Here is a 57,671-nt window from a genome sequence, read left to right on the forward strand (position 1 = left end):
TCTGCCAAAAAGCATAATCTGTGGGACTCTAATAGAGCATAAATTCCATGTGCCGCCATGAATTGAGTCCCATTGAGGAGAGCCAGCCCTTCTTTGGCCTGCAAAGTGAGTCTCTTCCAGCCCAATTGATCAAGCACCTCTAGTGCCTTTCTCCTTCTCCCTTTGTAGTAAACCTCTCCCTCGCCCAGTAAAGGCAGAGAAAGATGAGCTAAAGGTGCCAGGTCACCCGAGGCTCCGAGAGATCCCTGTTCATAAACCACGGGAAGAACATCATTATTGTACATTTCAATTAGCCGCTCCACCGTTTTAAGTCTGACTCCGGAATTACCGTAACTAAGGGATTGAATCTTTAAAAACAACATTAGTTTTACAAGTAATTTATTAATTGCTTCCCCGGTACCACAAGCGTGGGACCTGACAAGGTTTTCCTGTAATTCTTCCAGTCGTGCTGAAGAGATAGGAACATTACACAAAGAACCGAAGCCAGTATTAATACCATAAATCGGCTCTTCATTATTTTTTAGGTGGTTTTCCAGGTATTCCCGGGATACAGTTATAAGACTTCTAGAACTTTCACTTAATCTAAGTTTTTTTTCTTTCTGAACGATTTCCCTAATCTGTTCCAGATCTAGAGAATCAGGCGATATAAAATGAATACACATTGCTTTATTTTTTCGAACGTCTCTTAAAAGGAAAGGAACAAACAAATTGTTTCCTGACTTACAATCCAGCTAATAAAAAAGGCTGTCTTTTGACAGCCTTTTTGGCTAATTCAATTCTATCCTTGAAAGAGTAGTAATGGATCCGCCAGGGGGATCCAGGTTAATAATAATTAAACACGAGCTTTCTTTTTCTTTTTCTTCTTAGGATTAATAATTTTCCTAATAGTGGGGGAAGATATGTACCAAAGCACAAATCCGCTCAATACGGTGATTAATCCCAGTAAAGAGAAGGCTCTCAGAACAAAGTTATTGAAGTCATCCCTGCCATCATAATCCATGGTGTGGGTCATCCAGAGGAAATCGAACCACCGCCAGTCCCTGTGTCTCAATGTCCTAAAAGTTCCATCAGCAATGGATACATATGCTCGAATATTTTCGGGAGTGTTATAAGAAATCACATATGCGGGCAGAGGGCCACTGCGATATTCATGGTGATCACCGGTTTCAGTTATCCTCTCCACATTTTCTACTTCCAAACCATCTATCATATTCTGGTCTGCTATAGATAGAGCTTCAGCTTCTGTTAAACCCATTTTCATTTCACCGGTACGGGCATTATGTAACATACTGTGATTGATCCAGTAGTAGGGATCTCCGGCGATCTCCTTCAGTTCGACAGAATGCACCTTCATTCCTGACGATTCCGATGGACTTAAAAGCCCTTCAAAACTCGAGTGATTCATTTCAGTCTTTCGATATTGATCTCCATGGATCTCGTCTATATCAGTCCAACTGAAGTATAATCCGCTCACGGTCCACATAATGAATTGTAGTCCTAGAAATATTCCCAAGTACCTATGGGCCTGTCTAATTTTTAAGGCTGTTTGTCTTCTTACCATTATTACATTGTTAAAGGAGATTAGAGGCTTTTTCTTAAGATCTCATCTCCTGAATTGAAAATTTATTTGTTTTAATATCCTTCTGTTTGATCCATTCCCGAAGCTTGTATTTCACTCGCAGGGATAGGACAGATTGTTCTGTTATCACTCGCCGGGATATCAAGATTGGCTGCATCTACTCCTGTATTCACATGTTCATCTACCGGACGAATAATGGCTTGTCCTCTGCGAATATAGTCGTATACGCCATGACCCTCCAAGGCCAGCTCCCTTCTCCTCTCTTCGGCAATTTTTTCTTTAAGAGCTTCCCCCGTTTCGGTTACACGATGGGAAGCAAAGTTGGTTGTTCTGTTTTCAATAAGTGTATTCAAATAGTTCAAAGCTTCAGATTCACCTCCGCCGGCACCGTGCGCAGCTGCTTCTGCTGCAATTAAATACATTTCGGACAACCTGAGAACAGGAATATTGTGAGCACTCAGCCCTCCGCCTTCGCTTCTGTTAGTATATTTTACAAAAGCCTGCTGTGTACCTTCCTTATCCTCCTCGAGGAGAGCGGCGCGCGGATCATTTTCATATGCCCCCAACAAATCCACAAAGGTCTTAGTGGCAATAACATCTCCCTGCCCACCGTCTTTCACGTCAAACTGGGCTCCAAGACCATTACTCCCTAAAGAGTTCTGGCTGGTGATACTCAACTCAAATAATGATTCAGAATTATAGTCAGTGAAGACATAAGAATCTACACCCATAAGATTGGATTCTCCTCTGGCTGCAATTACTTGCTCAGCATAATTTAGAGCATTCTCCCAGTCTTGTTTGTATAAATAAACTCTGGCCAGTAAAGCTTTCACACCTGTTTTGGTAAGGTATTTAGTACTACCCTGCTCCCAGGTATTTTCCTCCAGGAGATCATGTGCCGTTTGGAGATCAAGAAGAATCTGGTCATAAGTTTCTCCCAGGGAGCTTCTTTCAACCACAACTTCTTCCGAGGAAAGTTTAAGAGGCAGGCCTTGTGAAGAAGCACCGGCCCTTATCCAGGGGTAGGCAAAAGTTCTGGCGAGGTCAAAATAGACCATTCCTCGAAGGCCTAAAGCCTCTCCAAGGATTTCCTGTTTTGCAGCAGCATTGCCTTCAGCTGCATCTATGTTGGCAATGATGAGATTGAGGTTGTTTATCGCTTTAAAAGACTGTCTCCAAAGCTCTTCACAGCTTCCACTATTGTTCGCGCTTTCTTCGTATTTATAAGCAATAGATTCGTAATCCCTTGGATTAAAAGTGGTTTTTACAAACCTGAAATCTGTTCCTTTAACAGCCGCTCTTTTATACAAAACCCTTCCCAGATATGTATTCCGGGAAACTTCATTGTAGGTACCGATTAGTAATTTATCCAGCTTTTCTACAGAATTAAGGACCAGATTTTCAGAAATAACATGGTCTGGTGTTTGGGTGAGTACATCCTCGCTACATCCCTGAAGGGATAGTATACCTAGGATCACTAATGTGTTTTTTAATATTTTCATTTTCTTGCTTTTTAGTCTAAAATTGTAATTGAAGTCCCAGCATTAAGGTTCTTGCTGTTGGTACCTGGAAGAAATTCACTCCATCGACAACTGCCTCGGGATCATATCCGTCAAGTTCTGTCAACAGCAGTAAGTTGTCCCCCTGCACATAAACAGATCCGCCTTTTATAGTATTCCACATTGCCGGGAGCCTATAACTCAGCTTCACGTTCTTTAACTTCAAGTAATCTGAATCATAGAGGTGCCTTGTGGACACATCATTGGAAAAAGTTGGATTTCCGTTGATCCTGATCGGCACAGTAGCATCTGTATTATTAGGATTCCAAGGACTTAACTGAGCCACCGTATTGGTGAACTGTGGAGCGTAACCGTCATCATCCCTTTTAAAGGCTGTTCGGTCATACACCTTTCCTCCCATTCCAAATGTGAATAAGAAATCGAGAGAAAAGTTCTTATAATTGAACTCGTTAAAGAAGCCTCCTTGTAAATCCTGCAGAGCATCCCCGAAAATACCAAAACCTGCACTCTGGGCATCTGTTGTAATTTCTCCGGTTCTTTCCCCGTTTTCCAGCACGTAATACTGGGCCATTCCTGTCTCAGGGTCTACTCCTGCATACTCTCTCAGGTAGAAAGAATAAATACTCTCTCCCTCTTTGATGATCAAAGGATCCTGCCCATATCTTGAACTATAAGTAGATACGATAGTATTTTTCAGTTTCGTGATCTCATTGTCAAGAATAGTGAGATTCGCACTGGTTCTCCAGGAGAAATTGTCATTAGTATAAGGTGTATAACCGATTTCAAATTCCCAACCCTTATTCACCATTTCTCCATAGTTCTGTAGTTGGGTCAGGAAACCTGTTGTAGAAGAAACTGGTACATTCAACAACAGATCTTCTGTCTTTTTATGAAAGTAATTCACAGAAAGATCAAATTCGCTGAAGAGGTTAAGATCTATTCCCAAATTAAAATTTTTACTTTGTTCCCAAGAAAGGTCTGGGTTTTGCAGTTGCCCGTAAGACAGACCTGATTCTCCTCCGTACCCTTTCCCGTCAGTTTCAAAAAATGCCAAAGCTGCGTAATACTGGGGAGGCAGATTCCCGTTTGTCCCGTAACTACCTCTAAACTTTAAATAATCCAAACCATCAACATCTAAAAAGCTTTCTTCAGTTACGACCCAGGCGCCAGACACTGACCAAAAAGTTCCCCATCGGGCATCTTTTCCGAATCTTGAAGATCCGTCTCTTCTAAAACTGGACGAGAGATAATATTTTTGGTTATAGTTATAAGCCACCTGTGAGAAATAGGAGAGTAAAGAGTAATTTTCTGCATAACCAGTATGCGACCATAGAGCACCAATACTACTTGCCGACAGTAATTCACTGTCGAGAACGTCATAACCATATACATTGATAGAATTCATCTCAGAAACCTGCGACTCCTGACCGAGCAGAACGTCCAACCCATGGTTCCCATACATTTTATTATAGTTTAGAATGTTCGAAATAGTGTATTGGAAAACTTCACTTTTTACACGATTAAGAACTCCATTCCAGATGCCACCCCCTGCACCAAACTCTTTATTGTCATACAGGGTTTCATCTATTGCTTGCTGGTCTATTCCAAATGTGGTCTTGAAACTTAGGGGATCTATAATTTGAAATTCTGCAGAAGCATCTCCTCTGACACGGAATTCCTTATTTTCATACTCACCCACTTTTAGAACACCTATAGGATTTGCATTTTTTTCTATCTCATTCGGGAGGTTAGCAAATCCTCCATACCCCTCTGGATCATAAATGGGGGCAGCAGGGGGCAGCACTCTCGCCATGTACAACGGGTTCAGGCCTCCCGCATAAGTTCCGTCGATGTTAGCTGCATCCCTTTCAGATTTGGCCACAGAAAGATTAACTCCTAATGTAATCCAGTCCTTTGCCTGGTTCTCAAGATTTACACGACCTGAATATCGTTTCAACCCGGTCTCTATTATTGTCCCTGACTGATCGAGATAATTTCCTGAAACAAAAAAAGAAGTGTTTTCATTTCCGCCCCTGGCCGAGAGATTATATTTTCTCATGAAGCCGGTCTGGTAGATAGCATCCATCCAATCTGCGTTGGCGTTTGTAGTTCCGTAGATATTCTGGTAATCGCTTACAGCCTGACTCTGGTATGTACTATACAAGCTATTGTCGGCATACACTCTTTTGAATTCGGCATTCTCGTTATTCTGAATATATTGGTTTATTTGCCCTTCTATCCACAGATCTTTGAACTGCTCATTGTTGATCAGCTTTTCCTCGGTAAGATTCTCACTCCAACCGGTTTCTACTCCAAGAGCAATTTCAGTCTCCCCTCTTTTACCTTTCTTGGTAGTGATGATCACCACTCCATTAGCCGCCCTTGAACCATAAAGAGAAGAAGCTGCAGCATCCTTGAGAACCGTTATACTCTTAATATCTTCCGAATTGATAGTAGACAAAGGGTTATAACCCGTACTTCCGGTCATAAAATCACCCGCCCTCAAATTTGAATCAGTATTTATCACCACCCCGTCGAGAACGTACAGAGGCTGAGTTGAACCACTTATAGATCCAATCCCCCGAATTTGCACATTAGACTGACCTCCAGGCTGGCCTGAAGTAGAAATATTTACCCCTGAAACCTTTCCCTGTAAGGCCGTTTCAAAACTGGCAGTAGCCCCTCTAGTCACAGCTTCATTGGTGACTGTTTCTGCCGCTCCTGTAAAACTTCGTTTGTTGGCTGAACCATAAGCTACCACCATAACTTCATCGAGCGATTCGGCGCTTTTCACCATTTCTACGTTAATCACATTAGACGCACCAATGGTCTTGTTAACTATTTTCTTTCCGATATAGCTAAAGTTAAGAACATCTCCCACCTGTGCCGTTATTGAATATTCCCCGTCGAAGTTAGTTTGGGTTCCATTGGTTGTATTTTTCACCATCACATTCACTCCGGGAATAGGCATGCCATTCTCGTCGCTCACAGTTCCGGTAACTGTTTTTTCCTGGGCATAAGATAACTGCCCTACTAACCCTGCACACAGGGTTAGTATCAATAAAATTTTACTTTTCATAAAGTGAGTTGTTTTAAAATTGGATAATCTGAAATAAAGTTGGGAAGATATCAGCGCATACATTTAATGTACAGCCGAATCTCCATAAGCATCAGTGAATGATGCGCCTGTAAATCAGATGGTAAATACCTGGCAAAGGACTTGTATGTCGTAAACCAGTTGTGGAGGTTGATAAGGAGGATAATTGATTACCTCCGGAGATAACTCAGGTAGAAGATCAACTATAATGAAAGACAACGGAATAATAAATGTCTGCGGTATAAAGTCGAAAGAGGTAGAAGCAAAATTTAATTCATCTTGACCCTCAATTCGATCGGTTTCGTCTGAGCAACAAGCCTCTTTATCCATTTTCATATGGCCCATCATACTATCCACTCCACAGGAGTGTGTCTCGGATTTGCATTTTTTTACAGAAGAAAAAACAGCGTGTCCTACCAAACTCTTACCGCAAAAATGCTTCTCCACAGTGAAAGACATCGTGGAAAAGAGGACCAAAATGGCCATCAGAAAAGAAAAAGTATTTAAAAAAACTTTCTTCATGAATTCCAAATATAATAAAATGTTAATAGGAATTATTTTTTTAACATGAAATTCTCCTGTTTTTCAATTAGAAAGAAAGGGAGTTTAATTAAAGTCACAAGATGTTGCATTTTTCTACACTCTTCTTATAGAATGACTAAAACAAGAGAGATCAATTTGTTCTAGTAACAGTAACTTGGTTTGCTATTGCTACATTACCAACTCCTGCAAGTTTAATATTGGGCTCTAATTTCACCATTCCTTTTTGGAGGAAGGAAAGATCTTTTATGGACTCTGTTGGGGACGGTTTAATTCTCCCTTTGGAGGGGATGGCACGACAGCTCGTGCTACAGCAATGCTGAAAGCATCTCCTTTCAGGAACATAGAATTTACCACTGTAATGGCATTACACTCATAATTTCCCATAAAGCGTGAATTTCACCTTCTCATATTAAATATTAGTTATATTCTTCACAAGATAATCTTCACCTATTCAAAAATTTATCACACTATCCAAAGCTTCATCAGCATCTCGATGAATGAAATTGGCCTGGTAATTCAAAGTAGTTTTTAGATTACTATGTCGATAGAGCTTTTGCAGCATCAAAGGATGTATTTTATCACCTGCAATATTCCCAAAGCTGTGTCTCGCAATGTGATTGGATAAATTTTTATCTATACCACATTCCTCTGCAATTCGTTTTAGATATTTATTGAGAAGTTTGGTGGCATTTTTTGTTTTTATATAAATTTCTTCAGCATCTTTAGGATGGACATTTTTTAGAAAAGGAAATACATAACCATTATAAAGTAACTTGTCCTTTCTGTAATAGCTTAATATTTTTTCGGCTTTATCAGGAATTTTTAAGCTCAACGCCTTTTCATTCTTATTCATTACATAATAAAGACGATTATCTTTAAAATCAGACCATTTCAGTTTAACCACATCAGAAATACGTATGCCTGCAAAATAGAAGGCAAAAAGCCAAACATTGTGAGTATGCCAAATTGAAGCACCTTCTTCAAATTTTAGAGCTTCTATTTTTTCAACCTCCTCTATAGTCAGACCGATTTTATTACCAGAACCAATACGAATTTTCTCTTTTTCCCCTGCAAAAGGATAATATTTTTGATCAATAATACCTTCTTTTATTGCTAGGTTAAAAAGTGTTCTAATAAAAATAAGCTGATTAGTAACAGTTCTGGTTGTTTGGTTTAAATAAGAAAGACAAAAAGTTTTATATTTATTTATAAATGCCTCATCAATTTCCTGAAATCGTAAAGTTGTACTTTTTTGGAAATAGTTCACTCCATCCATCCACATATATTCGGCCCTTTTTGCCCTACTTATACGCTCTCTACGCCGTTCTTTGATCTCTTTGATAACTGTAGATTTGTTTTTAGATTTTTTAAGATGTAAAAATTCTTCTAAATTATAGAGGATTGACAATTCGGATTTGGCTACAGAGAATGTCCCCCTTTCATATTTGTCCTTTATACGTTCAGCTGCTAATGCAAAAAAAGATTTTAAGCCTCCAGGACCTTTTAATTTTTGTTTGATTTGTTTGGGAGTAATACGATCTTTCGACTCAAAATAAATATCATTGACCTCGGTCAACTTTTTCATCAAAAAATTGTTCAATTTTCTATAATTGGGATGAGTTCTCTTAACTTTTCCAGCAGTTTTATCCCAGTCCTTTTCAAAAACATATTGTCCAAGCCAATGATAATTTGTTTTATAATTTTCACTAATCCTCAATGCAAGGGGAATTGTGCCATCCTTTCTTATCATGTTCTTCCGTAAAACAATCTTTACATTAGCCATAATGATCTGATTTAAAACTTAGTAAAGATAGTGAAATGTTTAGGCAGTTAGTACAGAATAAGTACAGAATAGTACAGAATAAGTACAGAATAATTTGATATTAATACCTTCTAATTAAGATCAGGTATTATATAAAGCACTGGGAATCAAATATTTTGCATGGTTTTAGTTGGAATTGCATAGATAAAACATCAAGTTCATAACCCGGAGGTCACGAGTTCAAATCTCGTTCTCGCTACCAGAGAAAACAGGAAAAGGTCGGATGTAAATCCGGCTTTTTTTATTTGTGATATAACATAGGTCCAAAATTTTCTTCATTTTTCAGGCATTATAAATTTCTGACCTTCAGACCAATATTAAACTACATCTTCAAAAGTGTCATTTTTTTTGCCATTTTAAGAAGGTAAAAAGTCAGGATAAACCAATTCCTGTTAGGTTGAAAGTAGAGACCAGAAGAAGGTGTAGGATTTCTTTGAACACAAACCCTTAATGATCCTTTGAAATTTCATAACAACTGCTTATTTTCTTTCTTCTAAAATTCAAATGATGCAGAAGAAAAAGTTGGGTAAAACAGAACTTCATACTCCGCCAGTTGTTTTTGGAGGTAATGTCTTTGGCTGGACATTAGGTGAAAGAGATTCTTTTCAGCTCCTGGACAAATTACTGGAAAGAGGATTTTCCTTTATAGATACCGCCGACTCTTATTCTCACTGGGCTCCTGGAAACACTGGGGGCGAAAGTGAGCTCATCCTTGGAAAATGGATGAAAAGCAGGGGAGTTAGGGACAAAATGACCATTGCAACAAAAGTGGGTTCTAACCCAGGAAAAGAAGGTCGGGATGTATCCAAAGATTACATCATTAAAGCTGCAGAAGATTCTTTACGCAGGTTAAAAACAGATCATGTTGATCTCTATTTTACCCATTGGGACAACGAGGCTACGCCTGTTGAAGAAACTCTTGCAGCATACCAGCAATTAATCAAAGATGGAAAAGTAAGATATATTGGCGCTTCAAATCTCTCTCCAAACCGACTGGAGGCCTCTTTAAAAGCTGCAAAAGAAAGTGATTTACCAGAATACCAGGTCCTGCAACCGGAATATAATCTCGTTGCACGAGAGAATTTCGGAACTAATTATAAACCGATCGCAGCATCAAACCAGCTCGCCGTACTGCCCTATTTCTCCCTCGCCAGTGGTTTTCTCACAGGGAAATATCGGAAAATAGAAGATATACAAGGAGAAAGAAAAGAGATGGTTATGAAATATTTTGATGAACGGGGATTAAAAATTTTGAAAAGCATGGATGAACTCGCCCATCGTTACCACGTCTCAAACGCAGCAATAGCCCTTGCCTGGTTAATGCACCAACCTCTGGTCACTGCGCCAATTGCCAGTGCTACAAAGGAGAGCCATTTAAAAGCTTTTGAGGAAGCTATGCATCTAGAATTCACAAAAGAAGAAATGGAACTGTTAACAGCATAGACCAAATGCTGAAGTATAGGATCGATATTCTTTTAAAAACTGCTCAGCTCCCTTCTATGGTTTGGACTTCTTGCTTTAAGCCAGTTTCTCAACCAGCTCCGACAGATTAACAGATGACTGCTCCCCAGACTTCATATGCTTCAGGGTAAATTTATTGCTCGCCATTTCCTCTGCTCCGGCCAGCACCACAAACTGGATCTCGCGTTTATTTGCGTGAGCCATTTGCTTTTTCATCTTAGCTTCTTCAGGATAAAGCTCTGCTGCAATTCCGGCTGCCCTCAATTCCTTTATAGCTTTAAGACAGTAGAGGCTTTCTCTGCTTCCGAAGTTAATGAACAGCACCTGGATATTACGTGCCACGGTTTGAGGAAAAAGATCCAACTCCTCCAGAACAAGATATATTCTGTCCAGGCCAAAAGAGATACCAACGCCACTTACGCCGCTCATTCCGAAAATACCGGTAAGGTCGTCATATCTACCGCCGCCGCCAATAGAACCCATGGCCACACCTTGTGGGGCTGCAACTTCAAATATAGCTCCAGTGTAATAGTTTAGTCCGCGGGCGAGGGTCACATCAAGATCAAGCTTTGCTGTACTTAAATGCAATTCAGTTATTGCGCTGTTGATGAATTCCAGCTCTTCAATTCCCTTCTGCCCAATTTCTGATGGCCCTAAAATGTCCTTTAAGACTACGATTTTTTCTGAAAAATCACCTTTTAACCCAAATACCTTCTGAATTTTCTCAATGGCTTCAGAAGAAATTCCTTTCTCCTTCATCTCCTTTTTGACACCTTCCTCGCCAATCTTATCCAGCTTATCAAGAGCCACAGTGAAATCGATAAGTTTATCAGATTCTCCGATCACTTCGGCAAAGCCTGAAAGGATCTTGCGGTTATTGATCTTAATAGTAACACCTTCTAGTCCCAAGGTAGAGAATACGGCATCATACAGCTGCACAAACTCCACCTCCTGCCATAAGCTGTCACTTCCCACTACATCGGCATCACATTGAAAGAACTCTCTAAAACGCCCTTTTTGAGGCCTGTCTGCGCGCCATACAGGCTGGATCTGATATCTCTTAAAAGGAAAGTCGATCTCATTTCTATGCTGTACCACATAACGCGCAAACGGAACTGTGAGATCGTAGCGCAGGGCTTTCTCGCTTATAGAAGGCGTAAGCCTTGTACTGTCCTGTTGCTTGAGGGCTGCAGCATCGGCTTTCTTTAGGAAATCTCCTGAATTCAGGATCTTGAAAATAAGCCTGTCCCCTTCCTCCCCGTATTTCCCCATAAGGGTTTCGCTGTTTTCAAAACTCGGCGTTTCAATAGGCTGAAATCCGAACTTTTCAAATTGCTCTTTGATCTGCTGAATGATATAATTCCTTTTTGCAACTTCAGCGGGAGAAAAATCCCGGGTGCCTTTGGGAATGGAAGGTTTTTGCGCCATTTTCATCTTTTTCTTTTCAGCTGCAAATATCTGAAAAAATAAAAGAATGCCCGCCCCATGATATCTCACATTTATTGTAACAACCCTGCAGTAAATGCGTCTAACTTCTAAACTTTAATTCCTGATGTTTCCACTTTTCAAAGAAAACGTGCGTATTGCATTCTTCTCCATTAAGAGCCAGATCTTAAGAACAGTATTAACAGTGATGATCATAGCGATAGGAATTACTGCGTTGGTAGGAATTCTAAGCGCAGTAGCGGCTCTCGAAAATACCATCACCAGTGACTTCGCATCTATGGGAGCCAACACATTTAATCTTCAACGCTACGATTCAAGTATTCGGGTAAACGGTGGGGAACGGGAGAAGGTCAATCCCATTATTGGTTACAGGGAAGTAAAAGCTTTTAATGACAATTATGAATTCCCTCAAACCCGGACCTCTATATCCTTTACAGGAACTTCTTCGGCCGAGATCAAGTTCGAAAATGAAAAAACAGATCCCGAGGCAAGTGTACTTGGAGTGAATGAGAACTACGTCAACAATTCGGGACTAAATGTAGCCGAAGGGCGGGACTTCAATATTTTCGACATTCAGAATAACAATAACGTCACTATCATTGGTGCCGACGTAAAGAACGGACTACTTAAGGACGTCGATCCACTTAATAAGACCATCTCTGTACGTGGAGTGAAATTCCGCATCATTGGAGTTTTGGAATCCAAAGGTTCCACCTTCGGAAACAACCAGGACCTTAGAATGCTTATCCCTGTGCAGGTGGCGCGCTCCATTTTCACAGCTCCAGATATCAATTACAATATTAGTGTACGAGTAGAGAACAAGGAACTGCTGGAAGGGGCGCAAGATGAAGCGATCATGACCTTTAGAAATATACGGGGGTTAAGACCCGTAGAAGAAAATAATTTCGGTCTTGCAAAGAGTGACGACCTCATCAATCGGATCTTCTCCATCACTCAGTACCTCAACTGGGCCGCATGGATCATCTCGATAATTACCATTTTTGGGTCTTCTATTGCATTGATGAACATCATGCTGGTATCAGTAAGTGAACGTACACGCGAAATTGGTGTAAGAAAGGCTTTGGGAGCCAAGAAAAACACCATAGCCATGCAATTCTTTATGGAAACCCTCATCATTGGACAAATGGGTGGCGTTCTTGGAATTCTCTTTGGAGTGCTAATTGGCTTTGGGGTATCTAAAGCCGCCGGATTTGATTTTACTACGCCCTGGGTTGCAGTGATCTGGGCTACTGTGATCACACTCATTGTTGCCGTACTGGCGGGAAGTTATCCTGCTGCCAAGGCAGCCAAACAAGATCCTATTGAATCCCTGAGATACGAGTAAAAAAAGTTATGAGTTAAGAGTTACGAAAACTCCTAACGCTAAACTTATAATTATTAATTCAAATTAAGGTGCTTTTCAAAAAAAGCATATAAATCGCCTTTAGTGATCACAGCTCCCTGCTGAATAAGCGCAAAAATATCTTTGTTTCGATCGTCGCTAATATTTTTGGAGGAAGTATACAGAGATACCCGGTCATCCATTAAATTCTGCTGCAACCAGTTATATCCGGGACGCGTTGTAATGTCAACCGCATCGTTCTCCACTTTGACTCCAATGAGATTAATGGTAAATTCGGTGATCTTGAACAAATAGATCTGGTTGGAAGATATGTGCTCGAGGAAACGCGCCTGGTTCAATACCCCTTCCCAAACAAGATCACTAAATACATCCAGCTCCTGCTCGGCCACTTCGGGCTTGTTTATCTTGATTTCCTCCCACTCCTCTCCGGTAATTGACTGAGATGCGAGGAAATTTATAAACTCCTGATGCAGTTCGTCAAATTGTTCTTTCGTTAATCGGGCGTATTTCATTGATTTAAAATTTAAAATTCAGCACGTAGAATTCTTAAGTTAGAAAACTGATATGAAAATCCATTTTTAAAAAGTCTTGGTTCTAGCCTCTTGGCTCTTGGCCCTTGAAATTAAAAAAGCCCACTTCGTTAGAAGCAGGCTATTTAAATATTTGTTCAGCAATTAAGACTGAGCTTCTCCTACAACTTCAAAGTTGAAGTTGGAAACTACCTCTCGGTGAAAACGAAGCGTTGCTTCATATTGTCCAAGACGTTTTATGTTTCCACCTGCAATAGTGATGTATCGCTTTTCGATCTCCACTCCTTCTTTTGCAAGTGCATCAGCAAGGTCTGCATCGGTTACAGATCCATAGATCTTATCTCCGGCACCAGCCTTTGCAGTTAGCTTAATATCTAAGCCTTGAAGTTTAGCAGCCTGAGCTTTAGCCTCTTCAATTTGCTTTTTCTCTTTATAAGAACGTTGCTTCAAAGTTTCTTCCAAAACTTTTCTAGCAGAAGGAGTTGCCAAAACAGCAGCACCTTGAGGAATAAGAAAGTTTCTGCCGTATCCCGGTTTTACGGAAACCACATCATCTTTAAATCCTAATTTCTCAACGTCTTTCTTTAATATCAATTCCATAATAGCCTCTTTATTATTTTAGTAAATCGCCAACATAAGGCATTAATGCTAAGTGACGAGCGCGCTTAACAGCAACAGCCACTTTTCTTTGATACTTCAAAGAAGTTCCAGTCAAACGACGAGGCAATAATTTTCCCTGTTCGTTCACAAAGCTCATTAAGAAATCTGGATCTTTATAATCGATATATTTAATACCAGATCTTTTAAAACGACAGTATTTCTTTGCTTTGTTTGTCTCAATATTCAACGGAGTAAGATATCTGATCTCTCCGTCTTTCTTTCCTTTAGCTTGTTGTTCTATAGATGACATACTTACGCTTTTTCTTTGTTTCTGTTTCTTCTCTTCTCAGCCCAGGCAACTGCGTGCTTGTCTAACTTCACAGTAAGGTAACGCATCATACGCTCATCTCTTCTGAATTCTACTTCAAGAGGGTTGATGGCTTCACCAGGAGCAGTGAATTCAAATAAGTGATAAAAACCACTCTTTTTGTGTTGAATTGGATATGCTAATTTTTTTAGCCCCCAGTTCTCTTTTGATATCATCTCGGCACCGTTAGAAACAAGAAAATCTTCGTATTTCTTAACTGTTTCCTTTATCTGGTCATCAGATAAAACGGGATTCAAGATGAAAACAGTTTCATAATGATTCATAAAAAATTTACTTTAAATTAATTTGGCTGCAAAAGTAACATTATTCCTGAATATTACAAAGCATAATTATAAGTCGAATTGTTCCTTTTAATCGATGAAATCCCATTTTTAATTTTTTTTAAAGTTTTTTTTATTTATTATTGCTAATGCTAACCTTTTTAGATTAGAGTGGAAGAAGTTATACTTAAATGTGCGGTAGTTGATGATTCGAGCTTACAAAGACTCTCTATTGTAAAGCTCATTAAAGATCATCCTAACCTCAAACTGGTTGCCGAGTACAATAATGCCATCGAAACCAAAAATGGCTTATTGGATACAGAAGTAGACCTTATTTTCCTGGATATCGAAATGCCTATCCTTTCTGGCTTCGATCTTCTGGATGACCTTCCCAACAAACCACAGATCATCTTTGTTACCGGAAAGACCAAATACGCCTTTAAGGCATTTGATTACGATGCAGTAGACTATCTGCACAAACCTATTTCCAAAGAACGTTTTTTAAATGCTGTATCCAAGGCCATAAATCTTTACCGCCTGAAGCATGAAGGTGCTCCCCCCGAAGATGATAATTACATCTTTGTGAAGAGCAATCTAAAAAATCGTAAGGTCTTCCTTAACAAGCTCAAGTATATCGAAGCTCTTGGAGATTATGTAAAATTCGTAACTGAAAAAGATAATTTCGTGGTGCTTGCCACTATGAAATCTTTTGAAAACCAGCTGCCGTCAAATAAATTTCTCAGGATTCACAAATCCTATATCGTGAATCTGGACAAGATCGAGCGCTATAACAGCAGGAATATCGAGATCGACAAGCAGCAAATTCCTTTAAGCCGGCACAAAAAATCCAATCTTATTGAAGCCCTTGCCGCAAATCAATAAGGATCTACATTAATCACTGTTTTGACACCCCTGTAGGCACCAATTGCCTTAAAACTTTGTAGCACTCGGCTTACAAGGTTCTTCGTTTTGGCCAAAGATTGCTTCTGCGGAATTTTGATAAGGATGTTCTTGTAATATTCATTCCTAATCCTTGCAATGGGTGGAAACTCCGGTCCCAGCACATTTTCATGCAGCGAATTTTTAAGAGAAGTTGCCAGCCAATCGGCTCCTTCATTTACCCTGGTATAATCCCTGCCTTTCAAGGTGATTCTTATTAATCTGTAAAACGGAGGGTATTTATAATTTCTGCGCTCCTCGAGCTGCTCCCTGTACATTTCAAGAAAATTATTGGTAGAAACCTGCTGCACGATCTGATGATGGGGGTTATAGGTTTGGATTAGGACGCGACCTCTCTTTTGCGTTCGGCCAGCTCTTCCCGATACCTGTAGCATCAATTGAAAACTTCTTTCATGCGCCCTAAAGTCGGGGAAATTAAGCAGCGTATCGGCATTCATGATCCCAACCAGCCTTACATTTCTAAAATCGAGCCCTTTCGTCAACATCTGCGTACCAATAAGCACATCGATCTCCCCCTGTTCAAAAGCCGAAATGATCTTTTCATAACCATGTTTCCCCCTGGTGGTATCAAGATCCATCCTCCCAATTTGATGCCCCGGAAATAAAGCTTTTAATTCTGTCTCTACTTTTTCTGTACCAAAACCTTTGGTTGAAAGTTCGATGCTTCCGCAAGCCATGCATTTTAACTGCATCGCAATATGATAGCCACAGTAATGGCAACGCAACTGGTTATTGTGACTATGAAAGGTAAGGCTCACATCACAATTTGGACACTGGGGTGAATGGCCACAGGTATTACATTCCAGAATAGGACTGAAACCACGGCGATTCTGAAACAAGATCACCTGCTCCTTCTCATTCAACGCCTCCCTTATTTCTTCCAGCAGTCGATCGGAAAAATGTCCTGTCATCCGTTTTTTCCGGTGCTTCTCTTTGATGTCCACAATCTCAATCTCGGGAAGCAGCACATTTCCATAACGTCGGTCAAGATTGACCAGTGTGTATTTATTATGCACGGCGTTAAAGTAAGATTCCAGGGACGGGGTAGCCGATCCCAGCAGAACTTTTGCGTCCCTCATTTTCCCCAGTACCACCGCAAGGTCGCGGGCATTATAACGAGGTGCAGGATCATATTGCTTAAAGGTAGATTCATGTTCCTCATCAACTATGACAAGGCCCAGATCATGAAATGGAAGAAATATACTGGAACGTACTCCTATTACAATTCGTGCCTTCTCTGTGTTGCGAAGTACGTTCTGATAGACTTCTACCCTTTCATTTACTGAGTATTTACTGTGAAAAACAAGCACCTTTTCCCCGAAGTAATTCTGAAGCCTTGTGATAAGCTGAGTGGTAAGCGCTATCTCAGGAAGTAAGTAGAGCACCTGTTTTCCTGATGCTATTACTTTCTCTATCAGCTCAACATAGATCTCGGTCTTGCCTGAAGAAGTGATGCCGTGCAGCAGACAAACATCTTCTGTTTCAAAAGCTTTTTCAATTTCCTCCAGGGCCTGCTGCTGGTGATCATTTAACTTCACCATATTTGAAAGTTCTCCGCCTTCAAATGCTATCCTGGATGTTTCTACCTCGATCTCCTTTAGCACCTGCTTATTTATAAGCGCTTTGATCACTGCTGAAGAAGCATTACTGGCTTTACATAGCTCTGAAACCTTTACTGCTCCATTTGATTTTGCTGCCATCCCAAAAAGGGTGAAAATCACCTCCCTTTGTTTTGGAGCCCTGCTCAACTCATCCAGGAGCTGATGCATTGCTGCCTCTTCAGAATATTTGTCATGCAGTTTTACATGCCGTTCCACTTTAGGCCGATACTGCTCATAGATCTCCTGGTTTACCGCTATTATCTTTTTTTCAACCAGGGAATTAATGACCGGCAACACTGTTTTTTTATCCAGGAGCTGAATGATCTCATTGATCTTCATGGAAGATTGTGACTGTAAGGCTTCAAAAAGGAGAAATTCATCATCACTTAGATCCTCATCATTGATGCTTACGCCTTTTAGCACTTGAACTATGGTCTCGCTTTCGAGTAAAAAAGCACTTGGTATTGCTGCGCGCAGCACTTCCCCCACGGTACACATGTAATAGGAAGCTATCCAATACCAAAACTTCAGCTGAGCTTCGGTCACTACCGGGGTTTCATCCAGGATCTGCTCCACCGGCTTAGCCTCATAAATTTGCGGATCGTTTTGATGTACTTCAGCAACAATGCCAGTATATATTTTTGATTTTCCAAAGGGTACAGCGACTCTCATCCCCGGCTTTAGAAATTCTGCTTCGGCCTTAGAAACGCTGTAAGTAAAATGATTCTCCAAAGGAAGCGGTAAAATCACGTTTATAAAAAAGGGCATCGGCGGGATTTTAAACAAAAATAGAAGAGATTCTATTGCAAAAAAATAAACCATCCTAAAAAGAATGGTTTATGAGAGCATTTCAAAATTCAGTTTATCTCCCAGCTAATAGTTCATTTTTCAAACCATCGTCTGCAGGTCTGTTGGAAAGCCAGATTCCAAAAAGGGCTTTTTTAAACTCCTTCCCTTTCACTACTCCTTTTTCCTTTCCATTTTTATAAGCAACCACTCCTTTTGAAGGCACATACACAAGATCGAAAATATCATTCTTTTTGATATCTTCCTTGAAGAAACCTAAAATGGTATTGATCTCATTCTGAATAGGTGCTGTATTCCCGTTTGTGGATTTCTCAAAACCTTCGGTCACTGCATCTACCATTTTATCACTTGTAATAAGCTTCGAAACGATATGAAGCTTGATCGCCATAGGTTTATCAGAATTCAGGATTTCTTCAGCATTCCTATTTTTCTGATTCAGGTAAAGTCCGGCAGCATAAAGATCGATCCATAGTTTTTCTCTCACCCCGGCCCCGTTGAGCTGTAAAGTGTGTCCGTCAAAATTTTCTGTAGCAGGCAAAGTAACACCTCCAACATTTTTCTGAGCAAACGCAGTAGTGGAAACCACAACAGCCAAAAGGATTAAAAGCAGGTTTTTCATGTTCATTTTGTTTAAGTTATTTTTTTATTTTCTATTTCTTTTCAGCTTCATTAGTGAGGCATTAAGCTCAAAGCCGAGCAACAATATATTAGAATTAATCCAGATATACACCATTAAAATTAGCAGCGCTCCAATAGAACCATATAGCTCGTTATAGGTCGAGAAATTCTCTATATAGATCCCAAATAAAAAGGTGGTCACAACAATAAGAGCCGTGCTTACAAAAGCTCCTATGGAAAAAAACCGGCTCAATCTACTTTCTTTGGTTCCCGAGTAATAAAGTATTGCTACCACAAGATAGATCATGATCACAAAAACAATATACCTGCCTACATCTGCCCAGATCACCGCATCATTCACAACTCCAAGACTTTTTAGATCTTCGGTAAGAAAGGTAAGATAAACGGTTACTACTACAGTAGTTAGCAACAATAGGGCCAGAATTAAGGACACTCCCACAGCAATGAAATACTGCCTGATGATAGACCTGTTCACCCGGGTGTGGTAAGAGAATTCAAACCCAGTAAAGACCGCATTCACGCCATTTGCCATAAGGAATATGGAGAGCAGGAAAACGAAGGAAAGTAGGCCTCCCCGCTTTCGAGCCGCGATGTCAAAAAGAATATCATTAAAGAACTCGCTGGTATCTGGCGGGAGCAGGGAATCAATAAAATCCAGAAATGCAATCTGGAAATCATCTATAAAATCAACAAAGGGAATGAGGTTAAGCAGGAAGAGCAAAAAAGGAAATAGCGCCATAAAAAAACTAAAGGAAATAGCGCTTGCCCTGGCCGAAAAGGTGCCCTTTACTATACCTGCATAAAAGATAATGATAAGATCATAAAGGGATAAACCCTCAAAGCCTGGTAAAATTGTTTTCTTGGCGCGACTGCTCCACCAAAAAGTGAATCTCTTTTTTTTCTTTACAGGTTTTGCGTCGCCGTTGCTCATGAATTACACAGCTTTTAAGCTGAGATCGAGATTGTAAACAGAATGGGTGAGAGCTCCACTTGAAATAAAATCTACGCCGCATTCTGCATATTTCCTGGCGGTTTCCAGGGTTATTCCTCCGCTGGATTCGGTCTCGCATTTCCGCTTTATTAAGGCTACTGCTTCTCTGGTTTCGTCATAATTAAAGTTATCCAGAAGAATTCGGTTCACCCCTCCTGCAGACAGGATCTGCTTTATTTCGTTGATATTCCGCGCTTCCACAATGATCTTAAGATCTCGTTGGGTATCACTAAGGTACTGTTTTGTTTTTTCGATAGCAGTACCAATTCCACCAGCAAAATCAATATGATTGTCCTTCAACATGATCATATCATAAAGAGCGAACCTATGATTTTCTCCGCCGCCAATCTTTACTGCCCATTTCTCTATAGCTCTTATTCCAGGAGTGGTCTTACGCGTATCGAGGATCTTCGTCCCTGTTCCTTCCAGCTTATCTACAAAAGTTCTGGTTTTCGTGGCAATAGCGCTCATACGCTGCATGGCATTGAGCACCAGCCGTTCTGCTTTTAAGATGGATTGCGAAGCTCCTTCCACATAAAACACGATGTCCCGCGGTTTTATCCTACTGCCGTCTTCTATAAGAATTTCCATTTTTAGCTGGGCATCAACCTTTTCAAAAACCCGGCGTGCAAAATCCACTCCTGCAATGACCCCTGTGTCTTTCACCAGCAGTTTTGCCTTGCCCCGTGCATCTGCAGGGATGCATGCGAGCGAACTGTGGTCTCCATCTCCTATATCTTCTCGTAATGCATTATCGATGATTATTTCAATTTCCTTCTCAAATTGTTCTTTTGAAATCATTGCAGTGCCTATTTTTGCTAAAGTTACAAAGTAAACACTAAAATTTAATCATGACCATAAAATTGCTGGCGATAGGAAAAACAGATGATGCTGCACTTAAGAACCTCATCGACAATTATGATCAGAGGTTAGAGCATTATAACAGGTTCGATCTTGAATTTTTTCCCGATCTTAAAAAGACCAAGAATCTCTCCATCGACCAGCAAAAGACTGCGGAAGGCAAGCTTATCATGGATAAACTCAGTACTTCAGATTTTGTGGTATTGCTTGATGAGCAAGGAAAACAGCTGACTTCCGAAGGATTTTCTGAATATATTCAGAAGCGATTGAACAGTGGTATGAAGCAGCTCATTTTCATCATTGGAGGTCCTTATGGATTTTCTGAAGAGGTTTATTCCCGAGCCGACGGGAAACTATCTCTTTCAAAAATGACATTTTCACATCAAATGGTTCGGTTATTTTTTGTTGAACAATTGTACCGGGCATTCACCATTCTTCGGAATGAACCTTACCATCACAAATAAAGATCATGAAAATAGTTTTCGCTACGAACAACAAGAATAAGATTAAAGAAGTACAGGCACTACTGCCAAATGATATTGAACTGCTGTCTCTGGAGGAGATTGGATGCCATGAAGATATTCCGGAGACTTCACCAACCATTGAAGGCAATGCCATTCAAAAAACCGAATATGTAAAGAAAAATTATGGCTATGACTGTTTCGCCGATGATACAGGGCTTGAAGTAAAAGCCTTGGATGGGGCTCCGGGAGTTTATTCGGCCAGGTATGCGGGGGAGGCGAAAGACAGCAATGCGAATATCGAAAAGCTACTAAGGGAACTTCAGGAAAAAGAGAACCGAAGCGCCCGCTTCAAAACTGTAATTGCGCTTCAGCTTAATGACAGCCTCCACACCTTCACCGGAATTTGCTCCGGAAATATCATTTTTGAGAGAAAAGGAGCTGCAGGCTTCGGCTATGATCCTGTCTTTCAGCCTGAAGGAAAATCCCTCACTTTCGCAGAAATGAGTCTTGAAGAAAAATCGGAAATTAGTCATCGTGCACGTGCAACCCGTAATCTCATTGACTTTCTCCAGGATTATTCAGGAAAAAGATAAATGTAATAAGCTGCTAACTAATCCTTACCTTTGCAACTTATTAGATATGTATGAATAAATTTGAATTATTAGGATTGAATGACGCCTTGTTACAGGCAATTAAAGACATGGGGTTTGAAGCTCCAAGTGAAGTACAGGAAAAATCAATCCCAATTTTACTGCAGGAAGACACAGATATGGTGGCTCTTGCTCAAACCGGAACCGGAAAAACCGCAGCATTTGGTTTTCCGCTTATCCAGAAAATTGATGTAAACAGCAGAAAGACACAAGGCCTTATTCTTTCCCCAACCCGGGAACTTTGTTTGCAGATCACCAATGAATTAAAGAACTATTCCAAATATTTCAAAGGCCTTAACACCGTAGCTATCTACGGTGGAGCCAGTATAACAGATCAGGCTTCCCAGATCAAAAAGGGAGCACAAATCATCGTTGCTACTCCTGGACGTATGCAGGATATGGTGAACAGAAGGCTGGTAGATATTTCGGCCATCCAGTATTGCATCCTTGATGAAGCAGATGAAATGCTGAACATGGGGTTCTATGAAGACATCACTGAGATCCTCTCTCACACCCCTTCAGATAAGAGTACCTGGTTGTTTTCGGCAACTATGCCGAAGGAAGTTGCAACCATTGCCAAGAAATTTATGCGCACCCCGGTAGAGATCACTGTAGGTACAAAGAACATGGGAACTTCAAACGTTTCTCATGAGTACTACATGGTTAATGCACGTGACCGTTATGCAGCATTAAAAAGACTGGCAGATGCAAATCCAGATATTTTTTCAGTGATCTTTTGTCGCACAAAGCGCGACACCCAAAAAGTAGCAGAACAGCTTATCGAAGATGGTTATAATGCTGCTGCACTTCATGGAGATCTTAGTCAAAACCAGCGAGACCTGGTGATGAAAAGCTTCAGGGCAAGACAGATACAGATGCTGGTAGCTACAGATGTTGCTGCCCGTGGAATTGATGTAGATGACATTACTCACGTGATCAACTACCAGTTGCCTGATGAGATAGAAACCTATACCCACAGAAGTGGTCGTACGGGAAGAGCAGGAAAAAGTGGTGTTTCTATGGTCATTGTTTCAAAAAGTGAAGCCAGAAAGATCAAAGGAATCGAAAGGATCATAGGCCAGTCTTTTGAAAGGAAAGAAATTCCTGATGGCAGAGAGATCTGCGAGGTGCAACTTTTTCACCTTGCCAATGAGATAAGCAAGACAGAGATCAATCACGAAATTGACAAGTACCTTCCAAGTATAGCAGAATTATTTGAAGGTCTTTCCAAAGAGGAATTGCTTAAAAAATTCTTTTCGGTCGAGTTTACCAGATTCTTTAATTATTACAACAATGCGCAGGATCTTAATGCTAAAGGTTCAGCCGATGTGTATGAAGATGAAGGAGACAGCACCAGGTTCTTCATAAATGTAGGAGCTAAAGATGACTTCGACTGGATGAGCCTAAAAGATTTTCTAAAGGCAACACTTGATCTGGGAAGAGACGATGTGAATCGTGTCGAAGTGAAAGATAGTTTCTCCTTTTTTAATGTAGATAGCTCCAAAGCTGAAGAAGTACTCAGGATCTTCCAGGACTTCAAGCACCAGGGCCGACATATCAATGTAGAGATTACGAAAAAAAGCGCAGGTAAAGAGCGCAGTGGCGGACGCAAAGGTGGCTATAAAGGAAATGACAAAGGAGGCCGCAGTTTTGACAAACCAAAAGGAGCAGATAAAGGACGAAGAAGATCGTCTGATGCGCCTGCAGGTGGTCGAAGAAGGTCTTCTGATGCAGGATCTGGCGGAAGACAGGGAAAGAAGAGCGGAGGCCGCAACAGCAGCATTGAAAGCTCGATTAAAAGAAGAAGATCAAAAAAATAAGCTTTCCAGGCAATTTTTGGTACAGTTTTCCCGATGTACATTATTAGCTTAAACCACAGCATGAAGAATATCCTAATCCCCCTGTTCCTGCTTTTCAGTTTCATTGCCTTAGGCCAGGAATCTACTGTAGTTTCGGGGAAAGTGCTTAACGCCGCTAATGATGTACCCATTGAAAATGCTCACATCGTGAACCTCAACCAGGTCATTGGAGCTGTCACTGCAGAGAACGGAGACTTTTCGATCAAAGCCAATGTAAATGATACGCTGTATTTCTCCTACCTGGGCTTTAAGTCCATTCGCGTAAGAGTTACCAACGACTGGTTAAAATACGGCGAGGTGAAGGTCAAGATGACCGAGCTGGGTATTGCACTGGAAGAGGTCGTGGTTAGCCCCGTTCAACTCACAGGTTATCTTGAAATAGATGCTAAGAATATTCCTATTTATGAGAATTACCGTTACAGTATCTCAGGTTTAAATCAGGGCTACGAGGGCGGAGAATATAGTCCCAATGCAGTTTCAAGAGTTCTTGGTGCGGTTTTTAACCCAGCAGATGCCTTGTATAATATCTTTGGAAAACAGCCGCAGCAAATGCGGAAGTTGCGGGAAATGAAGCAGGATGATGAGATAAGACGCCTACTCCAAAGTAAATTCGACAGGCAAACGCTTATGGCTGTACTGGGAATAAACCGAATGGATATTGATGAAGTTTTGAGGAGATGTAATTACTCCACCGACTTTATTAGCAGCGCAAACGATCTGCAGATACTTGACGCCATGAGCGGTTGCTATGAAGAATACAAAGTGCTGAACAGGTAAAACTTGTAGGAAAATAACAGATGCCGAAAATGAGAATTTTCGGCATTTTTTTTGGCCGAACTTATCATCTCACGCTCTGAAGTTTTGCGTGGAGATCTTCAGCAGGTAATCTTCTAAAATAACAGCTCGGTCCCAGATACTTCTAGTGAAGGACGCCATTCTTTTTATTCAAAAGATTAATAAATTCTGAAAATTCGATCACTGCTTTCTCTCGAGATAGGTTTTCAGGTTGTAGAGCCCGGCCTCGAAATCTTTTCCTAAAGCCCGGTCCATTCCGTAGAAAAGCATAAGCACAGAGGCTGGAAATTTATGTACTCCTTTAACCCCCCAAACCATTTTTGTGCGATCGGGTTCCACTTCCTTTACAGCAATATAGTTCAGCGAAAGTGACTTATAAGGTTTGATGAACAGCAACTGTGTTTCAAACACTTTTCCCTCTTTCACCTTAACGATCTTTTGAATTCCCTCCACGTTATTGCTGCCTTTCCAGTAAGAAGAGGCGCCCTCTTTTCCATCTTCACCTTTAAATTTGATGACCACTTTAGGGTCATTCAAAAACCAGGGAAGCCACAGCGGCTGTTTTTTGAGTTGTCTTATAAAGGCGTAAACTTCGGCTTTTGGGCGGTTGATCACCACTGTACGGCTAAGGTTGTATTCCTTTTTAGCCCAGGCGTGTAGGAACGCCACAAAGGTGATGATACCAATAATAACATAAAAGAAAAGTGTCATATTCTTCTACTAAGGGGGACCTAAATGTAAATAATTTTATCGGGATGCTTCAAAGCGGGCAAGTATTTCGGCCGAATTTTTTAAATTCCTCTTAGCCCAGTCTATCCTTTTCTCTAATTGGTCTTCTTCGGAAAGTTGCCATTGCAAATCACTTTTCCGCAATCTGGCGGTTATATCCTGAAGAATGATCGCAGCAGAAACTGAAATATTAAGACTTTCTGTAAAGCCTACCATTGGAATTTGCAGAAACTCATCTGCCTCTTCCATAACTTCTTCTGAAAGTCCATCTGTCTCAGTTCCGAAGAAGAATGCCGCGGGAGAGCTGATATCGAAATCCTGAAGCATCGTGCCCTGGTGAGGAGAAGTAGCTACGATCTTATATCCCTCCTTCCGAAGCCTTTGTAAACAATCTGAAGTGGATGTATATCGATGAATATCAACCCATTTTTGTGCCCCCATTGCGATCTCCCTGTCGATCTTTTTTAGATTCACTTCCTCAACCACATGAATATTCTGAATTCCAAAAACATCACAGCTGCGTATCACAGCACTTGTATTGTGTAATTGATAAATGTCCTGTGTGGCCACAGTGAAAAAATTAGTGCGATTTGCAATAACTCTTTGAAACAGGCTTTTCCTCCTGTCGGTAAGAAAATTCTCCAGGTAAGTGAGAAGTTCTAGGTTTTCATTCATGCCGTGAAATTAGGAAATCCACACCAGAATTACCTTTTTTGACACCTCAATTGCTATAACTTTATATTATGATCTTTAAAAATTTCTGATTAATTTTTATTCCAATTAATACACATGAAGAAAGTAGTTGTACTCACAGGTGCAGGAATAAGTGCAGAAAGCGGAATTAGCACCTTTAGAGATTCAAATGGTTTGTGGGAGGGTCATGACGTGATGGAAGTTGCTTCCCCCATTGGCTGGGAGCGAAATAAGGAGCTGGTGCTGGATTTTTACAACAAACGAAGAAGGCAATTAAAGGAAGTAGAACCAAATGCAGCTCACAAAGCCCTCAAGGGACTTGAAAAAAAGTACGAGGTACACATTATTACCCAAAACGTAGATGATCTCCATGAACGCGCAGGTAGCAGTAATGTTATCCACTTACACGGGGAACTGCGAAAGGCCCGAAGTACCTTTAATGAAGAGCTAGTACTGGACTGGCATGATGACCTAAAGCTGGGCGACTTCTGCGAGCACAACCACCAGCTGCGTCCACATGTTGTATGGTTTGGGGAAGCTGTGCCCATGATGGAACCTGCAATGGAAATAACAAGCCGGGCCGACGTTCTCATGATCATTGGTACTTCCATGCAGGTTTATCCGGCTGCCGGGCTCCTCTACTACGCTCCAGAAGATGCTCCAGTATATTTCATAGATCCCAAACCCACGGTGAAGGAGACCCGTAAGTTGCAGGTATACGCCGAAAATGCCTCCATCGGAGTGCCTCGCGTGGTGCAGGAACTCCTGGAAAAAGCATGAACAACTTCCAAATTTAATCTTTCATGAGTGGCGTCGAAAATGTATCTTTAGGCCTTAATTTTTGAACGTTTACACATGACCTCTCTTCAGGCAATTTCCCCTATCGACGGCAGATATTCCTCCAGGACAAAAGCTCTTGTAGATTACTTTAGTGAACAGGCCCTTATTAAATACCGGGTGCGAGTTGAAATAGAATATTTTATTTCTCTTTGTGAGCACGACCTGCCACAACTCAAAAAGGTGAGTGAGCAGAGTTTTCCTGAACTTCGAAAGATCTACCAGAATTTCTCAACCGAAGATGCCCTGGAGATCAAGGAGATCGAAAAAACGACCAATCACGATGTAAAGGCAGTTGAATATTTTATAAAATCAAAATTTGATGAGCTGGGGCTATCAGATTTCAAGGAATTCATCCATTTTGGCCTCACTTCACAAGACATTAATAATACAGCCGTACCACTAAGCATCAAGGAAGCATTGGAAGATGTATATCATCCTTCGCTTAACGATCTACTCGAAAAACTGGAACAGCTTACAGAAGACTGGAAGGATATCCCCATGCTGGCCCGTACGCATGGTCAACCTGCCTCCCCTACCCGTCTTGGCAAGGAGATAAAGGTTTTTCTTGTAAGACTTAAGGAACAAATAAAGTTCCTGCAAAGTATTCCTAACGCTGCAAAATTTGGAGGCGCAACTGGCAATTACAATGCACATAAAGTGGCTTATCCCAATGTAAAATGGAAATTATTCGGAAAGGACTTTGTAGAAGGATCATTAGGCCTGCATCATTCTTTTCCTACCACTCAAATAGAACATTACGATCACCTTGCTTCTTTATGCGATGCTTTAAAACGCATCAATACCATTATTCTTGATCTTGATCGCGATATCTGGTCGTATGTATCAATGGACTATTTCAAACAAAAAATCAAAAAAGGAGAAGTAGGATCATCGGCTATGCCTCATAAGGTGAATCCAATCGATTTTGAAAACAGTGAAGGTAATCTCGGAATTGCAAACGCACTCTTTGAGCATTTAGCTGCAAAACTCCCTGTGAGCAGGCTTCAAAGGGATCTTACAGACAGTACAGTACTTCGGATCATAGGAGTCCCATTTGGTCATACTTTGATAGGGTTTTCTTCCACTCTTAAAGGCCTGAACAAATTACTCCTGAATGAATCTAAAATTGACACCGACCTGGAGAACAACTGGGCTGTTGTCGCAGAAGCCATTCAAACAATATTGAGGCGGGAAGCTTATCCAAATCCATATGAAGCTCTCAAAGGCCTTACCCGTACAAATAGCCAGATCACTAAAGAGAGTATTTCAGAATTCATTGGTCAGCTGGAAGTTTCAGAAGAAATTAAGGCAGAACTGCGACAAATTACACCTCAGAACTACACGGGGATATAAGTAATCAATATTCAGTGATCAGGGGTCAGAAAGTTTGCAGTGTATAGTAATTAGTAGGTAGTGCGCTCTCTGCAAAAAATTTTAGAGGAAATACTCCAACCCGTAACCGGCAACTTGGAACCTGGAACCTGGAACCTGGAACAAAAAAAAGAGGGCTCAGAAATGTCATTTTTGAGCCCTCTTTTTTTATTATAATCTTTCTAATCCAGAAAGCCGCCAAGATCTGGTAGGCCTGCCACGTCGAGATCTCCGTCCTCAAAAGATTTCAGTAACCTGATAAGAGCTTCAGGATTCATCTTGTCTCCAGTTACTCGGGCTATTCCAAAACCTTTCTCATCGTCACTTCCAAAGACGATCAATTCGTCAATTGCGTCATCTTCACCAAGAAAATACAGCTCGGCCTTGCGATTACCGCCTCCATAGCGCATTAGCTGCTTATACTTATCAGATCTCAGGATCTCTGTAAGCTTTTCTTTTTCTGCTTCATACAGCGCCTTGTTCTCATCTTTTAAAGGAAAACCAAGAACATTCACTTTTTTGATAGTGTTCAAGGTTGCCTTTTGCTCCGCAGTCAGTTTCGAATTTTCTCCAGTTAAAAGACTGGCAGGAATATCAAAAGCAAGGTACTGCTGGTTATTCTGGTTCTCTACATAATATTCCTGAAGACTAGTTTCATTTTTACATGAAACTAGCCCCAGGCTTAAGAGTACCATTATTAAGACAAATTTTTTCATTGTTTTTTCGTTTCCACGTTCTTCAATTCATTGCCTCCGGGGATCTTGAAATCGTTGGCTAGTTTTGACACCTGTGCCAAATTTATCTCCCCTTTTATGTTCAGGATCACCGAAATTGGCTTGTTCTTATCCTGGCCTTCCATGAACATGAATAACTGGCTCACGTAATCATCATTTTTTCCCGGAGAGTAATAGAATTTCACTGTTTTACCACCTTCAGAAACTCTCATCAATTCCTCCATTTTTCCATTTTTTATAAAGGAGGCTACATCAGATGCCATTTGCTTTCGTATGCTTTCCTGGCTGCTGGAAAGCACTTTCATCTCCTGTAGATTTTCAATGAGATCAATGTATGCCTGTGTTTCCGGATCATCGGCATTCAGGTCAATTTTGGTTAGCAGCTTGAACATTTTACTCGTCACTACTACCGCATCCACCTCTTTCATGTTCTCATACTTATCAAAGTTCTGAGCACTTGCTAAAAAAGGTACTATTAGGGCCAATAAGGCTAAGGTCAATTTTTTCATGGGTTTCATTTTACTTATTTTACAATCTTATCTTTGGTACTATTAAATTCTTCAATATAACCGAGATCTTCTGTCCCTGCATTCATATAAACAGACATCATCTCGAGGGCTTCTATTGTTTTTTGCATCGCCAATTCGGGATCTTCATAGGTTCCAAATTCGCTTGTCTGATTTTCCTGCTGAACTACAATCCCCATAAGAATCACAATTGAAGCTGCAATTGCAACCCAGGAATAAACTTTTTTCCTCCCCACCTCAAATCTTGAACTCGACGGGGTGTATCTTACTTTCTTATCCAGATTCTCAGTCTTTGCCTGTTCAAAAAGGCAAAACATAGGAATATACTGCTCAAGATGAGGGGCAACATCACCCGATAAAAAGTACGCTCTAAGCTGTGCCTCCTCTGCATTCGAAGTCTCTGCTTCGAAATACTTGTCTAAAAGGCCTTCAATTACTTTTAATTCCATAGCGGTGTCTTTTTAGCATTTCTTCTCTAATTTTTTTACGGGCCCGGCTCAACGCCACCCTTATAGCGGTTTCATTCATTTCGGTCATTTCAGCTATCTCCTCATATTCATACTGCTCCACTTCTCTTAGCTGAATCAAGATCTTTTGCTGTTCAGGTAGATTTGAAATGATCTTTTGAACCCAGTTCAGATCATCCTGTACCTCAACCTTATGCTGCAACGATGATTCTCCACACTCGTAATTACTGTGAACGATCCTTAAGTTGTTGTTTTGCTTTAGTTTGAGCTGGTCAAGACAATGATTCTTTGTAACAGTCATAGCAAAAGCTTCGACATTATTATAAGAACTTAGTTTCTCTTTCCTGCTCCATAACTTGAGCATCACTTCCTGCGTTGCATCTTCGGCAGCCTCTTTAGAAACCAGGAGTCTTAAGGCAAGTCTGTACATCTTGTCCTGCACCGGTTTCATGAGGTTTATGAAAGTATGCTGTTTCATTTTTTGGTTTGGTTGGCAAGGAACATTTTACTGTCCCTTTCCTTTACGACGGTTATAAAACAATTTTGTTACCAGGAAATTTCAAAATTTCTTTTTACCCACTAAATTAGGAGCATAAAAACTTCTAAAGTTATGAAAACAATACGCCATTCTTTGTTTTGCATTTTTACACTGCTCCTGCTTGTATCCTGCCAGGACGATCTGGACGATGTGATTAGGCCGGCCAGTGATCTCGAGATCAAAAATTTTATATGGCGTGCTATGAATGACATGTACTTATATAAAGCTGAAGTCCCTGCATTAGCCGATGATCGTTTTGAAGATCAGGCTGCACTAGATAATTTCCTTCGTGGATTTTCTACTCCCGAAGATCTTTTCTATGATGGACTCCTGGCAAATCATGATGAATTCAGTTTTCTTGTAGAAGATTATCGCCAATTGGAAAAATCACTTGACGGGATCAATCTCTCTAACGGAATGCAATTCGGTCTTATAAGATATACCGAAAATTCTTCGGAAGTCCTTGGATATGTACGTTATGTTCTGCCAAATACATCTGCTGAAGCCCAGGGAATTAGAAGGGGAGATCTCTTTAATTCCGTAGATGGAGAGCAGTTAATGGTCGACAATTTTTCCCGATTGTTGGAACCTTCTACCTATACTATTGGTCTAGCCCAGCTTAATGGTAATGAAATTGTTCCTACCGGAGAAACGATAACTCTTCAGAAGTCGGAATACACTTCTAATCCCGTATTCATTGCTAAAACCCTAAGCACCTCAAAGGGAAAAGTGGGTTACCTGATGTATAATGCGTTTACAGGAAATTTTGACGCTGTGCTCAATGCGACTTTTGGAATGTTCAAAGCAGAAGGGATAGTAGACCTCATAGTAGATCTTAGGTATAATGGTGGCGGCTCTGTTGAAACTGCCAATGACCTGGCGAGTATGATCACAGGGCAGTACAATGGGGAGATCTTTTATAAGGAACAGTGGAATGATGATTACCAGGCATTCCTGGAAACCACTGCGCCCGAGAGTCTTGTAAACCGGTTCAACAACAGGATCAATACCGGCGCAACAATTAACAGCCTTGGCTTAACTCGCGTGTACTTCATTACCACATTGAGAACTGCCTCTGCAAGTGAACTGCTTATCAATGGTCTAAAACCATATATTGAAGTTGTCCAGGTCGGGGAAAGAACCACAGGAAAGTTTCAGGCCTCTACCACATTATACGATTCTCCGAATTTTAGAAGGACCGGGGCAAGTTTGGATCATACTTATGCAGTACAACCACTTATTTATAAAACTTTAAACGCTGCCGGTGTGACAGATTATGTAAACGGACTTCTTCCAGATGTGGAAATAAATGAAGATGTGCGACAGCTCGGAGTTCTGGGTGATCCCTCAGAACCACTGCTTGCTGCAACCATAAACATCATTGAAGGAAAGGCTGCGGAAATGCAGGCGAAGAAAGATTTTAGATATGAAGTGATAGGTGAGGCAGGAATGAACGACTTACTATATCAGAAGATGTATGTTAATGAGGGTCTGCAGAATCTGCAATGACATATTAACATTTTTTTCAGAATTTTTTTTGCTGCTAATATCCATTTAGATTAGTTTTAGCGACCACTAAATATATTATATATGAAGAAGTTATTTTTGCCGTTGTTCCTTTTTGGAATTTTTTTCACCTCCTGCTCTGAAGATGAAGTCACCAAAGAACCTGAAGAAAAAGTAGTTGAAACCCCCGAAGAAAATCTTGAGGTGGAACAATTTATCTACCGTGGGATGAATGATATCTATCTCTACAAATCTGAAGTTCCTGTTCTTGCCGATGGATATTTCTCAAGTAATACGGCCAAAAATGAATTCCTGGCCGACTTTGAAACGCCCGAAGATTTGTTTGAGGCCCTGCAGGCATCACATGACAGGTTCAGCTTCATGACGAATGATTATGTCGCTTTGACCAATCAATTACAGGGAGGTGTTTCCAAATCTAATGGAATGGATTACCAGTTACACCTTTTTAGTGGTTCTGAAAACATCTTTGGTTACGTAAGATACGTAGTACCCGGCACTTCTGCAGAGGAAGCTGGTGTAGAAAGAGGAGACTTTTTTACTGAAATTGATGGCCAGAAACTTAACCTGGACAACTATCAGGACCTGTTGGGTAAGGATACGTATAGCCTGAGAATTGCCGTGTTAGAGGGATCAACCATCAAGGATACCGAAGAAGTAGTGGAGCTTGTAAGTGTTGAAGCCTCAGAAAATCCAGTGCTCATTTCGAAGGTCCTCGAAGTAGAAGGCAACAGGATAGGATATTTAATGTACAATAGCTTCACTCCTAGCTTTGATGGCCAGCTCAACGCAGCCTTTGCAGAGCTAAAAAGCCAGAATATAACTCATCTCGTCCTTGACCTGCGCTATAACAGCGGAGGTAACGGGGAAACTGCAAAAGATCTTGCAAGCATGATCACCGGGCAGTTCAACGGGGAGATCATGATGAAATATCAGTTCAACGAAGACTACCAGGCATATTACCAGGCAAATTATCCCGAATATCTTGTGCAAAGATTCAATGACGTTGTGAGAACTGGAGAAAAGATCAACAGTCTTAATCTTAATGAAGTTTACGTGCTAACTACAAAAAGATCTGCCTCTGCAAGTGAATTTGTTATCAATGGGCTTAACGCATACATAGATGTTGTCCAGATTGGAGATTATACCAGTGGAAAATTCCAGGGTTCATATACATTACATGATTCTCCTAACTTCAGCCTTACAGATGAGAACGGGAATACGCATGTAAATCCAAACCACAAGTACGCTATTCAACCTTTGGTGCTTAAATACGCAAATAAGAATGGAGTTTCAGATTTTCATGACGGTCTTGCGCCAGATATAACAGTTGGCGAAGACCTTGCTAATCTTGGCGTACTGGGTGACCCTTCAGAAACTTTACTTAAAGCTGCTATAGATGCAATTACAGGCAATCTTCAGGAAGCAGCTGCAAGTACCCAGAAAAGAATGTTGAGTGGAAACTTCAAGTTCGTTGGGGAAGGAAAGATGTTTGCACCAGGATATCAGAAACTAATTATTGATGACCTGCCTCCAATGAAACGGGCAGAGCAGAAATAAAGAAACATAAAATAAGAAATCCCGCAAAAGCGGGATTTCTTATTTTATGCCAATTCTGTTAATTAGAAAAAACTCCATTAGGATTTACTCCGGTCTCATAGCTGGCAGATAAATTTCCAGTTGCAGCATCGTAGACATACAGCGTGCCATTACCAGTAAAATTAGGATCGGCTGAGGCTGCATATATATTTCCATCAATGAGATCAAAACCATACAAATAAGCCACTGCCTCCAGGCTAAAAGCAGCAGAAGCCGGAAGCGTCGTTTCTGAAGTTCCAAAACTGTAGACATCTGTTCCCTGAGTAAAATAGACATTATCGTTGTTAAGACTTAAATTACCTGGATGCTGCTCCGCCTCTTCAAAAATGTATTCCTGCACCACCTCTAAGGTGGAAAGGCTGATTTTAGAAATAGAACCCGCTGTTTCTCCTAAATAATCTGGTAAACCTGAAGAAGACACCCATAAAAATCCATTTCCGGCAGCCATGGCATTTGGCCCTGCTCCCACCTCTATAGTTTTTTCAACTTCATCTTCAGAGATCACGCTGATTTTATCATTAAAACTCCAGCCCCCAAGATGTGCCACAAACACTTTTTCTTCGGTGGCTAAAATGTCTTCAGGACCTTCCGCTACAGCGATAGTTGTAATCAATTCGAAGGAAGAGCTGTCGAAAACAGCAATAAAATCATCGTTTGGATCAGAGCCATCTCCCCAATTTGTGACGTAGGTCTTACCATCCAAAAATGCTATTTTTCGAGGATTATTTAAGCCGGTATCAATTGTGGCTACGGTTTCGAAGGTACTACGATCTACAATTTCTATTTTATTCGAAACATTGACCACAATGAAAACTAACTCTTCAAAAAGGCCAATATCTGTTGCAGTATCTCCCAAGTCTGCGCCATTGACTGTAGAAAAAATGTTATGAGTCACTTCTCCTTCAGCATTTAAAAAGGAAATTGTGGAGTTTCCCTGTCCAAAATTACCTTCATTTATTATGAAAACTCCGTCACTATAGGTGCCACCATTCTGGGGAGGAATGATGTTGTCATCATCACTTTCACATGATACTAAGATCACAAGGCTTAAGAATAAGTACAATAAATTTTTAAACTGCATTTTTTAATAATTAAAGGTTAGTGAACATTGAAATGAGCGTCCAGGCATAGGGCGGGACGGCATGCTTTGGTATTCCGAATTGAAGATGTTTTGCGCTTTTACTCCTAAGTGAAGCCGCTTTTGCAAAAAAGAGTAATTCAATCCGGCATTAGAAACTGTATGGTCGGGTAAAATGTACTTGTTATCTGAAGAGGTATAAACTTGTCCATTGTATAAAATCTGGAAATAGGAACTCATTCTGCCAAAGGCATGACCTGCAGAAGCTGTTGCTTTGTGCGTTGGCACATAAATAAGTTCCTTGTTCAAGGATCGATCAATGGCACGGGTATAGGCATAGGTCCCATTGAATGTAAACCGATGTCCTTGGAATTCCCCGGACCATTTTACGATAGTCTCGACCCCATAGTTCCGGGCTTTTTCTGTGTTTTGCGGAACCCATCTTCCGCCAGAAGCCGGCACCCAGCGCAGTAGATCTTCGGTATCAATGAGAAAAGCAGTGAGTTCCACATGGGTTCCAAAAAGGTGAATTTCCTGCCCTATTTCTGCCTGTAGTGATTTCTCTGGCCTAAGATCCTGGTTCCCGCCGGCATACCAAAAAAGATCATTAAAGGTGGGAATCCTGTAATTGCGCGAGAAGTTGAGCCGTAGAAGATAATTTGCTGACAGCTCATAAGCAGCGCCTGCCGAGAAAAGGATGGGAGAATCATATTTATCCGAAAATTCCGCTCTTGCACTCAGGTCATACTTAAAAGGAAAAAGGTTCTGAGAAAACATCACTCCGGCAGATCCTGTCTTTCTTTCCTGTGTTTCTTCAATGTTTGTTCCTTTCCCGGTGGTTTGCTGCAACTCCAGGAGTCCGCCAATTTCAATGTCTGCACCTGCATTATAGGTGAGGTGATATTTTGTAAGCGCAGTACTGGCTTTCCCAAAGGAATAATTACTTGTACTTCTGTTCTCGAAATATTTATAGGCTTCAGTGAGGTAAGCCACTTTTAGGCGACTAATAAAACTTCCTGAATAATTGTTCCATTCCAACAAATTTCGGGTGTTAAGATCTTCATATTTACTCCTGGAAGCCAGGGAAAGTGTACCAGAAAATCCCCTGTCCCCGTCGTAAAAATTGCTGTAAAACTTCAGGATATTCTGCTCATTCAGAATATATGCAGCTGCCGCACTTACTGCTGAATTTTGATAATCTCCGTTTTCATTAGATTTTTCTGAATTGGGATATGGAAAGTCATTCTCACTGCTTTGGCGTGCAAGATTGAACTGAAGGCTAAGTGCATCTGAAGCATATGTTGCATTCGCACTGCCATAAAAGGTCTCAAAGCTGCCATACTCCAGCTGGAGCCCGGTATCAAAGCCGCTGCCAAACCTAAATTTATTGTTGAGATGAACACTGCCGCCAATGGCTCCACTCCCGTAAAGCACGGCACCTCCACCAGATCTCACAGCGACGTTGTCATATCCGGAAGTGAGCAGGGTATTAAAATCGGTTTGCCCCGTAAACTGGGAATTAATATTGATCCCATTCCAAACTACTGCAGTCTGTGATGCCGATGTGCCTCGAAAGGAAGCAGACGCCACCATTCCAGGGCCGTTCTCTCTGAAAAACAGCGGAGTATTAAACTTGAGTAAGGAAGTTAAGGCCGGGGAATTTTGTTCCAGGACCGAATCGCTCAGCACCTGCACCTGGTTTGTTTCTGAATTTCGAAACAGGTGAATATCACTAAGTATCACTTCCTCCAGTTGAGTAATGGAATCATGTTGACCATACCCGTAAACTGGATATAAAATAAGGGACAAGAAGATGTAGAAATTGCTTTTTTTCATCATCCGCAGGCTTTTTTCCCGAAAGCCGAAGGTTTTAATTGATAGAAAATTGGCAGGTCTCCTGGCTTGCGTCCTTTTGTGAACCTTCCCATTCGCATTTGGAACAGTGGTATGAAGTGTACAAAAGGCATTCCGACGCATCGGAACTAAGCTTACAGTTGCGGGAACAGCTCAGGCTTGTTTGAAGTTAGACCTTAGAAGTTGGAAGTACGACGTAATTCTTTCTAATTTGTCTGCTTCAAAGTTGAATTATTCAACTTTCCTGATTCCCTTTTAATCGATGTCTTTTATTTCTGAAAATTTCAGAAAACAATCGAACCAAAATTTCAGTACGAAAGTAAACATTTCAGCTTATTCCGTTCCCAAAAATTTAAATAATCTTACTTTTGAACTCAATTATGAGGTACTTCTCTTCGATATTTCTAATGTTCACCCTGCTCCTTCTGGCAGGATGCAGGTCCAATGAAAAGGAAAAATCTCCCATCCTTTCACGTGCTGGAGAAGAGGTTGAAGTAAAATATGCCTCGGGACTTTCAATAGTTGATTTTGGAGACTACATGATCATTACTGTCGAAAATCCCTGGCCCAATGCCGACAGGTCTTTTAGGTATTTACTTGCAGAAAAAGGAGCCAATGTTCCGCACGATATAAAATTTGATGAACGGATAACCGTGCCGGTCGAAAAAATGGTAGTCACATCTACCACTCATATTCCATCTCTTGAAATTCTTAAAGCCGAAGAAGCACTGGTAGGTTTTCCGGGCCTCGATTATATCTCTTCTGAAGTCACCCGTAATTTAATAGATGAAGGTAAAGTAAAAGAGGTAGGAAGAAATGAAGCTCTCAATACAGAAAATCTTCTCGCCCTGCAGCCCGATGTTGTTGTGGGATTTTCAATTGACGGCAGTAACAAGAGTTTCAATACCCTTCAAAAAAGCGGAATTCCCGTTGTGTTCAATGCAGACTGGACAGAAAGTTCGCCGCTGGGAAAAGTGGAATGGATCAAATTCTTTGGAGCCTTCTTCGGAAAAATGAAGGAAGCAAATACCTTTTTTGAGGAGGTAGAAAAAAGTTATCTCGAAGCAAAGGAGCTCGCAGCACAGGCAACAGGTTCTCCAACCGTCATTGCCGGCGCAATGTATAAGGACCAGTGGTATTTACCGGCAGGTAAGAGCTGGCAGGCACAATTCATCAAAGACGCCAATGCAGAATATCTCTTTGAAGATACAGATGGTACCGGCAGCCTTTCCCTCTCCTTCGAAGCCGTACTCGCAGAAGCGACTCAAGCCGATTTTTGGGTAGGTCCTGCTCAGTTTACCTCGTATAGCGAAATGGCAAATGCCTCTCCTCATTACACGCAGTTCAAAGCTTATCAGGAAAAAAATATCCATACCTTTTCCAGTGAGAAAGGAGAAACCGGCGGGATCATTTTTTATGAACTCGCACCTATGCGGCCCGACCTGGTTCTAAAAGACCTGATCTCCATTTTCCACCCGCAGCTGCTTCCACAGTACGAAACAACCTTTTACAAACCTCTGGAGTAAGTGCAGACCAGCCGCGCCTATAAGATCAGCCTCTTTTTATTACTGCTCGTTACCCTAGCGGCCTGCTTCCTTAATATCAGTCTGGGTTCTGTAAACATTCCATTTGAGGAGGTACTGGAAGTTTTATTTTTTTCAAATAACACTAATTCCAGCTGGCATTACATTATCATGGAATACCGAATTCCTAAAGCATTAACATCAGTCCTGGCGGGTTCCGGGCTGGCAGTGAGTGGAATGCTCATGCAAACCATGTTTAGAAATCCACTTGCAGGACCATACGTACTGGGGCTTAGTAGTGGTGCCAGTCTTGGCGTTGCTCTTGTTCTTATGGGAGCTACCATTTTTGGTGGCCTGGCAGGAAGTTTCATTTTTTCAAGCTGGGGAATAGTCATTGCTTCCAGCTTTGGTAGTCTGCTGGTTTTGCTTGCGGTGATGCTTGCTTCGGTCAAATTGAAAGACACTATGGCCATCCTAATTATAGGATTGATGTTTGCAAGTCTAAGCTCGGCGGTGGTGAGCGTACTGGCGTATTTTAGTCCGGCAACGCAGCTGCAGCAGTACGTTTTCTGGTCGTACGGAAGTGTTGGCGATCTATCCTGGGCCGAACTCGGCATCCTCAGCATTTTTTGGACCCTTGGTATCGGCCTGGCAACCTTTAGCATAAAGAATCTCAATTCCCTTCTTTTGGGCGAGCAATATGCCCGTAGCCTGGGAATGAACATTGGCAAGAACAGAGCGCTTCTTATTATTTCCACAAGTTTTCTTGCAGGCAGTATTACGGCCTTTGCAGGCCCCATTGCCTTTGTAGGGCTCGCAGTTCCACATCTTGTAAGGCAGGTAGTTCCTGTAAATGATCACAGGATCCTTCTACCTGCAGTGATACTGGGAGGGGCTATTCTCATGTTGCTATGCGATACGCTGGCACAACTCCCCGGCAGTGATCACACTTTACCAATAAATGCAGTAACTTCACTGGTGGGTGCACCTGTGGTGATCTGGCTGCTGGTACGAAAACGAAAATTTATATTTTGAAAGCAATCGGCAATATCATCCTCGAAACTCAGCACCTTGATATCGGCTATAAAAAAAAGCAGGTAAAAAAAACAGTGGCTTCAGATATAAACATTGAGGTTGCAGAAGGAGAACTGGTGGCATTAATTGGCATTAATGGCGTCGGAAAATCCACTTTCCTGAGAACGCTGAGCGGTGTCCAACCGTCACTTTCTGGCAAGATATTTATCAATGCTGAAGACAGAGATCATATTCCGCCAGAGCAGCTGGCACGCATGATAAGTCTTGTTCTAACCGAACAGCCTTTGTCTAAAAATCTTAGTGTAGCCGAACTTGTTGCCCTTGGCAGGCAGCCTTATACCAACTGGATTGGATCTCTTACCACAGAGGATCGAAAAATGGTAAAAAACGCTCTTCTTTCTGTAAATATCGAAGAGCTGCAGGATAAAAAATGTTACGAGCTGAGCGACGGACAGCTCCAAAAAGTATTGATTGCCCGCGCCCTGGCACAAGATACTCCTGTAATGATCCTGGACGAGCCTACTTCTCACCTCGATATGTATCATAAGGCACAGGTGCTAAAATTACTGAAAGAACTGAGTGTCACTACCAAAAAAGCCATCATTTTTGCAACTCACGAGATCAATCTCGCGTTACAACTCTGTGACAGGATCATCTTAATGAAACCAGGAGAAACGCTTCAGGAGAGTCCGCAGCAGCTTATTCAAAAAGGTGCTTTTGAGAGCGTCTTTCCCGGCGATCTCATTGTTTTCGATCCCGTAACGGAATCCTTCAGAATAAAAACCTGAAAATACTATCTTTGAGCAAACGCGCTGCTCATGACAGACCCCATTCTCATCTCCCTTTTTCTCCTACTCCTGATTTTTGGAGGCATTCTAGGTTTTTTGATCTCCAACTTCCGAAGTAAAGCCATTCAAAATACACTTACAGAAAGAACTAATCAACTTAACCTGAAATTTGAAGAGTATAAGGAACAGGTGAAGTTTGAAAAGGAGACTGCGCATCACCAGTATTTAAATGCCTGCAACGAACGTGAGGAAATTAGGTCAAAAAAAGACATTTTAAGCACCCAATTGACCCAAAGAGATTCTGAATACCGCAACCTTCAGGAAAAACTTGAGGCGCAAAAATCTGAACTTGAGAAACTTCAGGAGAAATTTTCAACGGAATTTGAAAATCTGGCAAATAAAATATTGGAACAAAAATCTGAGAAATTCACGAATATCAACAAAGAAAATATTGAGCAGATTCTGAATCCGCTTCAGGAGAAGATCAAAAACTTTGAAGAAAAAGTAGAGAAAAACTCAAACGATTTTATTGCACGACATTCTCAACTAGGAGAAAGACTTCAGCAATTACATGAGCAAAACATCAAAATAAGCGAGGAGGCGAACAACCTCACCAGGGCGCTCAAAGGCGAAAATAAAACTCAGGGTAACTGGGGAGAATTGATCCTGGAGAGGGTTTTGGAAAAATCGGGTTTGGTGAAGGACCGGGAATATTTTGTGCAACAGGCGCATGAAAGTGAAGAAGGCAAAAAGCTGCTCCCCGATGTAGTGCTGCATTTGCCCGGAGATAAACGGATGGTCATAGATTCAAAGGTTTCTCTTGTGGCTTATGAGAAATATGTGAATGAGGAAGATGAAGGGCAAAGAGCGCGATGCCTAAAGGATCACCTGCGTTCCCTGAACAGCCATATCCAGGACCTGAGCTCAAAAAAATACGAAGACCTGTACAAGATGCAATCTCCGGACTTTGTGCTAATGTTCATTCCTGTTGAGCCGGCGCTTTATCTAGCTCAGAATTCTGACAATTCATTTTTTTACACCGCTTTTCAAAAGAACATTCTGCTGGTGAGCCCCACCACCCTACTTTCAGTTCTACGCACTATTGACACCCTTTGGAGTAACGAAAAACAACAGCAAAACGCTTTGGAAATAGCAAATCATGCGGCTTCGCTCTATCATAAGTTCAAACTCTTGCTCGATGAGCTGGAGACAGTAGGATCCCGGTTAAGATCTACAACAAATGCCTATGACGGTGCAATGAAGAAACTTACCGGCCAGCAAAATCTAATCAAAGACATTGAACAACTGGAAACGCTGGGCATTTCTCCAAAACAAAAAATATCTCAAAAATGGCTTTCCCGTACACAAGGGGAAGAGAATCACCTAAATTAACATGATGAACATTTCCCCTTTTTGGCTGGTATGTTTTACCTGCCTTTTAAGCTTATCGGTCACAGCCCAGGAAATCTATTTTCCCACAGCCAATGAATGGACTGAAAAACCTGCTTCAGAATTTCGGCTAAACATTTCAGAAGCCATTAAGTTTGCCGAAGAGAACCAATACTCAGAATCCCGGGATCTAAGGCAGGCCATCCTGAAAGGATTTGAACACGAACCTTATCATGAAATTTTGGGACCAACCAAGAAACGTGGCGGACCTGCGGGGATAATACTTAAGAACGGTTTTATAATTGGCCAGTGGGGTGATACAGAAAGAGTGGATATGACCTTTAGTGTTACCAAAAGTTTCCTGGCTACCACTGCACTCCTGGCACTGGAAACCGGCTTGATATCCAATGTGAATGACCCCGTAGAAAAATATGTTTGGGATGGCACCTTTGAAGGTCCGCACAACAGCAAGATCACCTGGGAACATTTGTTGCAGCAGACTTCGGACTGGAGCGGACAGTTATGGGGCGGTTTTGACTGGGCCGACAGGCCTTCCTCAAAACAGAACATCGATCAATGGCGCGCAAGAAGCCTAAAAGAACCCGGCAGTTCTTTTCAGTACAATGACGTAAGGGTGAATGTGCTCGCCTATTCCCTTCTCAATGTTTTTCGGAAACCTTTGCCACAGGTGCTGAAGGAAAAGATCATGGATCCCATTGATGCTTCTGTGACCTGGCGCTGGCACGGGTATGAAAATTCCTGGGTACCGGTAGATGGGTTGAAAATGCAGTCGGTTAGCGGCGGAGGCCACTCGGGCGGCGGGATGTTTATAAGCACCCGCGACATGGCTAGATTTGGCCTGCTCTTCATGAATAATGGAAGCTGGAATGGAAAACAACTGCTCTCTTCGCAGAGTATTTCAAAAGCTATGGCATCATCTAACGCAAATGAAAAGTATGGCTATATGTGGTGGCTTAATCGCGGTGAAGGGAACTGGAAACACGTGCCTGAAAATGTATTTTACGCTGCCGGCTTTGGCGGGAATTTTATTGTGGTAGACCAAACGAATAATATTGTGGTGGTCACTCGCTGGCTGGAGCCATCAAAAATGGGCGAATTTATGAACCTTTTATACCAAAGTATATAACATGTCTAAAGCTTATAAAACCATTGCCGAATCACAGGTAACCATTTCTGAACTCATGCTGCCCTCCCATTCCAATTTTAATGGAAAGATTCATGGAGGATATGTGCTGTCTTTGCTCGATCAAATCGCCTTTGCATGCGCCTCAAAACATTCGGGCGTGTATTGTGTTACTGCCAGTGTCGATACGGTAGATTTTCTGAATCCTATTGAAATTGGAGAACTTGTCACCATGAAAGCTTCAGTAAATTTTGTGGGTCGAAGTTCCATGCAAATCGGGATACGCGTAGAAGCCGAAAACATACAGACCGGGGAGAAAAAACACTGCAATTCTTCCTATTTCACAATGGTTGCCAAAGATTCTGAAGGAAAATCTGTCATGGTGCCCGGGCTTATCCTTAAATCTAAAGATGATATTAGGAGATTTGCCAAGAGTATAAAAAGGTACGATAACAAACGTGTGCGCCTGAAAGAATTCGATGAAACTGATTTTGTGTCTGAAGAACATTTACATATTGTGGAAACCTACAATGTAAGGATCGAGGAATAAGTGAAATTCAACGGCTTCATAACGGCGCTCCTCTTTTCCATTCTTGTGGCGTGGTTCCTGCCACAAGGCCCGGAAATTCTTCCGCTAAGAACAATTACCGATATTGGGATAGGCTTCATTTTCTTCTTTTATGGGCTAAAACTGTCTCCTGCAGAATTTAAAGCCGGATTTTATAACTATCGCGTTCATATTTTAATTCAGCTTACCACTTTTGTGATATTTCCCTTGCTGGCTCTGGCTTTTCTGCCGTTTTTTGAAGCCGGTACAGCATCAGATCTCTGGCTGGCACTTTTTTTTCTTGGAGCTTTACCATCAACCGTAAGCTCGTCTATTGTAATGGTGTCTTTAGCGAGAGGTAATTTACCTACCGCGATCTTTAACGCCAGTCTTTCGGGACTTATTGGAATAGTGGCGACGCCCCTGTGGATGAGCATGTTCATGGCGGCAACATCAGATTTTGAATTTGGAGCTGTAGTGCAAAAACTGATGTTACAGATCATTTTTCCTTTGGTCCTGGGTTTATTTTTTCAAAAATGGCTGGGAAACCTGGCACGGAAAAACAGTAAAAAAATTAGCTTTTTTGATAAGTCTGTGATCATTCTCATTGTCTATTCTAGCTTCAGCGCAGCTTTCTCCACGCAACTCTATACGAGCGTTGGAATTGAAGATCTCCTGAAATTATTACTGATGGTCTCTCTGCTTTTCTTTGTGGTCTATTTTGGCCTGGGATCTATTTCCAAAGTAATCGGATTAAATACGGAAGATGAGATCGCAGCGAAATTCTGCGGTACCAAGAAGTCTCTTGTCCATGGGTCGGTCATGGTAAAAGTGATCTTCGGAAACAGCGCGGCAAATGCTTTGTACCTGCTGCCTATAATGCTCTATCATATTCTACAGCTACTGGTAATTGCAATTTTTGCAGAGAGATACAGGAGAAGACCAGTGGAATAGGAAATGGTTAAAAACCATTTCGATTTTGCCGTGCTTTCCATGTCCCCGGGTTGAAACCCGGGGCTGTTATCCTTTCCCAATATTCGGGATTTATATTTAAAACAAGACATATGCAGGATCCTTGGCATGAGAATCAATAAGAATTCCATTATCCGATCAGAAAATTTAAATTAAAACGTTTATTTTCAATAAATTAAATTGAATGATTTTTAGCCCCGAGTTTCAACCCGGGGTATTGTGATTTAAGTATTATCAAAAAACCGTTTTAACGGTTTTAATTCTCCAACTTCTATGTCTCACTCCTATAACAAAATTTGGGTCCACGCAATTTGGTCAACTAAGAATCGAAGGCCTTTCCTTGAAAAATCGGCGGAGGCGGAGATTTTCAATTTTATTAAAAAAGAATTTCAGGAATTGGGGTGCCAGGTAAAGATGGTCAACGGAATGCCCGATCATATTCATTGTCTATTCCTGCTGAGTTCTCAAAAATCTATTGCTGAGGTTATAAAACAAATTAAAGGCAGTAGTTCCCATTACATCAATAGTAACGACTTAATTATTGATAAATTTGCCTGGCAAACAGGTTATGCCGCATTCTCTGTGTCTGAATCTGCCGTAGAGAAGGTGTTTCTATATATCCAAAACCAAAAAGAACATCATAGAAAAAAGACATTCCAGGAGGAATATGAAGAATTTTTGAAATTGTACAAAATTGAGCAACAACCGGGAGAATAAATAGTTAAAACCGATTATGAAATAATACTCTTCAAGGTCCCGGGTTAAAATCCGGAGCTAATGTTTTTAATTGATTTATTTTGATGACTAAAATGGGTTCTACTCTAAAGAAATTCAGCGATCGCGGATACGTTAATTACAAATAAGATCCAGCCCAGCACCAGAAGCAAACCTCCCAGAGGTGTAATAGGTCCCAAAAATGACATTTTTCGACCTTTAGCCGAACTTAAGACCAGGCCATAAATACTGAAGGAAAAGAGAAACACCCCAAGCACAAGAAACCATCCCATGAGGTTTTGAGAAAACCCTGTAAAAGGAAAAATACTTCCCGCAAGAATAAGCAACAGGGCGTGATACATTTGGTATTTTACGCCAGTCTCGAAACTTTTAAGCTGCTCTGTATCAAGATTTTTTTTGAGAGCATGTGCACCAAAGGCGCCAAAAATTACTGCGAGGGCGCCATAAACTCCGCCCATGATTAGGATGAATTCCTTCATTTTGTCAACTTTTTTAAAAATAAGAATGCCATCTAAAAAAGATGGCATTCAAAAATAGCATTTTTAGGACCTATTTGCTCAGGTACATTTTTCTTCTTGAATAAAGTTCGTAGAAAGTATCATCTCGAAGGCTGTCAATAAAGAGGATGCTCTCGCCTGTACTCTTCATTTCTGGTCCAAGCTGTTTGTTTACTTTAGGAAACTTATTAAAGGAAAATACGGGTTGCTTGATAGCATAACCTTCAAGTTTAGGTTCATACTTAAAGTCATTCACCTTCTTTTCTCCAAGCATTACTTTGGTAGCATAGTTCACATAGGGCTGCCCATAAGCTTTTGCAATAAAAGGAACGGTTCGGGAAGCTCGTGGATTTGCTTCTATGATGTACACCTTATCGTCTTTAATGGCAAACTGAATGTTGATCAAACCAACAGTATTCAGCGCCAGAGCGATCTTCTTCGTATGATCCTTGATCTGTTGTAATACAAGGTCTCCAAGGTTGAAAGGAGGTAGCAAGGCATTTGAATCTCCGGAGTGAATTCCGCAGGGTTCAATATGTTCCATGATCCCAATGATCTGCACGGTTTCGCCATCACAAATAGCATCTGCTTCAGCTTCTATTGCCCCATCAAGATAATGATCAAGGAGTAGTTTGTTGTTGGGTATCTTCCGAAGCAGATCCACTACGGTAGCTTCAAGATCTTTTTTATTGATCACGATCTTCATTCCCTGCCCTCCAAGCACGTAAGAAGGTCGTACAAGAATTGGAAAATCAAGTTCATCTGCCAAAGCCAAAGCCTCATCTGCCGTTTCTGCGACACCAAACTCAGGATATGGAATATCATTCTCCTGAAGAAGTCTGGAGAAGGAGCCCCTGTCTTCGGCAAGATCTAAGGACTGGTAACTGGTACCAATGATCTTAATTCCATAGCGGTCGAGCTTTTCAGCAAGTTTAAGAGCAGTTTGCCCACCAAGCTGCACAATTACCCCCTCGGGTTTTTCATGCCTGATGATGTCATAGATATGCTCCCAGAAGACCGGTTCGAAGTACAGTTTATCTGCCACATCAAAATCTGTAGAAACAGTTTCTGGATTACAGTTGATCATGATGGTTTCATAACCGCATTCCTTTGCTGCCAGAACCCCGTGCACACAACAGTAATCGAATTCAATTCCCTGGCCTATCCTGTTAGGACCCGAGCCCAGAACTACAATCTTTCTTTTGTCTGAAACCTTACTGTCGTTCTCCACATATCTCACCCCTTCTTTGGTTTCAATATCGGCTTCGAAAGTGGAATAATAATAAGGTGTTTCAGCTTTGAATTCGGCAGCACAGGTATCTACCAGTTTATAGGTACGATTAATGCCTAGCTCTCCTCTTTTGTTGTAAACCTGACTTTCAAGACAACCAACCATATAGGCAATCTGCCTGTCTGCAAAACCTTTTTGCTTGGCTTCGAGCAACAGATCTTTTGGAAGAGAGTCTATGCTGTATTTTGAGATCTCGACCTCTAAAGCGTAAAGTTCTTCGTATTGTTTAAGGAACCACATATCGATCTTGGTGATCTCATGGATCCTCGCCAGCGGAATTCCCAGTTGAATAGCGTCATAGATCACAAAAACCCTGTCCCAGCTCGCATGTTTCAACTTATCGAGAATTAGATCATAACTGGTGTAACCTTTGCCATCTGCCCCTAAACCATTTCTTTTGATCTCCAGGGATTGAGTTGCTTTATGAAGTGCCTCCTGAAAGGAACGTCCAATACCCATAACTTCCCCAACAGATTTCATTTGCAGTCCTAAAGTTCTATCGCTGCCTTCAAATTTATCGAAGTTCCAACGCGGGATCTTTACGATAACATAATCCAGAGTAGGCTCGAATAAAGCTGAAGTAGATTTTGTGATCTGGTTATGTAGCTCATCCAAAGTGTACCCAATGGCCAGTTTTGCTGCGATCTTTGCAATAGGGTATCCGGTTGCCTTTGAAGCCAGAGCAGAAGAACGGGATACACGTGGGTTTATCTCTACTGCGATGATGTCCTCATTTTCGTCTGGACTTACCGCGAACTGCACATTACATCCTCCTGCAAAATCTCCAATACTTCGCATCATCTTGATCGCGAGGTCGCGCATTTTCTGAAAAGTCACGTCGCTCAAGGTCATTGCGGGTGCAACAGTAATGGAGTCACCGGTGTGGATTCCCATGGGATCCATATTTTCAATGGAACAAATAATGACTACGTTGTCATTTTTGTCACGTAAAAGTTCGAGTTCATATTCCTTCCAGCCCAATAAAGCCTTATCGATAAGCACTTCATGAATAGGAGAAACTTCCAATCCATACTGCAGCATTTCATCAAACTGATCTTCTGTATGTACAAAAGAAGCTCCGGTACCGCCTAGAGTGAATGAAGCTCTAATTACAAGCGGAAATCCAAATTCCTGGGCGATCTCTTTTCCCTCAAGAAAAGAGGTGGCAGTTTGTGCCGGGGCAACTGGAACATTGATACGTCCCATCAATTGCTTGAATTTTTCCCGGTCTTCAGTAATATTGATGGCATCAATATCTACTCCAATGATCTTCACATCAAAATCACTCCAAATTCCTTTCTCATCGGCTTCTATACAGAGGTTGAGTGCGGTTTGCCCACCCATTGTTGGAAGCACGGCATCAATTTGCGGATGCGCTTTAAGCACTTCGATGATGGACTTTGTATTAAGTGGTTTGAGATACACATGATCGGCCATGGAAGGGTCGGTCATGATGGTCGCCGGATTAGAATTGATAAGAATGGTCTCAATTCCGTCTTCACGGAGGGATCTCAGGGCCTGAGTACCTGAATAATCAAATTCACAAGCCTGTCCAATAATGATTGGCCCAGATCCAATAATTAAAATGCTTTTAAGGTCTTTATTCTTTGGCATTGGGAAAATTTTGCGTGGTGTTGTAAAAATAGGAACCTATAGGGTATAAAAAAAGGCGCTACTTAAAAAAGTAACACCTTTATTATTTTCGGGAATTATCATCTAGTGTTTGTGCCTGTTCTCTGAGGAAACTGATAACTTCTTTCTTCCTTTAGCTCTTCTACGAGCCAGCACTTTTCTTCCGTTAACACTTTCCATACGCTCTCTGAAACCGTGCTTGTTTTTTCTTTTCCTCTTAGATGGTTGAAACGTTCTTTTCATGATAATTATCTTTAATCTTCTTTGAAATCGCTTTAAAAACAGTTCTAAGACCTCCTCTTAAAACTGCGGGCAAATATACAAAGAGTTTTTACTTAGGCAAACCCTAAAATGAAATAATTTCCAATTGTTTTTCTTACCTTTGCCGGCGTTAAATCCAGTAGCTAATGTTCAATAAAGTCTATAAATTAGTCATCACAGGTATTCTCGTAATCGTTGCCTTATGGCAGTTTTTCGAAGGAAATATAGGAAACGGAATTTTCATTTTACTTCTTGCGGGCATTTTTGTCTTTTTATATTATAAGAACGAGATGATCCTTATGGCCTTCTTAAGATTGCGCAAACAGGATTTTCCAGGAGCTAAAAAGTGGCTCGACAAAATTAAAGATCCAGAAAAAGCGCTAACGCAGAAACAACAAGGATACTACTGGTACCTTCATGGGTTGATGGTTTCTCAAACCAACATGACCCAGGCTGAAAAGTTCTTTAAAAGAGCCGTAAAAATGGGATTATCCATGAAACAGGACCTCGCTATGGCTAAACTCAACCTGGCCGGAATTGCGATGACCAAACGCCGCAAAAGGGAAGCACAAATACTCCTGCAGGAGGCAAAAAAACTGGACAAGCATAATATGCTTGATGAGCAAATAAAAATGATGAAACAACAGATGAAAAAGATCTAAGATCAATTTTTCAGCTGTCCTCTCTGCCTCTCCATTTTAAGTATTTTTTTGTAGGAAGGATTTACCTTGTATTTCAACAAGTAAATTCGCACTTAACCGAGTAAATTTCAGCTGTAGGAAATCATTCAGTACTTTTGTGCTGAAATTGGTCTCCTACTCGAATGAAGAAACTTTTACTTGTAATTCTTACAGTATTTTTTACCGGATCTTCTTTTTCACAACAGGAGCAAATTTCCTTTTCAGAAGCCCTCTCCCTCCACTTACCCAAGTACAAATTACAAGCAGATAAAGCCTACCGCACCAGGAATTTTGAAAGGGCAGAATTTCTTTTTGATTCTTTGATAAATTATAGTCTAAAAGGCAGTCGCCTTGATAACTTTAAAGTAAAGGACCTTAGAAAAAATTCTATTTCTCTGGATGAATTTCAAAAGCCGGTATATTTGACCACATACGCCTCCTGGATCGTACCCACCAAAGGGGAAATTCCGGCGCTTAATAAGCTTGCCGAAAAATATTCAGACGAAGTGGATTTTGTGCTGCTCTTTTGGGATAATCACGACACGGCAAAAGCACTTGCTAAAAAATATCATAAGAATATTAAAGTACTGTATGTGGATGAAATGCAGAATAACAGCTCCTATGTCATTAAAATGATGAAACACTCCCTAGGGCTGCCTACTTCCTTCCTTTTAAATAAAGACAAGGAAATTATTGACATTAGAAGAAAGATCTCGCATCCATATGGCCTGGAACTTGAAAAATCCTTCGACCTGAATTTCAATTCTTTTAATGAAGCGATCTCCTTATTATTGATCAAAGACAGCAGCCAGTACTCTCAAACCAAAGAGGCTTTAACTCCCTAGCAGTATTCTTACTGCAAACCAGGAACTTTTCTGATCTCCTCTATGGCGCCGGACTGTAATATCCTGCTTCCGGAAGCTCAATAAGATACTCCTTACGGGATCTATTTTCAAGATGAGCCTCGCGCAGCCATGGATTGTGTATTTTCAGGATCTTGTAATTAATTCCGTTGTCTTTGGCAAACTTTGCAAAATCTGCTACCGGAGTATCCACCTTGACCTTGTAGGATGGTATCACTGGATAAAGATCCTTTTGCCTGAAGTTGAAACCGTACTTATCAGGATTTTCCATGATCTCTTTAAGGGCAAGGATCCGGAATACATATCTTCCTGTTTCGTCTCCTAACAAAAGATCGTAATAATCCTTTACATCCTGCCGTTCCCTTTGCTTGTCAACACCGTAATTTCCCGCATTATAGGCAGCAGCAGCAAGAGTCCAGCTGCCAAAACGCTCTTTGGATTTTTTCAGGTATTGTGCCGCAACACGTGTTGATTTTTCAAGATTATATCTTTCATCAACATTGTCATTGATCTCCAGCCCGTATTCTTTCCCCGTAGCTTCCATGAATTGCCAGAAACCCCTGGCGCCTGCAGGAGAAACAGCGTTAGTAAGGCTACTTTCTATTACCGCGAGATACTTGAAATCTTCAGGAATCCCATATTCAGCAAGAATTGGCTCAATCACTGGAAAATATTTATTGGCACGTTTGATCAACAGTAAAGTGTTCGACTGCCAGTAGGTATTTACCAGAAGCTCCCTATCCATTCTTTCATAAACATCAGGAATTTCCAACGGCACTTCTTCGCCTGCAAATTCAAGATCCTCTGGCATAGGCAGAGCATATACGTTGTAATCGTTGATCATTTTCTTTTCCTGTACCTCATCACTCGGTGCTTCCTGTACGGCATTAATACTTAAGCCAATCGCTACCACCAAACTTCCACCTAAAAGTATATCCTTGATCTTCATCCTATTCATTTATTAAATTTTCAATCGTTTTTTCCTCCAGTTTTCCTGTTTCAATAATTTCTTCCAGATGTTCATTGAACCACCTAAACCTATTGATGATCATTATATGCGTTCCCTCAGGAACAGTTATGCATCCGTCTATATATTTGTAGGGAAAAATTTCGTCCTTGTCCCCATGGATATGAACAATTCCCGGATAAGGAACTTCTCTTTCCCAACACACCATTTTCTCTATTGCCCAGTCTAAATACCGAACGTCTGTAATAGAAAGATATTTTTTGTAGAGCTTCGCTCTTTTCTTTGCAAAATCACCTACTGCCAGTTTTTCAAAGGCGTCAACATGTCTCGCTAATGAGGTAGGCAGGATCTTGAACAATTTTGTGCATCTCGCAAATCTCATGCGGCGTGGCAATTCCTTTTCACTCTTAACACTAGAAATTATAATCACGCGCTTTACAGCCATAAGCTGTGCCATTTCCTGTACAATAACTCCGCCAAAAGAAACACCGATCAATACAGAATCCTCGTGTTTTATTTTATGACAAAGCCTTTTGGAATATTCCTTCAGGCCTTCATTGGGTTTTGGCAGCAACCAGTCCAGCCAATGAATCTCATATTTATTTTCAGGAAGTTGAATCTTCTCAAAAATACTCGGATTTGCCGCCAATCCCGGCATACAATAAACATGCGTGAGCTGATTCTTCGTCATTTAATGGCTGCTTCTACAGCTTGATTCTGCTTAAAATTAATTATCTTTATAGTCAAATTTAAAAGAAATTCGCGGCATTCAGGAACTTTTAATATTTAAAATCTGCTTTAGATCATTACCATAAATATTATAATTCCTCTGTACATCATAAGCATGTTTCCGCTGGTTTCTACACATTAACAGGAACAAACAATCATGATTATGAACCCTCAATTATCTGTGAATGACAACGAATTCCTTCGTCAGTTTGAATCTGAGATAGAAGGGGAATTGGCAAAGATCGAATATTCACAACAGGATAGAAAAATATTCCTTACGAAACTTGAGATGAGTGATAGCCTTAAGGAAAAAGGTTACCTGGAACCCTTTATTGAAAGCGTTCTCGATCTTATCAAGGAAAGAGAAATTAGAGTAATGCCCACCAGCCCTGCAGTAGCGAAATTTATGAGAAAGCACCGTCGAAAATATAAGGATATGCTTCCGGTAGGAATAAATATCTAAACCAGCACCCGCTCTTTTACATATTCAAAGCGCACTATCCCATCTTCTCCTATCTTCTGTAGCTCTACCTGGTGTAATGTATTCACCAGTTCAGGATTCCAGGGAGTTTTGACCTTGACGTAATTTTCTGTAAAACCGTGAATATACCCTTCCTTATTTTCTCCTTCGAAAAGTACTGTCTTCTCCTTTCCTAGCTGAGATTCATAAAAAGCCCTTCTTTTCTTGGCAGACAGGCCTCTGAGCATCTTACTTCTTTTCTTCCGGATTTTGAGAGGAACCACATCGGCCATTTCGGCTGCAGGGGTATTTTCTCGTTCAGAATAGGTAAAAACGTGCAGGTAGGAAATATCCAGGTCATTCAGGAAATTATAGGTTTCCAGGAAGTGTTCATTGGTTTCTCCGGGAAAACCTACAATAACATCCACACCAATACAAGCATTAGGCATAACCTCTTTGATCCTGTTCACACGATCTATATATAGCTCTCTCATGTACCGGCGGCGCATTGCCTTCAGGATATCGTTGCTTCCACTTTGAAGAGGAATATGAAAATGCGGTACGAAGGTCTTACTCCGGGCCACAAAATTTATGGTATCATTTTTCAGAAGATTTGGCTCTATGGAAGAAATTCTCAGTCTTTCAACGCCCTCTACCTCATCAAGAGCTTTTACCAAATCGAGAAAAGTGTGCTCGTGTTTTTTATTCCCGAATTCCCCCTTACCATAATCACCAATATTTACTCCGGTAAGTACGATCTCTTTAATTCCTTTCTCACTTATTTTTCTGGCATTTTCCAGAACATTTCCCAAGGTATCACTCCTGGAAATACCTCGAGCCAGGGGAATGGTACAATAGGTACATTTATAATCACAGCCATCCTGCACCTTTAAAAATGCTCTTGTACGGTCCCCAAAGGAATAGGAACCCACATAGAAATCGGCTTCCTCAATTTCGCAGGAATGCACCTCTCCCATATCATTTTTAGTGAGGTCATTCAGGTAGTTTGTTATTTTGAATTTTTCAGTCGCTCCCAGCACCAGGTCAACTCCGTCTACTGCAGCGAGCTCCTCTGGTTTTAACTGAGCATAACATCCTACTGCAATCACAAAGGCATTCTCATTTGCCTTTTGAGCCTGCTTTACAATAGTTTTAAATCTTTTGTCAGCATTATCTGTTACCGAGCAGGTGTTGATCACATAAATGTCGGCAGCTTCACTGAAATCAACTCGTAAAAAACCTTCATCTTTAAAAGATCGGGCGATCGTAGAGGTTTCTGAGAAGTTCAATTTGCAGCCGAGGGTGTAAAAAGCAACTTTTTTTGGATCTTCCATTTCTTCTTCTTCTCAATTTCCGATTCGTAAGCATCAGAAGTTCAGTTAAATATAAAAGCCTCTAAAAATGACATTTTAGAGGCTGCAAAGATACCAACTTTAAATCAATGTACAATTAGTGGAGAGTGTAAAGGGGAAAGTCCCGCCTATATAAATTCCCCATCGATCACCGATAACTGATCACTGATCACTGAATACTAAATACTAAATACTATTCCCTCCTGTACTTCTTGGTGTCATCAAAAACCTGATCCAGAATTGCCTTATCCTGTTCAGAAAATTCAATATTCCGACGTGCCATAACTTTTTCGGCCACTTCAAATGCTTTTTCAGTTTTATAAGTCGTAGTTCCACCACTTCCGCCCCAGCTAAAGCTCGGGACGAAGTTTCGGGGGAATCCGGCACCAAAAATATTAGTGCTCACCCCCACTACAGTCCCTGTGTTGAACATGGTATTGATCCCACACTTGCTGTGATCTCCCATCATGAGTCCGCAGAACTGCAGCCCGGTTGGTGCAAATCTTTCCGAAGCATAATCCCACAGCCTTACTTCGGCATAATTGTTCTTTAGATTCGAGGTATTCGTATCGGCGCCAAGATTACACCATTCTCCCAGCACCGAATTGCCTAAAAAGCCATCGTGACCTTTATTAGAGTATCCAAAAATGACAGAATTACTCACTTCTCCTCCAACTTTAGAATGCGGCCCAACTGTAGTGGCGCCATAGATCTTAGCTCCCATTTTCAGGGTCGCATGCTCGCACAAGGCAAACGGACCTCGCACGATACTTCCCTCCATTATTTCGGCATCTGCGCCTATATATATAGGTCCTTCGGAAGCATTTAAAATTGCGCACTCCATTCTAGCTCCCTCCTCTAAAAAGACATTTTCGGGTGCTATAATCTGGTTGGTGGAAGAAAGCGGCTTACTTTTCCTATCCTGGGTAAGAAGATCGAAATCTGCCGTGATCGCTTCAGCGTTAAGTCTAAAGATATCCCAGGTATGCTCGACGATGAAGGCCTTGCCTTCCATTTCGATAGCACTGCACTTTTCAAATTCGACATCCTGTTCTTCATAGGCATGAAATGCAACAACATCTTCCTCGTGAAAAACCGCCTCTCCCGGCTGCAGTCCTTTTATTTGTTCTACAAGTTCGGCCGTAGGCAGGAAACCTGCATTGATCATGATATTTTCCTCCATTTCAACCATCGGCCACTTTTCAGAAAGGTAATCTTCAGTAATGGTAGAGGTGGTCGAGTTCAGAAATTTCTCCCATTTCTCACGAATGCTAAGAATTCCCACTCTTATATCGGCAACAGGGCGGGTAAAGGTAAAGGGCAGAAGTTGATTTCTCACTGGCCCGTCAAACAAGATATAGTTCATTTGAGCGTCGTTTTAAAGGTAAAGGTACAAGTTAATTTAGACAGGGTAAAATGTGCGGAAACAGAAAAAATGAGACCAAAAAAAAGCCTCCCTTACAGGAGGCTTAAGCTATAATAAAGCGAAAATTACTTTTTGAACTTCGCGTATTTATTCTTGAATTTGTCAATTCTACCGGCAGTATCCAATAACTTGGCTTTACCAGTATAGAAAGGGTGAGAAGTTCTGGAGATCTCCAACTTCACTAAAGGATATTCCTCACCATCAACTTCAATAGTTTCTTTCGTGTTTGCGGTAGATTTGGTAAGAAACACCTCATCGTTAGACATGTCTTTAAACGCTACCAATCTATAATTTTCCGGATGGATTCCCTGCTTCATCTCTTTATTCTTTAAAATCTTGTAATTTTTTCGAGGTGCAAATTTAATTAATTTTTACAAAGCAACAAGTATTCTGTCTTAATTTTTTCTAATAAAAGAAAGCTAATGCAGCTGTGTAACGTTTTATTATATTTGCTTACTAACCGTAATAACTAACCAAATTTAATACTTTATGGAAGCTCAACAAGCAAAAGCCCGGAAATTTGTTCTTAATTACGGTTTACTCCTGGGAATTCTCCTGGTCACCCTTGGTGTTATCATGTATGTCACCAACAATCATCTCGATCCACACTGGTCGTTTATGCTTATAAGTTTTGCTATTTTTATAGCAGTGGTAGTTTATGGTATAAAAGCCTTTAAAAAAGAAAATGCTGGTTTCCTTAGCCTGGGAGAAGCAATAAAAGTCGCAGTAGGTATAGGCCTGGTCGCTGCTATCCTTGGTGGCATTTGGAATGTACTTTTAGCAACAGTTATTGAGCCAGATTACATGGAACAAATGTCTGAGTTCCAAAGGGAACAAATGATCGAAAGATATCCTGAAATGGCCGATGCGCAAATTGAGCAGGCACTCGAAATGACCGCAACCTTTAGCAGCCCATGGGTTAGCTTCGCAATGGTACTGGTCATGTACATGCTGTTTGGTCTTGTTCTGGGATTGATTGCCGGTCTTATTATGAAGCAAAAAAGGCCTTACGACGTCTAAAAATTTATTGATGCAGTTATCTATTGTCATCCCACTTCTTAACGAAGAGGAATCTTTAAATGAATTATACAATTGGATCGCAACCGTTATGCGATCCAATTCTTTTTCCTATGAGATCATTTTTATTGATGATGGCAGCACCGACAATTCCTGGAAGATCATTAAAAAGATTGCTGCGGAAGATCCCTTTGTAAAAGGAGTGAAATTCAACCGCAATTATGGAAAATCGCAGGCACTGCATGTAGGTTTCGATAAAGCTGAAGGTGATGTTATCATTACCATGGATGCCGACCTTCAGGACAATCCCGAAGAAATTCCTGAACTCTACCAGCTCATTCAAAAAGAAGGTTACGACCTCATCTCGGGCTGGAAAAAGAAGAGGTATGATTCCGTTCTTTCAAAAAACTTACCATCCAAACTTTTCAACGCAGCAGCCAGAAAAACCTCGGGCCTTAAGCTGCATGATTTTAACTGCGGACTCAAAGCATACCGAAAAGCGGTCATCAAGAACATTGATGTATATGGTGAAATGCACAGGTACATTCCTGTTTTAGCCAAAAATGCCGGTTACTCTCGCATAGACGAGAAGATTGTAAAACACCAGGCACGAAAATACGGTAAGACCAAATTTGGAGCAGAGCGCTTTATAAATGGCTTTCTGGATCTCATTACCATCTGGTTTCTCTCTAAATTCGGCAAGCGGCCAATGCACCTTTTCGGGGCCCTGGGAATTCTCATGTTCTTTTTCGGGTTCCTTTTTGCCATTTGGATTGGAGCGTCCAAACTCTATAAATTATACCAGGGTCACCCAAGCATACTTGTTACAGACAATCCCTGGTTCTATATTTCCTTAACTACCATGATCCTTGGAACTTTACTGTTCATCGCAGGGTTTCTGGGAGAACTGGTGCTTCGCAGCAGCCGTGAAAAAGACCGCTATCGCATTAGCGAAACTACAGGAGAGTTTTAACCTGCTTTCTTTTTAGAAATCCTTATTTTTGTGGCTGATCAAATAAATTGTGGCATGAGCTATTACGATATAAAAACACGAGCAGAATCCTGGTTAGATCCAGTTTTTGATGAAGCAACTAAAGCAGAAGTGAAAAATCTTCTTGAGAGCGATCCAGATGAACTAAAGGAGAGCTTTTATAAGGACCTGGAATTCGGTACTGGCGGAATGAGAGGAATCATGGGAGTTGGTACTAACAGGATCAATAAATATACTTTGGGGAAAAATACCCAGGGTCTTTCCAATTACCTCAGGCAGCAATTTCCTGAAGAAGATCTGCGAGTTGTAATCGCATATGACTGCCGAAACAATAGCAAAGAACTGGCACGAGTGGTTGCAAATGTTTTTTCTGCTAACGGCATTAAGGTCTTTCTTTTTTCTGAGCTTCGTCCTACACCCGAACTTTCTTTCGCTGTGAAATACCTGGACTGTCACTGCGGAATTGTTCTAACTGCCAGTCATAATCCGCCAGAATATAACGGCTATAAGGTCTACTGGCAGGATGGAGGGCAATTAGTACCACCCCAGGACAAGGAGATCGTAGAGGTGATCAATGCACTTGATTATGCTGAAGTAAAGTTTGAAGCCAATGATGACCTCATTGAACTTATCGACACAAAAGTGGATGAGGCATTTATAAAGGCCTCTGTAGAAAATGGTAGTTTTGATACGCCACAGGAAGCAAAGGACAATTTGAAGATCGTATTTACTTCCCTGCATGGCACTGCCATAAAATTAAACCCAAGAGTTCTCGAGACTGCAGGATATAAGAATATTCATATTGTAGAGGAGCAGGCGCAACCAGACGGTAACTTCCCTACTGTTGAATCACCAAATCCCGAGGAGCCTGCAGCATTAAAAATGGCTCTTGAAAAAGCCGACGCCGTTGGTGCAGATATCGTAATTGGAACAGATCCAGATGGTGACAGGCTGGGTATTGCGGTGCGGAATTCTGAAGGTGAGATGGAGCTGCTTAATGGTAACCAAACCATGCTTGTTATGACATGGTTCCTGTTGGAACAGTGGAAAAAACAAGATAAGATAAAGGGTCGGGAATTCGTTGGCTCCACTATCGTATCTACACCCATGCTTCGCGTAGTGACCGAAGATTATGGCGTGCGGTACCAGGAAGGGCTTACGGGCTTTAAATGGATCGCTAAA

General features: G+C 41.1%; 57 protein-coding genes and 1 riboswitch (2 of these 58 cut by a window edge). Of the genes, 25 read left to right on the plus strand and 32 right to left on the minus strand.

The genetic code is table 11. The features are described 5' to 3' along the window. The 7 genes from hutH to HC175_RS07355 all read right to left on the minus strand — a co-directional run. Window positions 1-662 carry the beginning of a histidine ammonia-lyase gene (gene hutH, locus HC175_RS07325; RefSeq protein WP_168137838.1) on the minus strand. It extends 862 nt beyond the left edge of the window, so 662 of the gene's 1,524 nt are visible here — the first part of the coding sequence; the start codon lies at window positions 660-662; the stop codon falls past the left edge of the window. 170 nt (window positions 663-832) lie between these two features. Then, entirely contained in the window at window positions 833-1,561 is a 729-nt protein-coding gene (locus tag HC175_RS07330; protein ID WP_168025742.1) for a PepSY domain-containing protein, read from the minus strand. 71 nt (window positions 1,562-1,632) lie between these two features. After that, window positions 1,633-3,081, minus strand: a complete 1,449-nt coding sequence (locus HC175_RS07335; protein ID WP_168137839.1) for a RagB/SusD family nutrient uptake outer membrane protein — start codon at window positions 3,079-3,081, stop codon at window positions 1,633-1,635. 16 nt (window positions 3,082-3,097) lie between these two features. Continuing rightward, window positions 3,098-6,178, minus strand: coding sequence for a SusC/RagA family TonB-linked outer membrane protein (locus HC175_RS07340; protein WP_168137840.1), 3,081 nt, complete (start codon window positions 6,176-6,178; stop codon window positions 3,098-3,100). A 114-nt stretch (window positions 6,179-6,292) separates the two neighbouring features. Then, on the minus strand, window positions 6,293-6,718 hold the full coding sequence (locus HC175_RS07345) for an HYC_CC_PP family protein (protein ID WP_235942549.1): 426 nt from the start codon (window positions 6,716-6,718) through the stop codon (window positions 6,293-6,295). A 264-nt stretch (window positions 6,719-6,982) separates the two neighbouring features. Continuing rightward, on the minus strand, window positions 6,983-7,123 hold the full coding sequence (locus tag HC175_RS07350) for a hypothetical protein (protein WP_168137841.1): 141 nt from the start codon (window positions 7,121-7,123) through the stop codon (window positions 6,983-6,985). A gap of 67 nt (window positions 7,124-7,190) precedes the next feature. After that, the gene (locus tag HC175_RS07355; protein WP_168137842.1) at window positions 7,191-8,522 is read right to left on the minus strand and encodes a phage integrase SAM-like domain-containing protein; all 1,332 of its coding nucleotides are present in this window, start codon (window positions 8,520-8,522) and stop codon (window positions 7,191-7,193) included. Window positions 8,523-9,065: 543 nt separating this feature from the next. Here HC175_RS07355 and HC175_RS07360 point away from each other — a divergent pair. Further along, complete coding sequence (locus HC175_RS07360; RefSeq protein WP_317172100.1) at window positions 9,066-10,004, plus strand: aldo/keto reductase; 939 nt, start codon at window positions 9,066-9,068, stop codon at window positions 10,002-10,004. Window positions 10,005-10,079: 75 nt separating this feature from the next. Here HC175_RS07360 and hisS read toward each other — a convergent pair whose 3' ends face one another. Continuing rightward, window positions 10,080-11,450 (minus strand): histidine--tRNA ligase, encoded by a 1,371-nt coding sequence (hisS, locus tag HC175_RS07365; protein ID WP_168137843.1) that lies wholly within the window; start codon window positions 11,448-11,450, stop codon window positions 10,080-10,082. A 124-nt stretch (window positions 11,451-11,574) separates the two neighbouring features. Between hisS and HC175_RS07370 the strand changes: the two genes are divergently transcribed. Then, on the plus strand, window positions 11,575-12,813 hold the full coding sequence (locus HC175_RS07370; RefSeq protein WP_168137844.1) for an ABC transporter permease: 1,239 nt from the start codon (window positions 11,575-11,577) through the stop codon (window positions 12,811-12,813). 53 nt (window positions 12,814-12,866) lie between these two features. Here HC175_RS07370 and HC175_RS07375 read toward each other — a convergent pair whose 3' ends face one another. The 4 genes from HC175_RS07375 to rpsF form a co-directional block, all read right to left on the minus strand. Next, a complete protein-coding gene (locus HC175_RS07375) occupies window positions 12,867-13,343 on the minus strand; it encodes a DUF6495 family protein (RefSeq protein ID WP_168137845.1) in 477 nt (158 codons plus the stop codon). A gap of 162 nt (window positions 13,344-13,505) precedes the next feature. After that, window positions 13,506-13,961 carry a 50S ribosomal protein L9 gene (rplI, locus tag HC175_RS07380; protein WP_168137846.1) on the minus strand — a complete coding sequence of 152 codons (456 nt, stop codon included), beginning with the start codon at window positions 13,959-13,961 and terminating at the stop codon, window positions 13,506-13,508. A 13-nt stretch (window positions 13,962-13,974) separates the two neighbouring features. Then, a complete protein-coding gene (gene rpsR / locus HC175_RS07385) occupies window positions 13,975-14,271 on the minus strand; it encodes a 30S ribosomal protein S18 (protein WP_029036469.1) in 297 nt (98 codons plus the stop codon). 2 nt (window positions 14,272-14,273) lie between these two features. After that, complete coding sequence (gene rpsF / locus HC175_RS07390; RefSeq protein WP_029036470.1) at window positions 14,274-14,612, minus strand: 30S ribosomal protein S6; 339 nt, start codon at window positions 14,610-14,612, stop codon at window positions 14,274-14,276. 168 nt (window positions 14,613-14,780) lie between these two features. On the opposite strand from rpsF, the gene HC175_RS07395 reads away from it, so the two are divergent. Continuing rightward, window positions 14,781-15,491: a LytR/AlgR family response regulator transcription factor gene (locus tag HC175_RS07395; RefSeq protein ID WP_168137847.1), complete on the plus strand. Its 711-nt coding sequence runs from the start codon at window positions 14,781-14,783 to the stop codon at window positions 15,489-15,491. Here HC175_RS07395 and priA read toward each other — a convergent pair. From priA to nadC, 4 genes are all read right to left on the minus strand, one after another. After that, window positions 15,485-17,938 (minus strand): replication restart helicase PriA, encoded by a 2,454-nt coding sequence (gene priA / locus HC175_RS07400; protein WP_168137848.1) that lies wholly within the window; start codon window positions 17,936-17,938, stop codon window positions 15,485-15,487. The genes HC175_RS07395 and priA overlap by 7 nt on opposite strands. A 94-nt stretch (window positions 17,939-18,032) precedes the next feature. Continuing rightward, window positions 18,033-18,596 (minus strand): chalcone isomerase family protein, encoded by a 564-nt coding sequence (locus tag HC175_RS07405; RefSeq protein ID WP_168137849.1) that lies wholly within the window; start codon window positions 18,594-18,596, stop codon window positions 18,033-18,035. 24 nt (window positions 18,597-18,620) lie between these two features. After that, window positions 18,621-19,547, minus strand: coding sequence for a YihY/virulence factor BrkB family protein (locus HC175_RS07410; RefSeq protein ID WP_168137850.1), 927 nt, complete (start codon window positions 19,545-19,547; stop codon window positions 18,621-18,623). A 3-nt stretch (window positions 19,548-19,550) separates the two neighbouring features. Beyond that, window positions 19,551-20,408, minus strand: coding sequence for a carboxylating nicotinate-nucleotide diphosphorylase (nadC, locus tag HC175_RS07415; protein ID WP_168137851.1), 858 nt, complete (start codon window positions 20,406-20,408; stop codon window positions 19,551-19,553). Between the two features lie 50 nt (window positions 20,409-20,458). On the opposite strand from nadC, the gene rlmH reads away from it, so the two are divergent. Genes rlmH through HC175_RS07435 form a run of 4 tightly spaced genes read left to right on the plus strand, consistent with a single transcriptional unit; the run spans window position 20,459 to window position 24,218 of the window. After that, window positions 20,459-20,932 (plus strand): 23S rRNA (pseudouridine(1915)-N(3))-methyltransferase RlmH, encoded by a 474-nt coding sequence (rlmH, locus tag HC175_RS07420; protein ID WP_168137852.1) that lies wholly within the window; start codon window positions 20,459-20,461, stop codon window positions 20,930-20,932. A 5-nt stretch (window positions 20,933-20,937) separates the two neighbouring features. After that, window positions 20,938-21,525: a non-canonical purine NTP diphosphatase gene (locus HC175_RS07425; protein WP_168137853.1), complete on the plus strand. Its 588-nt coding sequence runs from the start codon at window positions 20,938-20,940 to the stop codon at window positions 21,523-21,525. A 50-nt stretch (window positions 21,526-21,575) separates the two neighbouring features. Next, on the plus strand, window positions 21,576-23,402 hold the full coding sequence (locus tag HC175_RS07430; protein WP_168137854.1) for a DEAD/DEAH box helicase: 1,827 nt from the start codon (window positions 21,576-21,578) through the stop codon (window positions 23,400-23,402). A 60-nt stretch (window positions 23,403-23,462) separates the two neighbouring features. Further along, window positions 23,463-24,218 (plus strand): carboxypeptidase-like regulatory domain-containing protein, encoded by a 756-nt coding sequence (locus HC175_RS07435; RefSeq protein ID WP_168137855.1) that lies wholly within the window; start codon window positions 23,463-23,465, stop codon window positions 24,216-24,218. A gap of 198 nt (window positions 24,219-24,416) precedes the next feature. Here the strand turns inward: HC175_RS07435 and HC175_RS07440 are convergent, their stop codons facing one another. Then, window positions 24,417-24,947 carry an SRPBCC family protein gene (locus HC175_RS07440; RefSeq protein ID WP_168137856.1) on the minus strand — a complete coding sequence of 177 codons (531 nt, stop codon included), beginning with the start codon at window positions 24,945-24,947 and terminating at the stop codon, window positions 24,417-24,419. 36 nt (window positions 24,948-24,983) lie between these two features. Further along, entirely contained in the window at window positions 24,984-25,640 is a 657-nt protein-coding gene (locus tag HC175_RS07445; RefSeq protein WP_168137857.1) for a TrmH family RNA methyltransferase, read from the minus strand. A gap of 114 nt (window positions 25,641-25,754) precedes the next feature. Here HC175_RS07445 and HC175_RS07450 point away from each other — a divergent pair, with 114 nt between their 5' ends. After that, window positions 25,755-26,438 carry an SIR2 family NAD-dependent protein deacylase gene (locus tag HC175_RS07450; protein WP_168137858.1) on the plus strand — a complete coding sequence of 228 codons (684 nt, stop codon included), beginning with the start codon at window positions 25,755-25,757 and terminating at the stop codon, window positions 26,436-26,438. A gap of 75 nt (window positions 26,439-26,513) precedes the next feature. After that, the gene (purB, locus tag HC175_RS07455) at window positions 26,514-27,851 is read left to right on the plus strand and encodes an adenylosuccinate lyase (protein WP_168137859.1); all 1,338 of its coding nucleotides are present in this window, start codon (window positions 26,514-26,516) and stop codon (window positions 27,849-27,851) included. A 200-nt stretch (window positions 27,852-28,051) separates the two neighbouring features. On the opposite strand, the gene HC175_RS07460 is transcribed toward purB, so the two are convergent. The 4 genes from HC175_RS07460 to HC175_RS07475 are packed head-to-tail and all read right to left on the minus strand — an operon-like array spanning window position 28,052 to window position 30,075. After that, window positions 28,052-28,585: a DUF4252 domain-containing protein gene (locus HC175_RS07460; protein ID WP_235942550.1), complete on the minus strand. Its 534-nt coding sequence runs from the start codon at window positions 28,583-28,585 to the stop codon at window positions 28,052-28,054. Beyond that, window positions 28,582-29,112, minus strand: a complete 531-nt coding sequence (locus HC175_RS07465) for a DUF4252 domain-containing protein (RefSeq protein ID WP_168137860.1) — start codon at window positions 29,110-29,112, stop codon at window positions 28,582-28,584. Before HC175_RS07465 ends, HC175_RS07460 begins: the two co-directional genes overlap by 4 nt. Before the next feature lie 14 nt (window positions 29,113-29,126). Continuing rightward, complete coding sequence (locus HC175_RS07470) at window positions 29,127-29,579, minus strand: hypothetical protein (RefSeq protein ID WP_168137861.1); 453 nt, start codon at window positions 29,577-29,579, stop codon at window positions 29,127-29,129. Next, window positions 29,560-30,075 carry an RNA polymerase sigma factor gene (locus tag HC175_RS07475; RefSeq protein ID WP_168137862.1) on the minus strand — a complete coding sequence of 172 codons (516 nt, stop codon included), beginning with the start codon at window positions 30,073-30,075 and terminating at the stop codon, window positions 29,560-29,562. The genes HC175_RS07470 and HC175_RS07475 overlap by 20 nt, the downstream gene beginning before the upstream one ends. A gap of 132 nt (window positions 30,076-30,207) precedes the next feature. Here HC175_RS07475 and HC175_RS07480 point away from each other — a divergent pair, with 132 nt between their 5' ends. Together HC175_RS07480 and HC175_RS07485 are read left to right on the plus strand one after the other, a co-directional pair. Continuing rightward, entirely contained in the window at window positions 30,208-31,644 is a 1,437-nt protein-coding gene (locus HC175_RS07480; protein ID WP_168137863.1) for a S41 family peptidase, read from the plus strand. Window positions 31,645-31,725: 81 nt separating this feature from the next. After that, window positions 31,726-33,219, plus strand: a complete 1,494-nt coding sequence (locus HC175_RS07485; protein WP_168137864.1) for a S41 family peptidase — start codon at window positions 31,726-31,728, stop codon at window positions 33,217-33,219. A 58-nt stretch (window positions 33,220-33,277) separates the two neighbouring features. Here the strand turns inward: HC175_RS07485 and HC175_RS07490 are convergent, their stop codons facing one another. After that, window positions 33,278-34,339, minus strand: a complete 1,062-nt coding sequence (locus tag HC175_RS07490) for a YncE family protein (RefSeq protein ID WP_168137865.1) — start codon at window positions 34,337-34,339, stop codon at window positions 33,278-33,280. Window positions 34,340-34,342: 3 nt separating this feature from the next. After that, window positions 34,343-36,175, minus strand: coding sequence for a TonB-dependent receptor plug domain-containing protein (locus tag HC175_RS07495; RefSeq protein ID WP_168137866.1), 1,833 nt, complete (start codon window positions 36,173-36,175; stop codon window positions 34,343-34,345). A 31-nt stretch (window positions 36,176-36,206) separates the two neighbouring features. Then, window positions 36,207-36,510: riboswitch (cobalamin riboswitch) on the minus strand. A 48-nt stretch (window positions 36,511-36,558) separates the two neighbouring features. Between HC175_RS07495 and HC175_RS07500 the strand changes: the two genes are divergently transcribed. The 8 genes from HC175_RS07500 (at window position 36,559) to tnpA (ending at window position 44,305) form a co-directional block, all read left to right on the plus strand. Next, window positions 36,559-37,716, plus strand: a complete 1,158-nt coding sequence (locus tag HC175_RS07500; protein ID WP_235942551.1) for an ABC transporter substrate-binding protein — start codon at window positions 36,559-36,561, stop codon at window positions 37,714-37,716. Beyond that, window positions 37,717-38,748, plus strand: coding sequence for an iron chelate uptake ABC transporter family permease subunit (locus tag HC175_RS07505; protein WP_168137867.1), 1,032 nt, complete (start codon window positions 37,717-37,719; stop codon window positions 38,746-38,748). It abuts the gene before it with no gap. Next, window positions 38,745-39,536, plus strand: coding sequence for an ABC transporter ATP-binding protein (locus HC175_RS07510; RefSeq protein WP_168137868.1), 792 nt, complete (start codon window positions 38,745-38,747; stop codon window positions 39,534-39,536). Before HC175_RS07505 ends, HC175_RS07510 begins: the two co-directional genes overlap by 4 nt. Before the next feature lie 30 nt (window positions 39,537-39,566). Beyond that, window positions 39,567-40,928: a DNA recombination protein RmuC gene (locus HC175_RS07515; RefSeq protein ID WP_168137869.1), complete on the plus strand. Its 1,362-nt coding sequence runs from the start codon at window positions 39,567-39,569 to the stop codon at window positions 40,926-40,928. A gap of 4 nt (window positions 40,929-40,932) precedes the next feature. Next, window positions 40,933-42,072 carry a serine hydrolase domain-containing protein gene (locus HC175_RS07520; RefSeq protein ID WP_168137949.1) on the plus strand — a complete coding sequence of 380 codons (1,140 nt, stop codon included), beginning with the start codon at window positions 40,933-40,935 and terminating at the stop codon, window positions 42,070-42,072. A gap of 1 nt (window position 42,073) precedes the next feature. Next, the gene (locus HC175_RS07525) at window positions 42,074-42,619 is read left to right on the plus strand and encodes an acyl-CoA thioesterase (RefSeq protein WP_168137870.1); all 546 of its coding nucleotides are present in this window, start codon (window positions 42,074-42,076) and stop codon (window positions 42,617-42,619) included. Next, window positions 42,620-43,570, plus strand: a complete 951-nt coding sequence (locus HC175_RS07530; RefSeq protein WP_168137871.1) for a bile acid:sodium symporter family protein — start codon at window positions 42,620-42,622, stop codon at window positions 43,568-43,570. A 291-nt stretch (window positions 43,571-43,861) separates the two neighbouring features. Further along, window positions 43,862-44,305 carry an IS200/IS605 family transposase gene (gene tnpA / locus HC175_RS07535; protein WP_168137872.1) on the plus strand — a complete coding sequence of 148 codons (444 nt, stop codon included), beginning with the start codon at window positions 43,862-43,864 and terminating at the stop codon, window positions 44,303-44,305. A 104-nt stretch (window positions 44,306-44,409) separates the two neighbouring features. Here the strand turns inward: tnpA and HC175_RS07540 are convergent, their stop codons facing one another. From HC175_RS07540 to rpmH, 3 genes are all read right to left on the minus strand, one after another. Continuing rightward, entirely contained in the window at window positions 44,410-44,802 is a 393-nt protein-coding gene (locus tag HC175_RS07540) for a DUF423 domain-containing protein (RefSeq protein ID WP_168137950.1), read from the minus strand. Window positions 44,803-44,872: 70 nt separating this feature from the next. After that, window positions 44,873-47,725 (minus strand): carbamoyl-phosphate synthase large subunit, encoded by a 2,853-nt coding sequence (gene carB / locus HC175_RS07545; protein WP_168137873.1) that lies wholly within the window; start codon window positions 47,723-47,725, stop codon window positions 44,873-44,875. 102 nt (window positions 47,726-47,827) lie between these two features. Then, entirely contained in the window at window positions 47,828-47,986 is a 159-nt protein-coding gene (gene rpmH / locus HC175_RS07550; protein ID WP_168137874.1) for a 50S ribosomal protein L34, read from the minus strand. Between the two features lie 164 nt (window positions 47,987-48,150). Here rpmH and HC175_RS07555 point away from each other — a divergent pair, with 164 nt between their 5' ends. After that, window positions 48,151-48,666: a tetratricopeptide repeat protein gene (locus HC175_RS07555; RefSeq protein ID WP_168137875.1), complete on the plus strand. Its 516-nt coding sequence runs from the start codon at window positions 48,151-48,153 to the stop codon at window positions 48,664-48,666. 161 nt (window positions 48,667-48,827) lie between these two features. Beyond that, the gene (locus tag HC175_RS07560) at window positions 48,828-49,529 is read left to right on the plus strand and encodes a TlpA family protein disulfide reductase (RefSeq protein WP_168137876.1); all 702 of its coding nucleotides are present in this window, start codon (window positions 48,828-48,830) and stop codon (window positions 49,527-49,529) included. A 40-nt stretch (window positions 49,530-49,569) separates the two neighbouring features. Here the strand turns inward: HC175_RS07560 and HC175_RS07565 are convergent, their stop codons facing one another. Then, complete coding sequence (locus HC175_RS07565) at window positions 49,570-50,496, minus strand: lytic transglycosylase domain-containing protein (RefSeq protein ID WP_168137877.1); 927 nt, start codon at window positions 50,494-50,496, stop codon at window positions 49,570-49,572. Between the two features lies 1 nt (window position 50,497). Next, window positions 50,498-51,205, minus strand: a complete 708-nt coding sequence (locus tag HC175_RS07570) for an alpha/beta fold hydrolase (RefSeq protein WP_168137878.1) — start codon at window positions 51,203-51,205, stop codon at window positions 50,498-50,500. A gap of 201 nt (window positions 51,206-51,406) precedes the next feature. On the opposite strand from HC175_RS07570, the gene HC175_RS07575 reads away from it, so the two are divergent. Continuing rightward, a complete protein-coding gene (locus tag HC175_RS07575) occupies window positions 51,407-51,706 on the plus strand; it encodes an N-acetyltransferase (protein WP_168137879.1) in 300 nt (99 codons plus the stop codon). On the opposite strand, the gene mtaB is transcribed toward HC175_RS07575, so the two are convergent. The 3 genes from mtaB to HC175_RS07590 all read right to left on the minus strand — a co-directional run bounded on the left by mtaB (window position 51,703) and on the right by HC175_RS07590 (window position 54,798). After that, the gene (gene mtaB / locus HC175_RS07580) at window positions 51,703-53,037 is read right to left on the minus strand and encodes a tRNA (N(6)-L-threonylcarbamoyladenosine(37)-C(2))-methylthiotransferase MtaB (protein ID WP_168137880.1); all 1,335 of its coding nucleotides are present in this window, start codon (window positions 53,035-53,037) and stop codon (window positions 51,703-51,705) included. The genes HC175_RS07575 and mtaB overlap by 4 nt on opposite strands. Before the next feature lie 211 nt (window positions 53,038-53,248). Further along, a complete protein-coding gene (locus tag HC175_RS07585; RefSeq protein ID WP_168137881.1) occupies window positions 53,249-54,421 on the minus strand; it encodes a GlmU family protein in 1,173 nt (390 codons plus the stop codon). 125 nt (window positions 54,422-54,546) lie between these two features. After that, entirely contained in the window at window positions 54,547-54,798 is a 252-nt protein-coding gene (locus tag HC175_RS07590; RefSeq protein WP_168024880.1) for a type B 50S ribosomal protein L31, read from the minus strand. Window positions 54,799-54,970: 172 nt separating this feature from the next. Here HC175_RS07590 and HC175_RS07595 point away from each other — a divergent pair, with 172 nt between their 5' ends. The 3 genes in view from HC175_RS07595 to HC175_RS07605 are tightly spaced (at most 54 nt apart) and all read left to right on the plus strand, a layout consistent with a single transcriptional unit that may run on beyond the window. Beyond that, on the plus strand, window positions 54,971-55,501 hold the full coding sequence (locus HC175_RS07595; RefSeq protein WP_168137882.1) for a DUF4199 domain-containing protein: 531 nt from the start codon (window positions 54,971-54,973) through the stop codon (window positions 55,499-55,501). Window positions 55,502-55,511: 10 nt separating this feature from the next. Continuing rightward, window positions 55,512-56,471: a glycosyltransferase family 2 protein gene (locus HC175_RS07600; protein WP_168137883.1), complete on the plus strand. Its 960-nt coding sequence runs from the start codon at window positions 55,512-55,514 to the stop codon at window positions 56,469-56,471. A gap of 54 nt (window positions 56,472-56,525) precedes the next feature. Beyond that, window positions 56,526-57,671: the 5' portion of a phospho-sugar mutase gene (locus tag HC175_RS07605; protein WP_168137884.1), read on the plus strand. 585 nt of this gene lie beyond the right edge of the window; 1,146 of the gene's 1,731 nt are visible here — the first part of the coding sequence; the start codon lies at window positions 56,526-56,528; the stop codon falls past the right edge of the window.

This window comes from Salinimicrobium oceani, assembly GCF_012037645.1.

What these genes read in the sequence shown, in the direction of transcription:
- HC175_RS07330 (WP_168025742.1), bottom strand. Translation starts at nt 1,561, where the DNA reads ATGGTAAGAAGACAAACAGCCTTAAAAATTAGACAGGCCCATAGGTAC.
- HC175_RS07335 (WP_168137839.1), bottom strand. Translation starts at nt 3,081, where the DNA reads ATGAAAATATTAAAAAACACATTAGTGATCCTAGGTATACTATCCCTT.
- HC175_RS07340 (WP_168137840.1), bottom strand. Translation starts at nt 6,178, where the DNA reads ATGAAAAGTAAAATTTTATTGATACTAACCCTGTGTGCAGGGTTAGTA.
- HC175_RS07345 (WP_235942549.1), bottom strand. Translation starts at nt 6,718, where the DNA reads ATGAAGAAAGTTTTTTTAAATACTTTTTCTTTTCTGATGGCCATTTTG.
- HC175_RS07350 (WP_168137841.1), bottom strand. Translation starts at nt 7,123, where the DNA reads ATGGGAAATTATGAGTGTAATGCCATTACAGTGGTAAATTCTATGTTC.
- HC175_RS07355 (WP_168137842.1), bottom strand. Translation starts at nt 8,522, where the DNA reads ATGGCTAATGTAAAGATTGTTTTACGGAAGAACATGATAAGAAAGGAT.
- HC175_RS07360 (WP_317172100.1), top strand. Translation starts at nt 9,066, where the DNA reads ATGATGCAGAAGAAAAAGTTGGGTAAAACAGAACTTCATACTCCGCCA.
- hisS (WP_168137843.1), bottom strand. Translation starts at nt 11,450, where the DNA reads ATGGCGCAAAAACCTTCCATTCCCAAAGGCACCCGGGATTTTTCTCCC.
- HC175_RS07370 (WP_168137844.1), top strand. Translation starts at nt 11,575, where the DNA reads ATGTTTCCACTTTTCAAAGAAAACGTGCGTATTGCATTCTTCTCCATT.
- HC175_RS07375 (WP_168137845.1), bottom strand. Translation starts at nt 13,343, where the DNA reads ATGAAATACGCCCGATTAACGAAAGAACAATTTGACGAACTGCATCAG.
- rplI (WP_168137846.1), bottom strand. Translation starts at nt 13,961, where the DNA reads ATGGAATTGATATTAAAGAAAGACGTTGAGAAATTAGGATTTAAAGAT.
- rpsR (WP_029036469.1), bottom strand. Translation starts at nt 14,271, where the DNA reads ATGTCATCTATAGAACAACAAGCTAAAGGAAAGAAAGACGGAGAGATC.
- rpsF (WP_029036470.1), bottom strand. Translation starts at nt 14,612, where the DNA reads ATGAATCATTATGAAACTGTTTTCATCTTGAATCCCGTTTTATCTGAT.
- priA (WP_168137848.1), bottom strand. Translation starts at nt 17,938, where the DNA reads ATGCCCTTTTTTATAAACGTGATTTTACCGCTTCCTTTGGAGAATCAT.
- HC175_RS07405 (WP_168137849.1), bottom strand. Translation starts at nt 18,596, where the DNA reads ATGAAAAACCTGCTTTTAATCCTTTTGGCTGTTGTGGTTTCCACTACT.
- HC175_RS07410 (WP_168137850.1), bottom strand. Translation starts at nt 19,547, where the DNA reads ATGAGCAACGGCGACGCAAAACCTGTAAAGAAAAAAAAGAGATTCACT.
- nadC (WP_168137851.1), bottom strand. Translation starts at nt 20,408, where the DNA reads ATGATTTCAAAAGAACAATTTGAGAAGGAAATTGAAATAATCATCGAT.
- rlmH (WP_168137852.1), top strand. Translation starts at nt 20,459, where the DNA reads ATGACCATAAAATTGCTGGCGATAGGAAAAACAGATGATGCTGCACTT.
- HC175_RS07425 (WP_168137853.1), top strand. Translation starts at nt 20,938, where the DNA reads ATGAAAATAGTTTTCGCTACGAACAACAAGAATAAGATTAAAGAAGTA.
- HC175_RS07430 (WP_168137854.1), top strand. Translation starts at nt 21,576, where the DNA reads ATGAATAAATTTGAATTATTAGGATTGAATGACGCCTTGTTACAGGCA.
- HC175_RS07435 (WP_168137855.1), top strand. Translation starts at nt 23,463, where the DNA reads ATGAAGAATATCCTAATCCCCCTGTTCCTGCTTTTCAGTTTCATTGCC.
- HC175_RS07440 (WP_168137856.1), bottom strand. Translation starts at nt 24,947, where the DNA reads ATGACACTTTTCTTTTATGTTATTATTGGTATCATCACCTTTGTGGCG.
- HC175_RS07445 (WP_168137857.1), bottom strand. Translation starts at nt 25,640, where the DNA reads ATGAATGAAAACCTAGAACTTCTCACTTACCTGGAGAATTTTCTTACC.
- HC175_RS07450 (WP_168137858.1), top strand. Translation starts at nt 25,755, where the DNA reads ATGAAGAAAGTAGTTGTACTCACAGGTGCAGGAATAAGTGCAGAAAGC.
- purB (WP_168137859.1), top strand. Translation starts at nt 26,514, where the DNA reads ATGACCTCTCTTCAGGCAATTTCCCCTATCGACGGCAGATATTCCTCC.
- HC175_RS07460 (WP_235942550.1), bottom strand. Translation starts at nt 28,585, where the DNA reads ATGAAAAAATTTGTCTTAATAATGGTACTCTTAAGCCTGGGGCTAGTT.
- HC175_RS07465 (WP_168137860.1), bottom strand. Translation starts at nt 29,112, where the DNA reads ATGAAAAAATTGACCTTAGCCTTATTGGCCCTAATAGTACCTTTTTTA.
- HC175_RS07470 (WP_168137861.1), bottom strand. Translation starts at nt 29,579, where the DNA reads ATGGAATTAAAAGTAATTGAAGGCCTTTTAGACAAGTATTTCGAAGCA.
- HC175_RS07475 (WP_168137862.1), bottom strand. Translation starts at nt 30,075, where the DNA reads ATGAAACAGCATACTTTCATAAACCTCATGAAACCGGTGCAGGACAAG.
- HC175_RS07480 (WP_168137863.1), top strand. Translation starts at nt 30,208, where the DNA reads ATGAAAACAATACGCCATTCTTTGTTTTGCATTTTTACACTGCTCCTG.
- HC175_RS07485 (WP_168137864.1), top strand. Translation starts at nt 31,726, where the DNA reads ATGAAGAAGTTATTTTTGCCGTTGTTCCTTTTTGGAATTTTTTTCACC.
- HC175_RS07490 (WP_168137865.1), bottom strand. Translation starts at nt 34,339, where the DNA reads ATGCAGTTTAAAAATTTATTGTACTTATTCTTAAGCCTTGTGATCTTA.
- HC175_RS07495 (WP_168137866.1), bottom strand. Translation starts at nt 36,175, where the DNA reads ATGATGAAAAAAAGCAATTTCTACATCTTCTTGTCCCTTATTTTATAT.
- HC175_RS07515 (WP_168137869.1), top strand. Translation starts at nt 39,567, where the DNA reads ATGACAGACCCCATTCTCATCTCCCTTTTTCTCCTACTCCTGATTTTT.
- HC175_RS07520 (WP_168137949.1), top strand. Translation starts at nt 40,933, where the DNA reads ATGAACATTTCCCCTTTTTGGCTGGTATGTTTTACCTGCCTTTTAAGC.
- HC175_RS07525 (WP_168137870.1), top strand. Translation starts at nt 42,074, where the DNA reads ATGTCTAAAGCTTATAAAACCATTGCCGAATCACAGGTAACCATTTCT.
- tnpA (WP_168137872.1), top strand. Translation starts at nt 43,862, where the DNA reads ATGTCTCACTCCTATAACAAAATTTGGGTCCACGCAATTTGGTCAACT.
- HC175_RS07540 (WP_168137950.1), bottom strand. Translation starts at nt 44,802, where the DNA reads ATGAAGGAATTCATCCTAATCATGGGCGGAGTTTATGGCGCCCTCGCA.
- carB (WP_168137873.1), bottom strand. Translation starts at nt 47,725, where the DNA reads ATGCCAAAGAATAAAGACCTTAAAAGCATTTTAATTATTGGATCTGGG.
- rpmH (WP_168137874.1), bottom strand. Translation starts at nt 47,986, where the DNA reads ATGAAAAGAACGTTTCAACCATCTAAGAGGAAAAGAAAAAACAAGCAC.
- HC175_RS07555 (WP_168137875.1), top strand. Translation starts at nt 48,151, where the DNA reads ATGTTCAATAAAGTCTATAAATTAGTCATCACAGGTATTCTCGTAATC.
- HC175_RS07560 (WP_168137876.1), top strand. Translation starts at nt 48,828, where the DNA reads ATGAAGAAACTTTTACTTGTAATTCTTACAGTATTTTTTACCGGATCT.
- HC175_RS07565 (WP_168137877.1), bottom strand. Translation starts at nt 50,496, where the DNA reads ATGAAGATCAAGGATATACTTTTAGGTGGAAGTTTGGTGGTAGCGATT.
- HC175_RS07570 (WP_168137878.1), bottom strand. Translation starts at nt 51,205, where the DNA reads ATGACGAAGAATCAGCTCACGCATGTTTATTGTATGCCGGGATTGGCG.
- HC175_RS07575 (WP_168137879.1), top strand. Translation starts at nt 51,407, where the DNA reads ATGAACCCTCAATTATCTGTGAATGACAACGAATTCCTTCGTCAGTTT.
- mtaB (WP_168137880.1), bottom strand. Translation starts at nt 53,037, where the DNA reads ATGGAAGATCCAAAAAAAGTTGCTTTTTACACCCTCGGCTGCAAATTG.
- HC175_RS07585 (WP_168137881.1), bottom strand. Translation starts at nt 54,421, where the DNA reads ATGAACTATATCTTGTTTGACGGGCCAGTGAGAAATCAACTTCTGCCC.
- HC175_RS07590 (WP_168024880.1), bottom strand. Translation starts at nt 54,798, where the DNA reads ATGAAGCAGGGAATCCATCCGGAAAATTATAGATTGGTAGCGTTTAAA.
- HC175_RS07595 (WP_168137882.1), top strand. Translation starts at nt 54,971, where the DNA reads ATGGAAGCTCAACAAGCAAAAGCCCGGAAATTTGTTCTTAATTACGGT.
- HC175_RS07600 (WP_168137883.1), top strand. Translation starts at nt 55,512, where the DNA reads ATGCAGTTATCTATTGTCATCCCACTTCTTAACGAAGAGGAATCTTTA.